Consider the following 54,319-nt stretch of genomic DNA (forward strand, 5'->3'; position numbering starts at 1 on the left):
GTGATGACGCCGGATGCGGTGAGCTGCTCGACCCGGTTGTAGACGCTCGCCCGCGAGACGTTCACCCGCTCGGCCAGGGCGGACATCGAGATGCGCCCGTTCTCGCGCAGGACGGCGAGGATGCGCAGATTCAGCTCGTCGAGCCCGCCCGCGCTTTGTCCAGCGACCGCACCGGCGGCCGGATCGGTGATCGACATAATCCACTCCTTCGTCGCTGCGGGCGGCATTTCGTCCACGATAGCGGCCCTCCGGAAACGGAGTGCGTCGCGATGTGCCATCGTTTCGCAACACGTCCAGCCGAACCCTCGCCAGGAGGCCTCCATGGTTGTCCGCTCCACCCGCACCCCGCGCTCCGCCCCGACGCGAGTGGTGATCGCCGCTGCGGCGGTCTCGCTCGCCCTCCTCGTGGCGGGCTGCTCCTCGGGCCGCGTCGACACCGCCGACGGCAGCAGCGCGACGCTCACCATCAACAAGGCGTTCGACCTGAAGACCGCCGACCCGGGCCGCATGTACGAGCCGACCGGCCAGATGGTCGACAAGGCGCTCTACGAGACGCTCCTCACCTTCGAGGGCGGCGACGTCTCGCAGGTCGTCGACGGACTCGCGAGCCTCGAGCAGTCCGACGACGCGAAGACCTTCACCCTCACCCTGAACGGCGAGCACACCTTCTCGGACGGCACCGCGATGACCGCCGACGACGTGGTGTTCTCGCTCCAGCGCGTGATCGGCCTGAAGGGCAACCCCTCGTTCCTCCTCGACGGCGTCACCGTCACGAAGAAGGACGACACCACGGTGGTGCTGACCACCGAGAACCCCACGCCCGCCCTGCCGGCGATCCTGGCGAACCCGGCGCTCGGCATCCTGAACTCGAAGGTCGTGAAGGAGAACGGCGGCACCACCGACGAGACCGACACCGCCGAGACGTTCCTCAACACCACCTCCGCCGGCTCCGGCCCGTACGTGCTCGACACGCTCGACCTTGCCTCGCAGGTCGTGCTGACCGCGAACGAGAACTACGACGGCGACGCTCCGGGCTACGGTCGCGTCGTCATCCAGAACGTCGAGGGCGCGACCCAGAAGATCAACGTCGAGGGCGGCAGCGCCGACGTCGCGCTGGACCTCTCGGGCACCCAGGCGGAGGCGCTCGGCGACTCGGTCGCGGTGACCAGCGACCCGTCGGCGAACGTCATCTTCCTGCTGCTCAACCAGAACCCGAGCGTCTCGGCGATCACGTCGAACCCCGACTTCGTGAAGGCCGTGAAGGAGGCCGTCGACTACGACGACCTCGTCTCGATCGCCGGCAACGGCACCGCGCAGGCATCCGGCGTCATCCCGAGCATGCTGCTCGGCGCCCTGCCCGAGAGCGGCGCGCTGACCCAGGACCTCGACGCCGCGAAGGCCGACCTCGCGAAGAGCGGCTACGCCGGCGAGTCGGTGACGCTCAACTTCCCGAGCGACATCAGCCTGAACGGCATCGACTTCCCGACCATCGCGCAGCGCATCCAGTCGCAGCTGAAGGACGCCGGCATCACCGTCGAGCTCGCCCCGGCCCCCGTCGCCACCGAGCTCGACGCCTACCGCAACGGCACCGAGACCATGGGCCTCTGGTACTGGGGCCCGGACTACCCGGACCCGAGCGACTACCTCGTCTTCACCCCGGGCGACGTCGTGGGCCTCCGCTCCGGCTGGACCGACGGTGCGGCCCCCGCGATCTCGGCGCTGGCCGACGCCGCGGCCACCGGCGGCAGCGACGACGAGCGCCAGTCGCGCTTCGAGGAGCTGCAGACCGCGCTGAACGCCGACGGCCCCTTCATCCCGCTGCTCCAGCCCGGCAACAACATCGCCGCGGCGAAGGACGTCTCGGGTGTCGTCTACAACGCCGTGTGGACCATCGACATCGCGGCCCTCGCCGCGCAGTAGCCCGTGTCCACCGCCACGACGGCCGTCCGGCCCCCGCGTCAGCGCGGGGGCCGGGCGGCCCACCCGTTCCTCCGCTACGCGCTCCGCCGCGTGCTCACCTCGCTGCTGCTGGTGGTGGGCGTGACCCTCGTCACCTTCATCCTGACCAACCTCGTGCCGGGCGACCCCGTGGCGGCCGCCCTCGGCCAGCGCGCCGCGGAGGACCCGGAGATCGTCGCGCAGTTCCGCGCCCAGTACGGCCTCGACCAGCCGCTCGTCGTGCAGTACTTCACCTACCTCGGCAACCTGCTCCACGGCGACCTCGGCGTCTCCACCACCACGCACAACCCGGTGGTCGCCGACCTGGCGAAGGCGCTGCCGGCCACCCTCGAGATCGCCTTCGGTGCCATCGTGCTGAGCGTCATCATCGGCGTGCTGTTCGGCACCGTCGCCGCCTACCGGCGCGGCAAGGCCTCCGACCACGTGCTGCGCGTGGTGTCGCTGGCCGGCCTCAGCGTGCCGACCTTCTGGCTCGCGCTGGTCCTCTACTACGTCCTCTACTTCCAGCTGCGGATCGCGCCGGGTTCCGGCCGGCTGAGCAGCGACTTCACCACGCCGCCGACGGTGACCGGGCTCTACACGGTCGACGCCCTGCTCGCCGGCCAGCTCGACACCTTCCTCGACGCGGCGTCGCACCTCTTCCTCCCCGTGCTCGTCCTGACCCTGTACACGGTGGGCCTGCTGACCCGGTTCGTGCGCACCGCGGTGCTCGAGATCCTCGACCAGGACTACGTGCGGGCCGCCCGCGCGAAGGGGCTGCCGAACCGCGCGGTCACCTTCTCCTACGTGCTGCGCGGGGCGAGCATCCCGATCCTCACCGTCGTGGGCCTCGCCTTCGGCAGCCTGCTCAGCGGCACCGTGCTCGTCGAGGCGGTCTTCGGCTGGCCCGGCATCGGCTCCTACGCCTACCAGGCCGCGTCGCACCTCGACCTGCGCGGCATCATGGGCGTCGGCCTGCTGATCGGCGTGATGTACCTGCTCGTGAACCTGATCGTCGACCTGCTGTACGGCGTGCTCGACCCGAGAGTGAGGCTGGCCTCGTGACGGATCCGCGAACCACCCGGTCCGACCCGCGCGACGGCGCTCCGGCCGGGCTGCGCGACGGCGTCGGCGCCGGAGTGCTCGACCCGGTCGCCGCCCCCGGCCTCCGCCTGCGCCGCCCCCGCCTGCGCCTGGGCCGCTGGTCGGCGCCGCTCGGACTCCTCGGCGCCGCCGTCGGCGTGCTCTGGATCCTCATCGCCGTGCTCGCCCCCGTCATCGCCCCGCACGATCCGCTCGCGCAGGACCTGCCCCTCCTCCAGGCGCCCGGCGAGGGCACGCTGATGGGGACCGACGCGCTCGGCCGGGACGTGTTCTCGCGCGTCATCTGGGGTGCCCGGGTCACGATCCCGCTCGCTCTGCTGCTCGTCGTGATGTCGGTGCTGATCGGCGCGATCGTCGGGTCGGTCGCCGGCTTCTTCGGCCGCGCGGTCGACGAGGTCGCGATGCGCATCACCGACCTCGTGATGGCGTTCCCCACGGTCATCCTGGCGATGGTGATCGCGGCCGCGCTCGGAGCGTCGCTCCTGAACGCGGTGCTCGCGGCGCTGATCGTGTCGTGGCCCTCGTACGCCCGGCTGACCCGCGGTCTCGTGCTCGGCCTCCGCTCGTCGAACTACGTCGTGTCCGGCCAGCTGCTCGGCTTCTCGCCGCTGCGCTCCCTCGCCCGCGACATCGCCCCCAACATCGTCGGCCCGGTGCTCGTCCTCGCGAGCCTCGACATCGGCACGGCCATCCTCCTGCTGTCGGGCCTGTCCTTCCTCGGGCTCGGCGCGAAGCCGCCGACCGCCGAGTGGGGCTCGATGGTGTCGGACGCCATCCAGAACTTCGACGCGTGGTGGATCGGGGTCTTCCCGGGCCTGGCCATCCTCACCGTCGTCATCGCGTTCAACTTCGTCGGCGACGCCCTGCGCGACGCCCTGGACCCGCGGTCGCAGACGATCCGCGGAGGAGGCGCCACGCTGTGAGCGACGCACTGACCATCAGCGGGCTGCGCATCCGCACCCGCAGCCACGCCATCGTGGACGGCATCGACCTGGCGCTGCGCCGCGGCGGCATCCACGGCCTCGCCGGCGAGTCCGGCTCGGGCAAGACCATGACCGCGCTGGCGGTGCTCGGACTGCTCCCCGGATCGATGACGGCCAGCGGGAGCATCCGCCTCGCCGACGACACCGGCGACGGCACGACGGAGCTCGTCGGAGCGTCCCGGCAGGTGCTCGGCGCGGTGCGCGGACGCCGGGTCGCCATGGTCTTCCAGGACCCGTCGACGAGCCTGCACCCGCAGCTCACCGTGGGCCGCCAGCTCACCGATCACCTGCGCCACCACCTCGGTCTCGGCAAGGAGGCCGCGCGGTCGAGGGCTGAGGCCCTGCTCGAGCGGGTGCGGGTCCCGGACGCCCGGGCCGCCCTCGGGCGCTACCCCCACCAGTTCTCCGGCGGTCAGCGGCAGCGCATCGCGATCGCGGTGGCGCTGGCGTGCGAGCCGTCCGTGCTGCTGGCCGACGAGCCCACCACCGCCCTCGACGTGACCGTGCAGGCCGGAGTGCTGCAGCTGCTGCGGGAGCTGGTCGACGACGGCGGGCTGAGCATCCTGCTCGTCACCCACGATCTCGGCGTGATGAGCGCCGTGGCCGATGAGGTGACCGTGATGCGCCAGGGGCTCGTCGTGGAGTCGGCGCCGCGGGAGCGGCTGTTCACGGCGCCCCAGGACGAGTACACGCGGGCGCTGCTCGCGGCTCTGCCCGGCTCGAGCTTCGAGGAGAGCCCGGAGCAGCTGGTCGCCGAGCTCGTCGAGGGGCACGAGAAGGCTGCCGCCGAGGACGATCCAGGTGCGGCCACGGCAGGCGACGTCGAGGGGGGTGCGCGATGAGCGAGGGAGTGGTTCTCGAGGCCGACGGCGTCGTCGTCGAGTACGGGCGGCGTCCGCCGCTGCGTGCTGTGGACGGGGTCGGCTTCCGGGTGGCGGCCGGCGAGGTCGTGGCGCTGGTCGGCGAGAGCGGCTGCGGCAAGTCGAGCCTCGCGCGCGCGGTCGTCGGCATCGAGAAGCGCCGCGGCGGCGACGTGCGCCTGAACGGCGTCGACGTGCCCGCGCTCGGACTCCGTCGGCGGAGCCCCGCGATGACCGGCATGCAGATGGTCTTCCAGGACCCGAACTCCTCGCTCAACCCCCGCCGCCGCATCGGCGAGCAGATCGGCGACGGCGTCCGGGCGGCGCTCGCCCGAGGCGCCGAGGGCTCGGACCCGGCCGACTGGCTGCGCCGCGTCGGGCTCGATCCGGCGATGGCGAGCCGGTTCCCGCACGAGTTCTCCGGCGGTCAGAAGCAGCGCATCGCCATCGCGCGGGCCCTCGCGGCGCGGCCGCGGATGCTCGTGGCCGACGAGCCGATCTCGGCCCTCGACGCCTCGACCCAGACGAGCGTCGCCGCGCTGATGCGCTCGCTCAGCGTCGAGGCCGGCGCGGGCATGCTCTTCATCTCGCACGACCTCTCGGTGGTCCGGCGCATCGCCGACCGGGTGCTCGTGATGTACCGCGGCCGGGTCGTGGAGTCGGGGGACACCGAGACGGTGTGGCAGAGCCCGCTGCACCCGTACACACGAGCGCTGCTCGCGGCGATCCCGCTGCCGGACGGGCAGGGGCGGCTGCCGCTGGCCCCGCTCGACGCCGACCGGGCGGCGTGGCTCGAGGAGCTGCCCGACGCGCTGGAGCGGACGGGCGCGTGAGCGCGGTGGAGGAGACCGGGCTCGAGGAATCCGCTCTCTGGAGCATGCCGAGGGCAGTGAACCGCAGCCCGCTCCCCGGGGACGGCGCGTTCATGACCGCCGGCTGGGCCGATCCGGAGCCGGTGATCGATCCGGACGATCCGGTGCTCGCCTACACCGCGGAGCGCCGGTCGAGACTGGCGCAGGCGCTGCCCGCCGAGCTGCTGATCATCCCCGCCGGCCTGCCGCGGGTGCGCTCGAACGACAGCGACCACCGCTTCCGGCCGGGCACCGACCACGTGTGGCTGACCGGCAACGGAGTCGCCGAGAGCGTGCTCGTGGTCGACACGACGGGAGGGGAGGCCGGCTCGATCCTGTACCTGCGTGCCCCGTCCGGCCGCGACGGCGACGAGTTCTGGCAGAACGACGCGCTCGGCGACCTCTGGGTCGGGCCGCGGCCGTCGCTCGCCGAGACGCAGGCGGCGCTCGGCATCGAGACCCGGCCGCTGGCCGACTTCACGCGCGACGTGGAGCGGGCCGCGCGGCGTGCCCGGCGCATCCGGGTGCTGCCCACCCTCGATGAGAGCGTCGACGAGCTGGTGCGGAGGATCTGCGGGCCGGCGCTCGAACCGCACCTCGTGCTCAAGGCGACGCTCGACGAGCTGCGCCTGATCAAGAACGACTGGGAGATCGGCCGGCTGCAGCTCGCCGTCGACGGCACGGCGCGGGGCTTCGAGGACTGCCTCGAGGCGTGGCAGGTCGCCCGCGCGATGCCGCGGGGCGAGCGCTACCTCGAGGGCACCTTCGCCCGCCGCGCTCTGGTCGAGGGGCAGGGGCCGGCCTACGGATCGGTCGTCGCCGCGGGAGCGCACGCCACGACGCTGCACTACACGCGGAACACCGGGCCCCTCGCCGACGGCGATCTCGTGCTGATGGACATGGGAGTGGAGCTGCCCTCGCTCTACGCCGCCGACATCACCCGCACCTTCCCGGTCAGCGGCGCCTTCACCCCGCTGCAGCGGGACGTGTACTCGATCGTGCTGCGCGCGCAGCAGGCCGGCATCGACTCCCTGCGGGCGGGAGTGCGGTTCCAGGACTACCAGGACGCGTGCGGGCGGTCCCTCACCGAGGGGCTGATCGAGCTCGGCCTGATCCGCTGCTCCGTCGAGGAGGCCATGGCGCCATCGGCGTCCTATCACCGCCGGTGGAGCATCTCCCGCGCCGGGCACATGCTCGGGATGGACGTGCACGACTGCAACCACGCCCCGCACGAGACCTACCTCGGCGGAGTGCTCGCGGCCGGCCACACGCTCACCGTCGAGCCGGGTCTCTATTTCCAGCCGGGCGACCTGACGGTCCCCGCCGAGCTGCGAGGGCTGGGCATCCGGATCGAGGACGACCTCGTGGTGACGGAGACCTCGTCGATCCTGCTCTCGGCGGCGATGCCGCGCACGCCCGATGCGGTGGAGGAGTGGATGGCGAGGGCGGCGGGCTGATGCCGTCCCCACGCAGCCGATGTGCGGCTCCCTTCGCGAAAGCCGTACTGGCGCGGGATGAGCAGGACCGCATGCGCGCCACCCCTGTCGGCACCTGCTGACGGATTCGGTCAGCGGCCGTTGCTGCTCCCGGCAGTTCTCCGACTTCTCCCTGGCGAATCGGAACCGGTGCGAGCGCTGGGCGGCCGCGCGGCTGGACAGGTCCCGCGCTCCCGCCTCGGCGAGGAACGGCCGCGTGAGGTGTCAAGGGCTCATCGACGCGCAGCGGGCGAGGGCGTCGGGGGAGTGGCCGACGGCCGCGTCGCCTGCGGCCGATGACGAGCCGGACGAAGGTCAGTGCTGCGGCGGGCTCCGCGGATGCGTGACGCCTATCTCGCGAGGACTGCTCTCACGGCGTCGTAGGCGGGCGTGGGGTCTCCGTCGTCGAAGAGGAAGTCGTGGCCCTGCTGGAGGGCGCCGTCGTTGTCGATGAACCAGTCGTACCGGTCGTCCACTCCCCAGGTGGTGTAGGAGACGCAGGTCCTGGAGCGGAGGCAGGCTCGGAGGATCGTGGCGTACTGCTGCGCCTGGACGTCCTCGCCTCCATCGTCGACGACGTCGTTCTCGGAGATGCGGACGACCAGTCCCGCTCTCCCGAAGGTGGTGAACGTCGACGCGAGATCTGCGGAGGACACGGCGTCGGTATCGAGGTCGTAGACGTGAGCCTGGAGGCCCACGCCGTCGATGTGTCCGCCGCGCTTGTTGGTGTCGAGAGCGAGTCTGAGGAGAGCGTCCTGGCGGGGACCGGGGACGTCGGCGCCGTTCTCGTTGATGAACTGCTTCACATCGGGGTCCGCGGCATGCACCGCCCGGGAGACGGTCACCGGGTAGGACGCGCCGAAGACCCGGTACCAGATGTTCTTCTGCAGGCTGGTCCCCTGATCCACATCCAACGGTTCGTTGACGACGTCGAGCGAGTTCAGGCGGCCCTTGAAATGCGTGACCACTGTGCTCACGTAGTCGAGCAGGACCTTCGCGCTGGCATCCCGGGCCTGTTTGGTCCCGGTCGGCAGGTCGCGCATCCAGCGGGGCATGGCCTCGGTGCAGGCGATGGTGTGGCCGTGCACGGCCATGCCCTTGCTCTTCGCGAGATCCAGAAGGGCGTCGGCCTCCGCGAAGGTGTACTCACCCTGCCGTGGCGACAGTGCCTGCGGTTTCATCGCGTTCTCGGGGGTGAGCGCGCCGAACTCGCCGATGAGGTTCTCGGCGTAATCGGTGTCCGCGGCGAGCGGGCCGAGGGCTGCGGCCGCGCCGATCAGGAAGCCCGGCCGAGAGCGGTCGGCGAGAGCCTGCAGGCCGTTCGGAGACCGTTTCGCGCTGGCCCCGACCGGTCCTGCGGCCGCCAGAGGAGTGCCGGCGGGGGCGGTGGCGGTGAGCGAGGTGACCGTGAAGGATCCGGCCTCGCTCGAGAGGCCGAGCCACAGCCGGCCGGAGTCGAACGCATCCGCCACGGGCAGGGAGGCGAGCGCTTGGCTGCCGCTCGCGATCGTCAGGAGGTCGCCGGAGCGTTTCGTGACGATCGTCGCTCTCGGGTCGCGGAGCGTCACCCGCTTGCCGTACACCGGTCGCGGGTCGGTCACGTCCTGATCGGTCGATCCGTCGAAGACCGCGATGTCGAGAGCCTTGCCGCGGAGCGTGAGCCGCACCCCTGCAGGCTCGATCCGGAACTCGTCAGCGATCACCGGCGGGCTGACGGAGACGGCCAGTGTGGCGTCAGCGGTCACGTTCGCGAACGACGCGCTGAGCGTGAAGTCCCCCGCGGCCACCAGATGCGTTCCTGCGAGGTCGACCGGCGGATCCGACCGGCCCTCCCCGCCGTCCTGCTCGACGATGCGCCGGCCCGTCGCCGCCACCTTCAGACTGCTGCCGTCCGCGTCGACCCCCGGCACGTTCCGCCAGTCCTGCTGCACCAGGTCGATGACGGTACTCCGCCCGGAGGGAACGGCCGCCCCGGAGCAGCCCACCAGAGCGACGAGCAGAACGCCGCTGATCGCCACGCTCACGGCCCGCCGCAGCCGAGCGGCCACGATCGCCATCAGCGCGCACCACCCTCGGCCGCGAGGCCGCGGGCGATGATCTCCGGTGAGACGCCGAGGGGATCGGCGACCACGAGACGCGAGATCGAGGTCATGTCGGTGTCCTTTCGGGGGCCAGTGCGGAGTGACAGAAGTGCGGCTCCAGGGCGTCGCCGGGAAGGCACTCGCTGGTCACCGCCGCTCGTCCCGTCGCCGTCGCGGCCGGATCGGACGGCCCGGTGCGAGATGCTCGCGCTTACCGCCCCGTCCGCCGACGACACTGCTGCTGATGCTCGTGGACTGATTCAGTCCTTCTCCGGTGTGCCCGCACTCCTCGAGTCAGCGGTCTCGTCGGCCGAGGCGACGGGCGGTGCGGACTCGACCCGGGTGGGCTGGGGCCCGGCTGCTTTCGCATCCTTGGCGGCGAGGCGCTTCTTCTGCGACTTGCCGGTGCTGAACGGGCTCACCCACAGCCAGGAGAAGCGCCGCAGCGCCGCGAAGAGGAACAGCGACGCCCAGAGGGAGAACACCGTCAGCGCGGTCGGGAAGATCGTCGCTGGGAGGGTCGGGACATTCGTCTCGCCGAGCAGGGCGACGAACGCGACGACGACAGCGATCACGAAGAGGTGCAGGAGATAGATCTGGAAGCTCTGCTGCCCCAGGGTGACGAAGATCCTCAGTGCGCGGACCTTGACGAGGTGCTGGGAGACGGCGATACCCGCGATGATCGCGACCGAACTGGCGATCAGGATCACGCCCGGAACGCGGTTGGCGTCGAAGGCGACGATCACCGCGATGATGCCGAGGTAAGCCGCCGCCAGCGCGAGCGCCTGCCAGACCTTCACGCGGGCGGCGAAGCGGTAGAACGTGCGGGGGATGAACATGGCCACGAGGAAGAAGATGAAGTTCTGGAGCACCCGGTCCCAGCCGATGTTGTCGGTGTCCAGCAGGCCGGTGGTCGTCGCCGCGACGGCCAGCAGTCCGGCCACCGAGAGCTGGATCCACCGGGGCACCTTGCGGATCGCCCAGGCGAGGATGCTGAAGACCGCGAGAGCCCAGATGAACCAGTAGCTGCTCGACGGCAGGATGGGGAGCACCAGCACGGTGAGCGGGTCCGTCGGTGAGGCGGCCTCCGATCGTGAGAACGGGACGATGAGGTAGAAGACGACCCGGATGAGCGACCACAGCAGGTAGAGGTACACCAGCGCGAGCACCCGACGGCGCCACAGTTCCGGGAACGTCCACGTCAGCATCCGGGCGGCCGTGAGGCCCGCGATGAAGAAGAACACGGGCATGGGGAAGTAGAGCAGCACGGTGCGGAGCTTCGGGACGTATCCCGCGAGGTCGAAGAATCCGAGGAACAACGACGAGTGGTAGAGCACGACGAGGCTGATCGCGACGCCCTTGGCGAAATCGATCCACTCCCGCGACTCGGGGCGCTTCGCAACGGCGGCCGTTGTTCTCGAATCGGTCATCCGTCACTCCTCGTGTGGACGGACGCGGCGCGGCCGCTCTTTCCCCATTGCTGCGAATCCATTGCGCCCCCATGATGCGGATGTCGAATCGAATGTGAAACAGCCCCGGTTCACGCTCTGTACTGGCGCTCAGATTACGTGAATGTGCCCGACTTCGGAGAAATCGCCGATCATTGCGGCTGTCAGGGCGCTCCGGACGCCCTGCGGGCATCGAATGATCTCGCGTGCGGGGAGTCGCTCGCTCCGTAGCGGCGGTCTGTGATCGGCCTGCGCAACTCCGCGTCTTCCGGCGCCCGTGAGCCCGACGCGCACTCGCTCACTGAGAGCGCGCCCCGCGAGCAGCGGGGGAGCTCCGTACGTCCCCTGGTGAACGTTCACGGGGAGGATCCGCGCCGCACTTGTCCTGACCCGACCCACCCGCCTAGCGTGGGGCGTGAACGTTCACGCCGACGACGCCGCGAAAGGGTCACCCATGACCGACTCCACCCCGACCACTCCCGCACCCGGCTGGGCCGTGCTCGGCCCCGGCAGCATCGCGCGCCGGTTCCTCTCCCAGCTCCCGGCGAGCGACCGCGGCGCCCGGCTCGTCGCCGCGGGCAGCTCCGACCCGGGGCGCGCCGCCGCCTTCGCCGCCGAGGCCGTCGAGCAGGGCTTCCCGGAGGCGACCGCCGGCGACTACGCCGCGGTCCTCGCCGATCCGCGGGTCACCGCGGTCTACATCTCCACCGTGCACACGGGTCACGCCGCGCTCGTCCTGCAGGCGCTCGAGGCCGGCAAGGCCGTGCTCTGCGAGAAGCCGCTCGCCGTCAACCACGGCACGGCGATGGCCCTGGTCGACGCCGCCCGCAGCGCCGGTCTGCCGCTGGTCGAGGCGTACATGTACCGCTTCCACCCTCAGACCGCCGCGCTGCTCGAACTCGTCCGCGACGGCGCGATCGGCGACGTCGTGCACATCGACGCCTCCTTCTCCTTCCGCGCGGGGACCCGTGAGGGCCGCCTGTACGACGTCGCGACGGCCGGCGGGGGAATCCTCGACGTCGGCGGGTACACCGTCACCGCCGCGGCGGCCGTGGTGCAGGCCGCGACCGGTGCCGCCGTCGCCGAGCCCGTCGAGTTCGACGCGAGGGGCAGCCTCGGCCCGACCGGCGTCGACGAGTGGAGCGTCGCCCGCGCGACCTACCGCGGCGGCATCACCGCGACCCTCCGCACCGGAGTGGCGCTCGACGACGTGAACGCCCTGACGATCCACGGCACTCGCGGCCGGCTGCACGTGGCCGACCCGTGGTTCGGTGCGGCCGACACGGGCATCGAGATCAGCGTCGTGGGGGAGGAGCCGCGCATCGTCTCCTTCGAGGGGGAGAGCCCCTACGCGCTCGAGGCGGATGCGACGACCGACGCCCTGGCCGCCGGGGCCGTCGAGGCGCCGCAGATGACGCTCGAGGAGACGCTGGCGACGGCCCGCACGCTCGACCGCTGGCGCGCCGCGGTCGGCCTGCGCTTCCCGTTCGAGGCCGAGACCGCGGACATCCCGACGGTGTCCGGACGGCCGTTGCGCGCGGCGGCGGACACCCCGATGCTCTTCGGCGAGATCCCCGGTGTCGGCAAGAGGATGTCGCGGCTCGTGATGGGCGTCGACAACCAGCCGGATCTGGCGCACGCCTCGGCGATCTTCGACGCGTTCGTCGAGCAGGGCGGTACCGCCTTCGACACCGGCTACATCTACGGCGACGGCATGCTCGAGGGCCGCCTCGGCCGGTGGATCCGCAACCGCGGGATCCGCGAGGACGTCGTCGTGATCACCAAGGGCGCGCACACCCCGCACTGCGACCCGGAGTCGCTCTCCCGGCAGCTGCTCGAGAGCCTCGAGCGCCAGGGCACCGATTACGCCGACATCTACCTCATGCACCGCGACAACCTCGAGGTGCCGGTCGGCGAGTTCGTCGACGTGATGGACGAGCACCAGCGCGCCGGGCGGATCCGCGCCTACGGCGTCTCGAACTGGACGCCTGCGCGCTTCGACGAGGCGCAGGAGTACGCCCGCGCCCACGGCCGGGCCGGGTTCCAGGCGCTGAGCGACCATTTCGGCCTGGCCGAGGCGTACGACGTGCCGTGGGAGGGCTGCGTGCACGTCACCGATCGGGCGTCGAAGGAGTGGCTGGTCGAGCGGCAGATCCCGCTGCTGCCGTGGTCCTCGCAGGCCCGCGGCTTCTTCACCGGCCGCGCCCGCCCGGACGACACCAGCGACGCCGAGCTCGTGCGCTGCTACTACGGGCCGGACAACTTCGAGCGGCTGCGCCGGGCCGAGCAGCTGGCGGCCGAGCACGGTGTCGGAGCGACGGCGATCGCGCTGGCCTACGTGCTCGCGCAGCCGTTCCCCACCTTCCCGCTCTTCGGTCCGCGCACGATCACCGAGCTGCGCTCGTCGATGCGGGGCCTGTCGATCGAGCTGACTCCGGAGCAGACGGCGTGGCTCGACCTCCGCGCCTGAGCGCAGCCGAGGGCGGCGGCCGCGCGACGATCCACGACGTCGCGGCCGCCGCCGGAGTCTCCCGCCAGACCGTCACCCGCGCGATGAACGGCATGCAGGGGATCAGCGAGGAGACGAAGCGGCGGGTCCTCGACGCCGCGGAGCAGCTGTCCTACCGCCCGTCGCGGTTCGGCCGCGGCCTGGTCACCGGCGGCGAGCACCAGCTCGGACTCGTCGTCGACGACCTGCGGAACCCGTGGTCGCCGGAGCTCGCCTCGGCCGTCGTCCGGGTCGCGGCTGCGCGGGGCTGGAACGTGTCGCTCGCGGACGTCGGCCTCGCCGCCGACTCCGACCGGATGATCCAGGCTCTCGGTGCGCAGACCGACGCGGTGATCGGCACCTTCGGCGATCGTGCTGCGGAGTGGATCGAGCGGCTCGGCTCCGTGCCCGTCGTCGAGCTCGATCCCACCGGCGACCCGCTGCGGGCCGCGGTCCTGCTCGACCACTCCGACGCGGTCGAGGCGCTGGCCGAGCACCTGGCCGGAGCGGGTGTGCGGCATCCGGTGGTCGTCGACGTCTCCCGGGACGCGCGGCCGAGCCGGCGGGCGGAGCTGCTGGCCCGGGCCTTCGCCGCGCACGGACTCGAGGCCTCCGTCGTGCGCGCCGAGGGCCCCACAGCCCAGGCGGCCGCGGACGCGACCGAGCGGATCATCGCCCGGCCCCGGGTCGCCGACGCGATCGTCGCGTTCAACGACCTCTGCGCGCTCGGCGTGCTCTCCGCCTGCCGTCGGGCGGGCGTCGATGTGCCCCGCGACGTCCGGGTGGTCGGCATCGACGGCCTCTCGATCGGGCGGCTGCTCGCGCCGACGCTGACGACCCTCGCCGTCGACCTCGACGAGCTCGCGCGGCACGCCCTCGACCTCGCGGTCGCCATGATCGCCGGCGAGCTCCCCCCGGGCGGCCCGGAGGTCCACCGCACGGTCCGCCACCAGCTGGTGCTCCGCGAGTCCGCCTGACGCGTCCCGGCGGGGAACGAGGCAGGAGGCGGTCCCGGGACTCCGCGTCCGAGTGAGGGATCAGGAAGGTTCAGGGAGGTCGAGGAAGTCGATATCGACGATGTCGGTCATCTCGTCGTCCCAGGACGGTCGGGCGGGTTGCATCCGACGCGTCTCGAGCTCGATGTGCGCGATGGCTGCTTCGTCGAGGGGTTCGTCGCCGTGGCTGTTCTCCACGGGGATGGAGAACAGCTGGCTGGCCGGTCCGATGAGCAAGTGGGCGTAGGCGTTGCTTCCCGCGTCGGTGACGACGGGCACGGTGACGATGTCCGATCTCCCGACGTCGGCGAGGGCACGGGCGTACCGGAGCACGGCCTTGCAGGTGACGTCACCGACGAGCATCGAGCCGCTGGCGTAGTAGAGCTTCCTCATGGGGTCACTGGTCCGATCGAAGGTGTGCGGGCTGTCGTTCCTCGTGGTGCGCTCGAGGCGTCCGGGGCGTGGGGGTCGGTTCCACCGGGGTCGGGTTCCGGGCTGATGCGGAGTCCGTTGACGGTGTAGGAGTCCTGCATGAGCTGACGTACCCAGGCGAGGTTGATGCTGGGTGAGCGGTTGCCGGCGAAGGTGAAGTCGAGCGGGATCGCAGGATGAAGCCACACCGAGCGCCGTCCGCTTCCGATGTCGACGGTGTTCTTCCAGGACAGGTAGAAGCTCTCGCCTCTGCCGAGCTTCGTTCCGATCACGAGCTGCAGGTGAGCGAGGAGGCGGTCCTCGAAGTCGGTTCCGGAGCTGGAGTTGTAGTGCAGCTTGCCCATGGGGTCCCGCCGGTGCGTGCGTCCGAGAAGGGCGCGATTCGCCACGCGAGGTCTCGGATGGGCTCTGAGACTAACCCCTGCTCCGCACGAGTCGGGCCGATTCGGGGTACTCGGTTCCGCGCCTGCCGGATCCCGAGGTCTCAGGGTCGTTTCTGCTACCTCACCAGGATGTTTCTTTTTCGCCCGATTCGGCGAGTCGGAGGCGTAGGGTGGCGGCTGCCGGTCGCGTCGCGGAGGTGCACCAACTCTCTCGCACGAGTCGGACGGCGCCACTCGGCCGAGAGGGCTTCCCCCTTATCGAGTCGAGCCCTCATGTCCTTCCGGGACGAGAACCAGCAAGACACCATCCGCGCCCTCCAGGACCTGGTTACGGCGTTCTCCGGGCCGCACTGGGTCCACCCCGCCTATGCGGAGCACGTGCTCGCGCACGCCACCGAACTCCTCGACGTCGCGCAGAACACCGGCAGTCGAGGTCGCGTGCGCATGCCGACGCTGATGTGGCCGCGCTCGGCCGTCTTCGAGGACCCGAACCCCCCACCAGTGCCACCCGCAGCCCTGTGAACAGCAGGCCCGCGCCGACCTCGAGTCGATCCGCTCCGTGCATCCTCATCGGGACGGCGAGGGCGGGTCGCCCGTCGATCGCCTCGTGGGCGTGGTTCACGAGCGACCGCGAGGGAGGCCCTCGTCGCCCGCGGTCTCGCCTCGGAGCTCGAGCGTGCAGGGGCCGCCGAGATCGCGGCAGGTCATGACCTTCACGGTGTCCTGGTTCCTCCCGTCGCGATCGCGGCGGCAGCTGTTCCAGTGGCGTTCCGGGGGGCCGGGAGGCGGGGGTCGGGCTCGCGGGTGACGACCATGTCCTGGTTCGCGATCGGGCGCAGGAGCGAGCGCAGCCACAGCGGGTTCATTCCGCTGGTCTCGCGGTGATCGAAGTGGTACTCGAGCGGCGTGCCCGGGTGGACGGTGATCGCGTTGGGGTGGTGCTCTGCGCGGCCGCGCTGGGCCCACGTCAGCCGGAACGACGCTCCGATCGGCATCCGGCGCTCGAGGGCGATCCGGAGGTGGTGGAGGGTGCGGTCGTCGAAGTCGATGCGCCATCGCCAGGCGCCGTAGATGAGCTGTCCCATGACGGGCCCTCGATGCTGTCGGCAGTACCGGGTCGTGATCGTCTGCAGCGGAGCGGAAGTCCGCGGGGCAGAAAGCGGTGGAGGGTCGCGTCCTGACCATGAGTGCCGTGGTCGAGTGCTTTCCACTGTACGCCTCGAGTGCGGGGCAGCCTCCGTGCGGGGCGGCATCCGTGCGCAGCGGTTCCGTCCCCGAGGAGCGACCGTGGGTCGGGCGTGAGTCGCCGGCGCGTGCCCGATATCGGGAGATCCGGTTCCGACCGCGTGCGGAGGCGTACAGTCCGAGCATGGCTGAATCGATCAGCACGACCCCCGCACCAGCCGGGGGGAAAGCCCGCAGCGGCTCCTCGAAGCCGTTCCCGATCCCCACGACCTCACGGCGGACCAGTCGCCTCACGCTCCTCGACGAGGAGCATGCCCGCGAGGCCCGGTTCTGGAGGTCCTACGACGCCGCCCCCTCCTCGGCCACCGCCTGGGCCGACGCGGCCGCGACCGCCTGGCGCAGTGCGGCCGCGAGAGCGCAGGCCGAGCGTGACATCGACCGGTGGAACGATGAGGGCGGATCCGCGGCCGACGCCCCGCCGACGTCGGACGCACGGCCGACGCGCTGAAGTCGCTGATGTCGAGTTGCGGTCGCGCCTCCCGGCGGGCGGGTTTCGATGACCGATCCCTCGCACTCGCTCATCGTCTTCGCGAGTGGGATGTGCTCGGCGTCTACGCCGACGAGATCCGACCGGCGGACGACGAGGAGTACGACGATCTCGTCGACCCGCTCCGCATCGCGCTCGAGGCGGGAGCGTCAGCCGAGGAGCTCAGCGCCCGTCTGGTCGACGTCCTGCGCCGGCAGTACGGACTCACGATCTGCGACGACTCCGCCGAGATCACCTTCACTCGCGACCTGCACACCTGGTGGCCGACGACGACGCCGTAGCGTCGCCCTCTCTCGGTTCGAGGACCGGCGCGGCGATCGTGCACTCCGCGATCTGCACACACCGGGTGCGGAACAGTTGGAACGGTCACTGGCCGGGCCGGCGTTCGGCGTCTCTCTCGGCCTGGTCGGCGCTGTCGCGCTGTCGGGGTGCCCGGCGGGGACGGGTGCCGATGCCGACCCGGAGGAGGGCGGAGACGACTGCTGCGCGGATCACGAAGAACAGGGCGAGCAGGACGAGGGCTATGACGAGTACCTGGCCGACGAGGACGCTGAACACGGAAGCGGGATCCATTCCCGGATGGTACCGGGGGCGGGCATCGCCGCCACCGGGGGCACGATCGGATCGAGGATCGGCCCCGTCGACGACGTCGCCGACGGGGCCGAGCGCCTCATCGGCGCCCTCACCCGCTGGACGAGTGGCGGCACCTGCTCGTCAGTGGCGGGGCGCCGAGTCGAGCGCACGAGGCGCATTCCGGCGCTGGGCGACCCTCGACACAGCGAGGAATGAACTCCTGTCTGCGAGAGAACGCTTGCGCCTGGGTGGGGGCGATGTGCGGCCCTGCGCTCAAGTCCGGACCCCTTGCGTCTTGACCCGTCGCCGAGGTCGAGACGACACCGACGTCCCCTTGTCGGTCGGTCGCGCGACGCCACGGAACGGCCCGTCTCTCGGTCACAGCGTCACGCTCAGGTGACCGCGCCTCACGTGCAGGGCAGTGTCAGCGGGGCGTCTGTCGGATGGTGCGCCGGTTCTCGGCCTTGAGGATCGTGCCGGCGAGGACCGCGGCGAGGATCGCGCCGATGGTGTTCATGAACCAGTCGTTGGTGTCGCAGGAGCGGCCGATCGCCGGAGCGGATGCCTGGACCAGCTCGATCAGGGCGGAGAGGCAGGAGACGCAAGCGGCGATCAGCAGGGGCCGACCGGTTGCGACCGCGAGCAGCAGGGTCCCGGGGAGCAGGAGCGCGATGTTCGCGAGCGTGTCGATGCCCTCGAACGGCACCGAGAACTGCACGGTGCAGAAGACCAGCGGTGTTCCATCGGGCGGGTACACGGTCAGCGCGATCGCCGCGACGAAGGCTGACGCCGCGAGGACGAGGAGGGTCTTCCTCGCGCCGCGGCGGCGGAGCAGCCAGGCGAGTGCGGTGACCGACGCGACCGCGATCCAGAAGCCGAGAGGTACGAGCGCGGCACGGTCGACGAGGAAGGTGCTGATCATGATGCTCTGCTTCCGGGTATCTGGCTGGCGAGATCGAAACTAGCGGCGTTCCACCCGCACTGCGCGCCACGAGCGACGTCGCGTCGAGCGGTTGGCGAACTGTGTCCGATGAGAACGTGTCGCCCCAGTCCGAGCCGGCGCCTCCGTCCCGTATGGGGATCCCCTAGTGGGACGCTGACTCGCCGCGGGATGGCGCCTCGACGTCGTGATGGCCGGCGCCGATGTCGGGGCTCGTCAGCGGGTGGGAGGCGAGTTCGATGGCTTGCTCGCGGGTGAGGTGCTGCGGGAAGTTCACGTGAGCGAACCGGCCGGTGGGATCCTCCGAAGAGGACGGCATCGCGACACGGCTTCCCTGGAGGAACGTCACGATCGCGTCCTGCGTGGGGTCGGTGGTGACGCGGCCCAGCCTGTCGCGCAGTTCGAGAAGCACCTTCTCGCCTGGCGCCGACACCTCGAGGACGACCTGCTTCGACCGGCCGGTCTCGATCCTCCGTGCTGTGGTGAACGACGCGAAAGGCGTGACCCGTGAGCGTACGCGCACCGTCTTGGCCGACAGGTCGGCGTACGGTGCCGGTCGGCGAATCGCGTGCACGACGAGCGGCAGAACGGTCAATACGATGAACGCACCGACGAGTACCGCCAGGCGAGCAGCAAGGGGAACGGCGTCCGGGTTCAGTGCGTCGAAAACGAGGTTGCCGCCGACGATCGCAACGAGAGAGACTCCGATGAGAACACGCTCCGTCGGTGCTCCTGCGCGACTGAACCACTTCCACTGAGTGAGTCGCACCTCGGACGCCGAACGTCCACCTCTGAACCCTGCCGCCATCGGTCGCCCCTTCCGTTTCGTTCAGCCTGTCGTACGGCCTGCGGTTCCGGCCAGCAGATCCTCGACGCCCGGCCGACGATCCCCATACGGACAGCCGAACCTGCCCTCCGGGCCCTCGGAGCTCCGCCTCTGCGCTCGCGCCTCGGACTGAATCGCAGGCCGCTTCCGTCGGGAGGGGGACGCGCGAGCCGGACCTTCGTTCATAGAGTGAGGGCATGCCTGAGTTCATTGAGGATTGCGACCTCTACGCCGCCACGTCCTATCCCGTCACCGTCTCCAATGGACGACGCGTGATGCGCAAGCTCCCCGTCAAAGCGCGCATCAACACCGAGACCGGGCAGATGGAGCTGTATGTAGACCCCTCCCAGCTGCACCAGCTGCAGGAGTGAAGCATCAAGGGAGCCGTCCTTGAGCGGGCGGCTGCCTGCGTCTTCACAGACCTGCGCGAACGAGCCGTGAGGTCAAGCGCCGCGGGCGCCGTTGCCCCTGTCGACTAGGGGGCGCGATCAGCTGAGCGACGGCCGAGACCAGCTACTCGGACCCGGATGATCCGCAGGCCGTGCAGTGCTGCGGAGGCGGTCGCAGCGCTGACGCTGTCGCTGCGACCAATGGTGCCGGTCAGAGAGTTTGACTCCGGCGACGATCTGAATGTGCGCGAGGATCCTGTCCTCGAACTCGAAAGTGTGGTCGTGGTAGTGCAGGACGCCCATGCTGAGAACCGGCGTTGAGGTGAACTCACCGGGTGCAGGGGCGGGGAATGACCCCGAGTCAGGCAGACGCGGCCATCGAACGGCAGGGCGACTGCAACTGCTGACGGCATCTCGCAAAGGCCTAGCCGTTGAATTCTGGTCGACTTATGGTCGACCACGGCGACCATGGCCCCGCAGCAGGATCAGCCCTCGCCCTCGCGAACGCTACTGCGGAGCCGTACTACCCGAAAAAGGGTCTGAACGAGGAGTAGGCCGCGACGCTGGTGCGGGACCTGACGACGGACGATCCGCAGACCGCGGTCATGGCTCACTTCCCGGCGTCGAACCCGAACTCCGTCGCGGAGCTCGTCGCTGAGTGCTCCCCGGTCGCACGAGCTCAAGCACAATCGACCGTCTACTCCGACGTCGTCCCGGTCAACGCGAGGGTGATCCTCGATGCACCCGGGCTCGCGCGCTGCGACATGTACCTCTCCTGGTCCGAGAGCCACGGCGAAGCGTGGTCAGTCCACCTCACGGACCCGCCGCCGCAGGACCCGCTTGCGACACCGATCCGCACACCAGAGACCTAGCCGCGCACCACGAGGCGACGTTGTAGCCCTGGACGATCCCCTGCGGGACGTCTCAACTAGTCGTGCGGCTGAAGATTCGGAGTAGTCGCTCGCATTTCGGCGGGTCCAGAGTCAGACCGTTCCTGAGCCCCCAGAGCAGGTAGGACATCGACCGGACGATCGCCCAGGCGCGCGCTCGTTCGGGCGGCACATCAGCAGCGGTCACGAACGCCTCGAAGGCCGCCAGCACGTCGGGGTCCGCGTCGAGCTCGTCGAGCCGAGACCACAGGACTCGGCCGACGTCGTACTCACGGTCGCCCTGGAGCAGGACCGGATCGACCACGGTCCACGGGTAGCGGCCACCCGCGAGCACCTGCTCGAAGTGGAGGTCACCATCGACCGACGTCAACGGCACGTCCCGCTCCGCAAGCCAGGCCGCCGCGTCCACCGCCTGCTTGAGCAGAATCCGCGACGTCGGCTGTCCGAGAGCGTCCCACTCCTTCGGAAAGGACTCCACTGCTTCTCGTGCGATCGTTCGAGTGCTGGGCGCTGTCGCCGGCGCCGGGGTCGCGAGAAGGCGGGTCAGCTCGCCGAGAGTGACGACAGCCGCCATTAACGGCTCATCGGCGAGCGACCGCGTGTGATCGAGCCGCTCGAGCAGTGACGCCCCCGCATCAGGGTCCGCGTCGAGCAGCCGGACGACTCCGCGACCGTCCCAGTGCGCCAGCGCAGCGACCTCCGTCGCGACGTCATCACCCGGCGGAGCCAGGCGCAGGACCGCAACCTGCGCCCCATGGAGGACCGGGACGACGAGAGCGTTCGACCCGTGCATCGGCTCGCCGTCGACCGCGAGACCCCACCTCGTGCACTGGCTCTCGACCAGAAGCGGAAGGTTGCCGAGCCACTCTCGGCCCTCCTCATCGCTCCACCATCTCGGCATGGACCGGAACGACTGCGGCACTGCAACCATCCCCGCAGCCTAAGCGCGGCACCTCTATCGCCGGCGGCGCACCGAGATGCGCGCAACCAGGAGAACTCTCCGAGGAGGGCCCTCTCCGACCTGACGTTCCGCCCCGCCGAGCTCCACCCGGAAGACCCCGCGCTGCGCGAGGCGCAGACCGCGAGCCTGCGCCTGCTCACCTCCGCCGTGCCCGCCCAGTCCCCCAGACCCTCCTCCTCCGTCCCGACCCTGACCCTCGTCAGCTGGGGCTTCGCCCACGGCGTCGTCGCACTCCTGCGCGAGGGCGCACTGCAGAGCATCGGCGACATCGGCACCCTGACCGACGACCTCGTCACCGCCTTCGAATGCACACTCCGCTGACCGGTGAGTCATCCGGTTTCATGACAGCTCGGAGGGTGGAGATCTTCTCCCAGACCCTCTCGTGTTCGTCGACGACGAAGCGCAGTAGTGCCACGGCCTTCGCGAGAGTGGAGAGGTCTGTGTCGTCTGGTCGATGAAGTCCGGTCAGCGACCGAGCAGACCGCGGGCTACGGAAGCAGTGGTGGCGCGATCAGTTCGAGGAAGCCGCCGAGCACTCCCTCGAGGTAGATGATGCGTGTGCCCGCTCGAGCGCCGCTGGCCATCCGGTGGGGCATGCCGACCGGCCGCCAGCCGTATGCCGCACAGAGGTCGAGCGCACGGTCGAGGTCCGAGACCGTCAGTGCGATGTGCACCGTGCCGATGTCCGCGGGTGAAGAGGTACCCGCTCGAGCCGACCGAGGTGGGGCGTACTGCAGCAGCTCGATCCGATGGTCTCCGAGCGTGACCGTGCTCATCGAGTAACGCTTGTGGCCGCCCGCCCCCTCGTCCGCGGCCGAACCCTCGCGATTCGTCGCCGACCAGCTCACCCGGGTCCGCCTCTTCGGGGACCCCGAACGCGGCTTCGAGACGTGCCGGTGAAGGATCTCCATACGGGGCGCTCGAAGAGCCACTGATTCGCACAGTCGCGACCGCGCTCACCACCCGGCAGTCGCTCGTGGCGCGCAGTGCGGGTGGAACGCCGCTAGTTTCGATCTCGCCAGCCAGATACCCGGAAGCAGAGCATCATGATCAGCACCTTCCTCGTCGACCATGCCGCGCTCGTACCTCTCGGCTTCTGGATCGCGGTCGCGTCGGTCACCGCACTCGCCTGGCTGCTCCGCCGCCGCGGCGCGAGGAAGACCCTCCTCGTCCTCGCGGCGTCAGCCTTCGTCGCGGCGATCGCGCTGACCGTGTACCCGCCCGATGGAACACCGCTGGTCTTCTGCACCGTGCAGTTCTCGGTGCCGTTCGAGGGCATCGACACGCTCGCGAACATCGCGCTCCTGCTCCCCGGGACCCTGCTGCTCGCGGTCGCAACCGGTCGGCCCCTGCTGATCGCCGCTTGCGTCTCCTGCCTCTCCGCCCTGATCGAGCTGGTCCAGGCATCCGCTCCGGCGATCGGCCGCTCCTGCGACACCAACGACTGGTTCATGAACACCATCGGCGCGATCCTCGCCGCGGTCCTCGCCGGCACGATCCTCAAGGCCGAGAACCGGCGCACCATCCGACAGACGCCCCGCTGACACTGCCCTGCACGTGAGGCGCGGTCACCTGAGCGTGACGCTGTGACCGAGAGACGGGCCGTTCCGTGGCGTCGCGCGACCAACGTCGACCTCGGCTACGTCTCAGGACGCAGGAGATCCGGATCTGAGCACAGGGCAGCAGATCACCGCCCCCACCCCTAGGCGCAAGCGTTCTCTCGCAGACAGGTTCATCCCTCGTCGTGTCGAGGGTCGCCCTGCGCCGGAATGCGCCTCGCGCGCTCGACTCGGCCGGCCCACATCCTCTGTAGCAGGCGGTGGAGCTCATACGGAGCCGGCCTGAGCATCCGTGGACCGTGACCGAACTGGCGGCGGCCGTATGAGTGTTCGCGGCCATCAGGAGGCGTTCCGCCGAACTCTCGACACGACACCGATGGCCTGCCTACGGCAGCAGCGACTCGAGCGGGTCCGCGAGGAACTGCTCGTCACCGCGCTGGGAACTGTCAGCGTGACCGAGGTGACCACTCGATGGGGCTTCATCCACCTCGGCCGATTCGCCGCCAGCTATCGCGCAGCGTTCTCCGAGAACCCCTCCGACACCCTCCGCTCGTAGCCCGCGTCGAGCAGAGGCCGACGTCACAGCATGGGCAGCCGGCGCGGTCGCGGGCCGCGGGGGAACGCGGCGTCGATCCGGTCGAGTTCGGCGGTGCTGAGCTCCAGCGCGCCCGCCCCTGCATTGTCGTCGGCGTGCGCGACGGTGGAGGCCTTGGGGATGGCGAAGACAGCCGGCCGGCGCACGAGGAAGCGCAGGGCGACCTGCCGGGCGCTCGCACCGTGCTCCGCCGCGATCTGCTCCAGCACGCGGCCCCCCGGCGTCCGCGGATCGGGGAAGCGGTCGTGACCGAAGGGACTGTACGCGACGACGGCGATGCCCTGCCGTTCACACCACGGGAGCACGGCGTGCTCGATCGCGCGCTCCTCGAGGTGGTACAGCACCTGATTGCAGGCGAGGTGCCCTTCCCCGCCCGACCGCCAGGCCTCCTCCAGATCGTCGACATCGAAGTTGCTCACGCCCCACGACCGGATCTTGCCCTGCTCGCGCAGCTGCTCGAAACCGGCGAACGTCTCCTCCAAGGGGTGCGAGCCGCGCCAGTGCAGGAGGTAGCAGTCCAGCCTGTCGGTGGCCAGCCGCGTCAGCGTGCGCTCGCACGCCGCCATAACTCCGGCACGCGAGGCGTTGCTCGGGAGCACCTTCGAGACGAGGAAGACCTCGTCCCGCCGTCCGGCGATCGCCGCACCGACCACCGGCTCGGCGTCGCCGTACACCTCGGCGGTGTCGATGTGCGTCATGCCGCTGTCGATCCCGTGACGCAGCGCGGCCACGGCGGTCGGGCGGTGGGCGTCGTCGATGTACCAGGTGCCCTGCCCGATCACCGAGACCTCCGACGGAGGGCGGCCGAATGAGCGGTGCTCCATGATCGTCGTCCCTGCCGCGCCTACACGGGCTGCTTCTCGGCGACGACATCGACCTCTTCGACGGTGGGCTCTCCGAACAGGACCCCGGTGTTCTCGCCGAGCGCTCGGCCGACCTCGCCCGACAGGTGCGCCTGGCGCCCGGAGTCGTCGGGGAACGCGTCGAAGATGCCGAACGACGTGGGTCCGAACTGCAGCGCGAACCACCGGACCGTCTTCGGCTCCCCTTCCACCATCGTCAGCCCCTGGTTCAGGAACGCCCGCAGATCGTCCGCCTTGTCGGGCAGCGCCTCCAGACGGACGAGGAGTGCCTTGCTCACCTGGGTTGCCATCATCGGTCTCCTTTGCTCGATCGTCGTAGCCGGCCCCGGATCACGTCCGCCCGGTGACGGTGCCATCGTGCCCACTGCGACCCCTCCGCACCTACGACCTTGACGGATCCTCCCTCGACGAGTACCGACGTCTGCGCGCGGCGCGCACCCGGGAAGGCGCTTCTGAGAGGGCGGTGGTCTGGGCTCCGGATGCGCCTGAGGCACACTGACCCCTGCTCACGGGCGTGAGCGGGGCGCGGCCTACCGCGGCGTCGCCATCGGAACCGTCCCTGCTCCTTCGGGTGGAGCGGGAGCGATTCCCCGAGGGTCAGGGGCGGAAGACCGCCCGCACGCATCCGTCTGTCTTCTCCTTGAACATGGCGTAACCGGCGGGTCCGTCCTCGAGCGGCATGACGTGCGTGGCCAGGTGCTCGGTGACGATCTCGTCGCGCGCCATGCGCTCGAGGAGCATCGGGATGTACCGGTGCCCGTGCTGCTGAGCGGACCGGAGCGTGAGGCCCTTGTTCATGATCGCCCCCAGGGGGAACTTGTCGACGAAGCCGCCGAACACACCCAGCACGAAGAGGCTGCCGCCCTTGCGTGCGGCGAAGATCGCCTCGCGAACGGCGGTGGGTCTGTCCGTCTGAAGCCGCAGCTGCTGCTTCAGCTGGTCGTAGGCGAAGTCGGGTCCGTCGCGGTGCGCCTCCATGCCGACCGCCTCGATGCACACGTCGGGGCCGCGTCCGCCTGTCAGCTCGCGGAGCTCGGCCGTCACCTCGCTTGTCTCGTAGTTCATGGTCTCCGCGCCGATGACCTGCTCGACCTGGGTCAGCCGCTCGTGGAAGCGGTCGATCACGATGACGCGTTCGGCACCGAGCAGCAGCGACGCGCGCGCCGCCATCTGCCCGACGCCGCCGGCGCCCCACACCGCGACGGTGTCACCGGGCTTCACACCACCGAGATCCGCGCCCATCCATCCGGTCGGGGCGGCGTCGGAGGCGAAGAGCGCCCGCTCGTCGCTCACCCCTTCAGGGACGGGGAAGGCCCCCTGGTCGGCGTAGGGCACGCGGATGTACTCGGCGTGACTGCCGGCCCATCCGCCCAGCGCGTGGGAGTAGCCGTAGCATCCACCGGGGGCCTGCCCCCAGAGCATCTCCGGGATGCCCGCGTTGGGGTTGCCGTTGTCGCAGAGCGAGAAGAGCTCGTTGCGGCAGTACCAGCACTTCCCGCAGCTGATGAACGAGCACACTACGACGCGATCGCCGATCTTGTGCTTGGTGACGGCCGATCCGACGTCGACGATCTCGCCGATGAACTCGTGGCCGAGCACGTCGCCCGCTCGCATCGTCGGGACGTATCCGCCGAGCAGGTGCAGGTCGGATCCGCAGGTCGTGCTCAGCGTCACCTTGACGATGGCGTCCTGAGCATTGAGGATCCCCGGATCCTCGACGTTCTCCACCGCGAGCTCGTTCACTCCGGTCCAGCACAGAGCCTTCACAGCACACCCTCGCCCTTCGCCTCGTCCTCTGCCTTGTCGACCACGCCACCGAGCAGCGTGCGCGGACGTTCTCCGTGCGGTCTCGGCGTGGCGCGGAGGATCTCGCCCGTCTCGAAGATCTGTTTCGCGTCGCGCAGAGCCTCCCGCAGCGCCTTGCCCAGATCGCCGTTCTCGCCGAGATCGACGCCCTCGCGGACTCGCGCATGGACTTCGAAGCCCTTGTCCCCGGGAGCCGGGTCGATGCGGATGTCGAGCGACTCCGCCAGACGCTCCAGCGGCTCGGGATACCCGCCGACGGCGAAGTCCTCGGCGTCGCCCAGCACGGTGACGGCCTTCCACCCCTGGGGATGCGCTCCGTCCCCGTCCGACTCGCGCTCCTTCTTCACCAGGGTGCGGGCGACCAGGCCCACTGCGACGCTCGCAACACCGACTCCGACCGCGACAGCTGCTCTGCCGGCCATGATCACGCCGCCTTCCCGGGCTTGAGGACGACCTTCGTCCACCCGTCGTCCCGGTTGTCGAAGTGCTCGTAGGCGCCGGGCGCCTCGTCGAGCGTGAGCTCGTGGCTGACGATGAACGACGGCGAGGCCTTGCCTGCGGCGATCAGATCGCGCAGCTGGCGGTTGTACCTCTTGACCGGCGCCTGACCGGTCCCCATGGTCTGACCCTTGAACCAGTGCAGTCCCATGTCGAACGCGATCCGGCCCTGCTTCGCCAGTTCGTCGGGGCCGCCGGGGTCCTGCGGCACGAAGACGCCGACGGTGCCGATCCGTCCGGTGAAACGCACCGACTGCACCAGGCGGTTGAGCGTGAGGTTCGGCTGTTCGTCGCCGCCGGGGTCGTGCGCCTGGTAGCCGACGCACTCGCAGCCGTTGTCGGCGCCGAGCCCCATCGTCAGCTCGAGCACGGCCTGCACAGGGTCGACCTTCGAATCGTCGATGGCGATGGCGCCGATGGACTCCGCCAGTCGGAGTCGATCCGGATGCCGATCCACGACCATGACTCTGCTCGCACCCCGGATGGTGGCAGACAGGGCGGCCATCAGCCCGACAGGGCCGGCGCCGTAGACGACGGTCTGATCCCCCGGCTTCACTCCCGCCATCTCGGTCGCGTGATAGCCGGTCGGGAAGATGTCGGCGAGCATCACGTAGTCCGACGCCTTCTCCTCTGCGTCCTCACCCAGACGAAGGCAGTTGAAGTCGCCCCAAGGCACACGCAGAAGCTCGGCCTGGCCGCCCGCCCACGGCCCCATGTCGGCGAATCCGTAGGCCGCACCCGCCCATTCCGGGACGGGCTGAGCAGTGAGGCAGTAGTTGGTGAGCCCTCGCTCGCAGTTCTTGCAGTGCCCGCACGCCACGTTGAACGGCAGGACGACGTGATCCCCTACCGCGATCTTGTCGACGCCGTCTCCGACCTCGATCACCTCGCCCATGTTCTCGTGCCCGAACCACCGCCCGGTCTCGAAGCTCGTGCGCCCCTCGTACATGTGCAGGTCGGACCCGCAGATGTTCGTCGTCGTGACGCGCACCAGCACGTCGGTGGGACGCACTATCCGAGCGTCCGGGACGTCTTTCACCACGACCTCGCGCGGCCCTTCGTACACGACTGCTCTCATGTTCGTCTCCTCCTGTGCGTGACGTGCCCTGGAACGAACCGCTGGCCGACCGGCCGCGCGACACCTCCATGGGACGCCCGGCGGGCGAGACGACGCCATCGGCAGACCTGCCGATCCCGTCCGCCGACGGGAGGCACCACCTTCCGCGGAGTGCGTGATAAGCCTGGAGGAACGTTTCCGGATAGTCATTCGGTTTCCCGTTCCGACGAGCTCGAGGTGGTCGCTCCCGTGACACGCAGCGCCGCACTTCAGCTCGACGAGATCGCGGCGCGCCCGCGTCCCGCCCACGAGCGTGCGCAGGCGCTGCTCGACGAGGTGCGTCTTCACGTCCCCTTCGACGGCGCGTGGATGTCGCTGGCCGAGCCGCGGGGCGCCGGGTACGCGTTCCTGGCGAGCACGGACCTCGACGCGTCCACTGTCCGCTACCTCAGCGGTCCGCAGATGGCGCGGGACATCGAGGCGACCGGCGCCGACCGCGCGAGTCCGCCGATCAGCCTCTCAGACTTGTCCCGGCCCTCGGGAGACCTGCAGACCTGGGCCGAGTGCCTGGTCCCCGCGGGGTTCCACGAGACGCTGTCCGTCGCGCTGTTCGAGGCCGGAGGGCGGCACGTCGGCTCCATGACGGTGCTGTTCGAGAGCGCCGACCCGCCGGCGCCGACCCTCCGACGGCGCTTGGCCCGACTGGTGCCATGGCTCGCGTCGGCGATCGATCCGATGCGATCGCTCGCGGCGGCGGCGAGCTTCGTGACGGGGGCCGGAGCCGGCGCGGTCCTCCTTCCCGATCACGGCGTCGCACGCCTCCCGGGCCTGTCGGACGACGCGCTCCTCGCCGCCGACTCGGCTCTGATCGGCGCCGCCCGGGATGCCCTCGACGACGGGCAGGGCTACGCCGCGTTCCTGTGGCCGCGCGGAGACCCGCAGGCACCGGACGGCTACCTGCGGGTGACGGTGCTGGCCTGCGAGGAGGATCTCCACGCTGTCGCCGCCGGCGTCGTCGTGCTCTCCGCCGCTCCGCAGCTGAGGGGCCTGACGCCGCGGGAGCTCGAGGTGCTCGGTCATGTCATCGAGGGGTGCTCCAATGTCGAGATCGCTCGGGCGCTGGCGATCGCTCCCCGCACGGTCGCCGCTCACATCGAGCACATCCTGATGAAACTCGATGCCACCTGCCGCACGCTCGCGGCCGTCCGCGCGGAACGGGCCGGGCTCTACCTCCCCCTGCTGAGTGGGCGGACCGGATGAGTGCCGTCGACGGCCTCGAAGCTCAGTGGCCGTCGCCGATCAAAGAGGAGAACCCATGTCCCATCTGGCCCTGAAAGCCGGTGTCGCCGCGATCGTCGGCGCAGCGGTCGCCGTTGTCGTCGCGCTCCTCGGCCTCCCCGACCTGTCGCCACTGCTGGGTTGGGCGATCGCGTCGGCGGTGTTCCTGGTCTGGGCGTGGTCCGGGGCGTGGCCCGCCGACCCCGAGCGGACCCGAGACCTCGCACGTCACGAGGAGCGCTCGCGGAAGCTGGTCGACTCGGTCATCATCGCCGCCACCTTCTTCAGCCTCGTCCTGGTGGTCTTCGCGCTCGTCCGCAGCCAGCAGAAGGACCCCGTCGGCTCCGCGGCGGCGATCCTCGCGGTCGTGGGTGTCGTGGCGGCCTGGGCGCTCATCAACACCGTCTACGCCTTCAAGTACGCACGGATGTACTACCTCGACGACAAGCACCGGTTCGACTTCGACCAGGACGAGGACCCCTCGTACAGCGACTTCGCCTACACGGCGTTCTCGATCGGCATGGCCTACAACGCCGGCAACATCACGCAGTCGTCCACCCCGTCGCGCCGCATCGCCCTCGGGCACGCCCTGCTGTCCTACTTCTTCGGGACCTTCGTCGTCGCGGTCGCCATCAACCTGATCACCGGCCTCACCCAAGGAGGGTGAGGCCGGTGGCAACGCCTCCGCCCCTGAGGCGCATCCGAGAAGCCTCGGCGGGATCGGGTACCGGACGTCCGCGCCAGGAGTAGGACCAGATCGAGCTGCGGCGGCCACTCACAGACGGAACACGGAGCGGAGCCGTGCACAGCAGCACAACGAGAGACGTCCCGCTGATCCGTCTCCTTGCGGGACGCGCGACCGGTCTCCGCCCTCGCCGCTCTCGTGCCGGTTCATCCCACGGCGCGGGCACTGTCGATCGTCCTCGGTGGGATCACTCTCGCTCAGGTCGCAGGCGTCCCCGTGGAGAGGACTCGGTCCGCATGGTGATCGTGGGCTCGACAACGGTCGGTCGAAGCGAGCGGATCCTCCCCGCGCCGGACGCCCTCCGCACCCCGCCGCCTGCCAGCGATCGGCACGCGCAACCACGGGACCCCGAGTGTCACCGACGTGATGGCTCAGTGCAGCTCGGTGCCTCGGCCGTCCGCGGGACTCGCTGCTCAGAGGGATTCGAGCACGTCGAGCGCCCGCTGCACCCCGTCCTCCCGCCGCATGAGTCGGCCTACCTCAGCCGCCCGCTGAGCTCGGGACAGGGCGTCGCTCATCGCGGGTACGAGGGTGCCGGACGAGAAGCGGCGCAACGGGATCGGGGCCGCGGCCACCCCCTGTCGATGCAGGTGAGCAGCCCAGAACGGCTGGTCGGCGGTGACGGGCACGACGACGGCGGGAACGCCGGCCCGGGCGACGGCGTGGGAGGTGCCGGCCCCGCCATGGTGCACGGCGAGCGTCGCGCCCGGCAGCACCGCGTCGAACGGCGCCGACCGCACCACCAGCACATCGGGGCCGCGGCGCTCCGCAGGCAGCGCAAGCCCACCCCACCCGGTGACGAGCAGCACCCGCAGGCCGTGGGAGCGGGAGGCCGTGACGATCGCGGCCCCCCGGGCCGACGCGTCCCCCGTCGCCATGGAGCCGAACGAGGCGACGATGAAGGGGCCGGCGCCCAGGAAGTCGCCGACGACGGGGTCCGGGGACGCCGCCGTCGCCTCCTCGTACCAGGCTCCCGTCTGGTGCACCCGCTCCGGCCAGTCGTCGGGCCGCGGCAGCAGCGCGGGACTCACCGCCATGAGCGTCGCGCGCGACGGCGACCGCCGTGCGGGACGACGACCGCCCGGCAGCTCGGCAGCGGCGCGCGCCACATCCGCGTCGAAGAGGCGTGCGGCGGTGCGCGGCACGGCGTAGGTGAACCGGTTGTACGCGCCGAGATCGCGGGTGGCCGTGGGACCGCCGGCAGCGGGCAAGCGCTCGCTCGGGGTGGCCACCGGCGCGAACTCCACCAGCACGCGAGGGACACCGAGCGAGTCGGCCACCATCGGCGCACTGAGGATCAGCGGGTGGTGCACCACCACGTCGGGGTCGAAGGCGACCGTCTCCCGCACCGCGGCGGCGAGCATCCGCCGCATCGCGGGCCGCACCTCAGCGCGGAGGTGGTGCACGAGAGCCCACGGGGAGCGACCGGCAGGGGAGAGCACGCGGTGTGCGTCCAGACCGAGAGCCACGGTGTCGACCCCCTCGGGCGCGACCGCGTCGTCGGGCAGAGCCAGCCGCACCTCGTGACCGCGGGATACTGCGTGTCGGGCGAGGGCTGCGAAGGGTTCCACGTCGCCCCGGGTGCCGGCGGTGAGCAGCATCATGCGCATCCGCCCAGTGTGGCCGCAACCCCCTGCCCCGCGCTGATGTGAGCCGCATACTCTCGGTCGTGTGACTGATGGCAGAGGGCAGACGTCGCGCACCGCGCCGTCCGCTCCAGGGCTGGCCGTGCGCCGTCTCGTGCACATCTCGCGCCCGGTGCTGTGGATCAACACCATCGGCTCCGGCCTGGTCGCCGTATGGCTCACCGGCACGCTGTTCGACCTGCGGGCCCTGCCGATCATCCTGTGGCTCACCCTGCCGTTCAACCTGCTGATCTACGGCGTCAACGACATCTACGACCAGGACACGGATGCGGCCAATCCCCGCAAAGGCTCCCTCGAGGGCGCCAGGATCCGGCAGTCCGAGGTGCGGCTCATCGCCTGGGCCGTCGCCGTGACCAACGCCCCGTTCCTCGTCTACTTCCTCCTCGCGCTGCCGCCCCTCGCGAACGCCGCGATCCTGCTCTACGTGGGCGTCTTCGTCTTCTACTCCGCACCGCCGCTGCGCTTCAAGGCGCGGCCCTTCCTCGACTCGCTGAGCAACGCGGCCTACGCCCTGCCCCTGGTCATCGTGCCCGCGGCCATCGAGGTGTCGCCGGTCTGGCCCGCCGCCCTCGGCCTCATGGCCTGGAGCGTGGCCAAGCACGCCTTCGATGCGGTCCAGGACATCGTGGAGGACCGGGACGCGGGCATCACCACCACCGCGGTGCGGCTCGGCGCGCGGGGGACTGCTCTGTGGAGCGGGTCCTGGTGGATCGTCTCCACGGCGCTGTTCGCTGTGGTGAGCGTGCCCGTGGCCGCCGTCAACCTGCTGATCGCCGGCATCCTGGTCGTGTGCCTGCTGCGCGACCCGACGCCGGAGACCGGTCACCGCCTCTACCGCCTGTCGGTCGCTTTCCCGTACATCGCAGGATCATTCGCCGGGGTGCTGCTCATGGTCTCGATCGTGCTGGTGGGCTACCCGTGAGCCGCATCGTCGTGGTCGGCGGCGGGATCGGCGGGCTCACCGCCGCCGCGCTTCTCGCGCACGCAGGCCACCGGGTCACCCTTCTCGAGGCCTCCGCCGAGCTCGGCGGCAAGAGCCGTCGCATTCAACTGGGGGAGGACCGGATCGACACCGGGCCGTCCCTGGTGACATTCCCAGCGGTGTGGGACGAGCTGCTGCGGCGACTCGGCAACGGCAGGCGCGCCGACGATCGCATCCGCGACGACGGCCGCCTCGACCTGGTGCGGATGCCCGAGGTGGGCCGCTACTACTACAACGGCGAGGAGACCTCCCTGCCGGTGGCACTCGAGCACCCCTGGTACCCCGCCTGGCGACGGTTCTCGGACCTGCACGCGCCCCTCGCCGACGATGTGACCGAGCTGCTGCTCGCCGACCCCCTCGACCGGGCCGCCCTCCCGGCTCTCCGCAGGCTGCTGGCCGTCTACGGCTCGCGACTCACCACACGCGCTTACCTCGACAGCCTGCCGTGGCTGCCGGAAGGGCTGCGCGAGATCATCGCGATCCACACCCTCAACGCGGGCGTCTCCCCCTCACGCACCCCCGCCCTCTACGCGAGCATGCCGGCGATCATGGCGGAGACCGGAGCCTGGGTGCCGCGCGGTGGAGTGTACGAGATCGTGCTCGCGCTGGGCCGGCTGGCCGAGGCGGCCGGGAGCGAGGTGCGCACCGGCGAGGCCGTCACCCGCATCGAGCGCGGGTCGGTCACCACCGACGTCGGGCGCTATCCCGCCGACCTCGTCGTCAGTGCGGTGGACGCCGACCGGCTCGCCTCTCTGATGGCTCCGTCGCGCATCCCGGCGCTCCCCCGCCTGCGCCCGCGCACCCTCTCCTGCTCGGCCATCGCGGTGTACGGCGTGCTGCGGGAGGAGCTGCCCGCGGACTTCGCGACGCACAGCGTGGTGCTGCCGACGAAGCCCGCTGCGCTGCACCGCAGCCTCGAGGCGGGCGATGAGCCGGCGGACACCATGGTGTTCGTCAACCAGTACCGAGCGGGCGAGGTGTACCCGAACCCGCGCAGCACCGTCGGCATCCTGCTCACCGCGCCCGCCGACGGTGGGCACTACACGGCCGAGCACCCCTTCGTGCGGCGCGAGGTCGACCGCGTCTCGAGCGCGATGGGACTCGACGGGCCCCTCACCGAATTCTTCGACGAGCAGATGGTGCTCGATCCGCAGTACTACGGCGGAGGCGGCGAACCGCACGGCGCGCTCTACGGGGCGGCGCGTCCGCCATGGCTGAGCGGGCCGTTCCACCGCCCCTCCTACAACGACCCCTGGCGACCCTGGCTGTGGCGGGTCGGCGCGTCGGTGCACCCGGGCGGCGGTATCCCAGCGGTGGTGGGCGGCGCGATGATCGCGGTGACCCGGCTGCTGAAGTCGACGCCGGTCTGACCCGGGGCCTCTCCTCCTCGACGTCGCCCCGGAGACTGACCAGCGAATGCGGTGTCGTGCCGTCGCGAAACGAGACGGCGACGACCGCCGGCGTCCCGAAGGGCGGCCTCGTGCACCACTTCCGCGTGCGCGCGGCGCTCGCTGAGGTCCGCTGCGGTCGCCGACATCTCGGCCGATCGCGGCCGAACGGTGCGCCTGATGAGCGGCGCTCGTCGGAAAGTTCACTCAGCTATACATCACCGTTCACCCACGGACGCGGCGATCAGGAGTGTGCTGAGGCTGCCCCTTTCCGGGGCCTTCATCCTCGAGGAGTTCACGACGTGACACGACTGCTCCGCTCCGCGCACCGCGGACGCTCCGCCCTGGCCCTCACGGCCGCCGCCCTCGTCTGCGGCGCCGCTCTGGCCGCCCCCAGCGTGGCGACCGCCGTCGGAGCCGCCGATCTCGGCGCCACCGGCGGCGCCGCCCGCATCTCCCCCGTCGACGCCGACCTCTCCGACTCGCTGCGCGCGGCGGTGAAGGAGCAAGACGCGAAGAACGTCATCCTCCTCATCGGCGACGGCATGGGCGACTCCGAGATCACGGTCGCCCGCAACTACCAGTACGGCGCGGCCGGCCGCTTCCCCGGCATCGACGCCCTCCCTATCACCGGCCAGTACACGACGTACTCCCTCTACCGCGCCGACGACCCGGCCACGGGCGCCGTCAAGGGCGCTCCGGACTACGTGCCCGACTCCGCCGCTACCGGCAGCGCCTGGGCCACCGGCACCAAGACCTACGACAACGCGATCTCGGTCGACATCGACCAGGAGCGCAAGGACACCCTCCTCGAGATCGCCAAGGCGAACGGCCTGAAGACCGGCAACGTGACCACAGCCGAGATCCAGGACGCGACTCCCGCCGTGCAGGCCGCCCACGTCGACGCTCGCAGCTGCTACGGCCCCGACAGCCCGACCTGCGGGAACGACGCGCTCGAGAACGGCGGACTCGGCTCGATCAGCGAGCAGATCCTCGACACCCGCGCCGACCTCACCCTCGGCGGCGGCGCGGCCAGCTTCGCGCAGGTCGCCCGCGCCGGCGACTGGAGCGGGGAGCCCCTGTTCCAGCAGGCCGCCGAGCGCGGCTTCCAGGTCCTCGGCGACGCGACCACTCCCGCCTCCGCCTCGCAGCTCGACGCCCTCACCGTCGCCGACCAGGACGCGCCCGTGCTCGGCCTGTTCAACTCCGGCAACCTGCCGGTGCGCTACGCGCCCACCCCGGCGACGGTCGGAGGAGCGGACGCCGCCCCCCAGACCTGCGTCGCGAACCCGGCACGCCCCGCCGAGCAGCCCACGCTCCGCGCGATGACCGAGAAGGCGATCGACCTCCTCGACACCGGCGACAAGGGCTTCTTCCTCCAGGTCGAGGGCGCCAGCATCGACAAGCAGGACCACGCCGCGAACGCCTGCGGCCAGATCGGCGAGACCGTCGACCTCGACGAGGCCGTGCAGGCCGCGCTCGCGTTCGCCGAGGCCGACGGGAACACCCTCGTCATCGTGACCGCCGACCACGCCCACTCCAGCCAGATCGTCGACTCCACCCCGCCCACCTCGCTCAGCACCGCGCTGAAGACCGTCGACGGCAGCACCATGAAGGTGTCGTACGGCACGGCCGCCGAGGGCGGATCCCAGCAGCACACCGGCTCGCAGCTGCGCATCGCGGCCTACGGACCGGGCGCGGCGAACGTCGCCGGCCTGACCGACCAGACCGACACGTTCTTCACCATCACGAACGCGCTCGGAGTGGACCGCGACATCCGCTCGATGAGCTTCGGAGCCACCGCCGAGCTCTCCGGCTCGTCGGTCGCCCCGGGAGCCGACATCACCCTCACCGCCAAGGGCTTCAACGGGGACACGCAGCTGATCGGCTCCGCGCCCCTGTTCACGGACCGCACCGCCACCCGCGACCTCGCCGGCGGCGGCCTCACCGTGACCGCGAAGGCGCCCACCACGCCCGGCGACTACAGCGTCACGGTCACCGGCGACCAGACCGGCAAGGCGATCACCCTGCCGTTCACCGTCACCGAGCGTCCGAAGTCGGACACGCCCATCGCCGACAAGGTCAGGGACCTCGGCGGGAAGCTGATCGGCAAGATCCGCCAGCACTGACCCCTCGACCGCGATCCTCCCCACGAGCTGACAGCGGTCGGAGACACCGGAAGGGCCGCCCCTCGGGGCGGCCCTTCCTCACGGGGGGCGACCCGGCCGAGCGCAAGAGGAAGATGGACACATGTCGAAGAAGATCGAATCCGCCTACCGCAGGCTCGCTGACGCGCTCGAGAAGCACGCCGAGCTCGCCTCCGGGAAGAAGAGCCGCCGCGGCCGCATCGAGAGTGCCGCCGCCGACGTGAAGCGAGCCGCGATCACGTACGCCGCCGCCGTCTCCGCCCGCACCGACACCGAGAGCCCGTTCAGCGACATCGCCGACCCGCGTCTGGACCGGCCCACCATCGCCTCTCTCACGGCGGAGCGGGACGCTCTGAGCCGGCGCCTCGCCGAGACTCCCCTGACGGCGACCGACCTCCAGGTCCCGCTGCCGTCGCCGGACTCGTCCCAGTAGCCCTCGAAGGCCACCTGGCCGCGGGTTCTGGTCGGTCGAGCGCCGCGATGCTCGCGTGCGCTCCGTGTCGGATGATCGGACCAGGGCCGTCCTCTTCGCAGTCGCTGTGCATGTCGCGCGGTTCGGCGTCATCACGGGGGCACTCGCTACGGCATCCGCGGTCGGGGTGCCCGGCTGCACCTCCTCTCACGTCGGCCCTCTCCTGCTCTTCCGTACTCGGCTGGAACCGCGTCCCAAATCGTCCGATACAGACCGGAATCGGCGCCCGCTGAGCCAGCCCTCTACGGGAGACCGACCGCAGCGAAGAGGCACTTCGGCTCCGGCCGCTGTCGGCTCTCGAGGACGGCGACGACGTCGGGCATTCTTCTCGGTCGCGCGCCTCGGAGGCGGCGCGGCGCTCTCGGCCTGAGAATGGAACAGTGGATCAGGACAGCATCAGCATCGCCTCCGAACTCGCCCAGGTGTCGAAGCACTGGACGCCCCGGGTCGTCGGGCGCGTGAACGACCAGTACGTGAAGGTCGCGAAGCTCCTCGGCGAGCTCGTCTGGCATTCCCACGATGAGGAGGACGAGATGTTCCTCGTCGTCTCCGGACACTTGCGCATCCAGCTCGAGAACCGTCCTGACGTGCACCTCGCCCCGGGTGAATTCTTCGTCGTCCCCCGCGGTGTACGTCACAACCCGGTTGCTGAGGACGAGGTCGAGATCGTGCTCATCGAGACCGTCACCACTGCGCACACCGGCGACGTCCTCGTCGCCGGAACGGTGCCGATCGAGGCACAGCTAGGTCGATCCTCCGAGCAGTCGGGCTGACGATCGGGATCGATCCGGCCCTTCGCCGAGGAGGTCGAGGGGTCCAGGATGCGCGCGACCCCGGTGACACGGCGTCGGATCGCCGTCGGTCGGGACGCGATGAACGGGACGCCCCGTTGAGCGATCGTCCTACGGGCCGTCGGGTTCGGCTAGTCGACGGTCGTAGTCGGCCAGCTCATTCCGCATCTGCTCGACCGACCTCGGCGTGAAGCGCCTCACCTGCAAGTCGAGGATCGCATCGGCCACCACGTCGCTGACCTCGAACTCTGCGGCGACAGCTGCTCTCTCGTCGTCAGGACCTCCCGAGACGTTCGCGCACGTCCGAAACAGCTTCTCGGCGTTCTCGATAGCTGTGATGTAGGCGCTGACGATCTCGGTCCGTGTCTCGAGGTTCTGACGTTCGTCGTCGTCCATGCGGTCACCGTACCGGCCGACGCGACCTGGATCCGAGCACTCGTCGCATCGTCTACTCGGTCGAGTGAGCCATCCTGTAGGGGGATCGCCGGCCGGGCGTCGAGGATCTGCTGGCCGGAACCGCAGGCTGTCCGACAGGCTGAACGAAACGGAAGGGGCGACCGATGGCGGCAGGGTTCAGAGGTGGACGTTCGTCGTCCGAGGTGCGACTCACTCAGTGGAAGTGGTTCAGTCGCGCAGGAGCACCGACGGAGCGTGTTCTCATCGGAGTCTCTCTCGTTGCGATCGTCGGCGGCAACCTCGTTTTCGACGCACTGAACCCGGACGCCGTTCCCCTTGCTGCTCGCCTGGCGGTACTCGTCGGTGCGTTCATCGTATTGACCGTTCTGCCGCTCGTCGTGCACGCGATTCGCCGACCGGCACCGTACGCCGACCTGTCGGCCAAGACGGTGCGCGTACGCTCACGGGTCACGCCTTTCGCGTCGTTCACCACAGCACGGAGGATCGAGACCGGCCGGTCGAAGCAGGTCGTCCTCGAGGTGTCGGCGCCAGGCGAGAAGGTGCTTCTCGAACTGCGCGACAGGCTGGGCCGCGTCACCACCGACCCCACGCAGGACGCGATCGTGACGTTCCTCCAGGGAAGCCGTGTCGCGATGCCGTCCTCTTCGGAGGATCCCACCGGCCGGTTCGCTCACGTGAACTTCCCGCAGCACCTCACCCGCGAGCAAGCCATCGAACTCGCCTCCCACCCGCTGACGAGCCCCGACATCGGCGCCGGCCATCACGACGTCGAGGCGCCATCGCGCGGCGAGTCGACGATCGGGTAGGGGATCGCCGAGCGGCCGCCCTCCGCACAGACTGAGCCCATGACGTCGGTGGAACCACTCAAGGCGCGCCCTCGCGACGACACGCAGATGGATGCACTGTTCAGCTCGGGGTGGCCGGCGTTCATCTCCGCCGACCGCCTCGCGGAGGAGCACCTGCCGCAGGTGCGCGAGCGGTTCACCCGGTTCGAGCTGGTGGTCCTCGATGAGGACATGCCGGTTGCTGTGGGCTGGGCGGTGCCGGTCCGGTGGGACGGCACTCGCGGGGGTCTGCCCGCCGGGTACGGCGACTCCCTCCGCAGGGCGCTCGAGGAAGAGGACGAGGCGACGACCCTCGTCGTCTGCGCCGCGCAGGTGCATCCGGACCGCACCGGCGCCGGCCTCGCTGGAACGCTGCTCGGCGCGTTCCGCGACCTCAGCGTCACCGGCGGGTATGAGCACGTGATCGTGCCGCTGCGCCCGACGATGAAGCCGCGCTACCCGCTGACCCCGATCGACGTCTACGCGGGCTGGAGACGTGAGGACGGGCTGCCGCTGGACCCGTGGCTGCGCACACACGTGCGGATGGGTGCGACCATCCTCGGCGTCGCCCCGCGGTCGCAGGTGATGACCGGCACCGTCGCCCAGTGGGAGGAGTGGACCGGGATGGCACTGCCGGCGTCGGGGGAGTACGTGATCCCCGGTGGGCTCTCGACCCTGCGCGTCGACCGCGACGCGGACGAGGGGCTCTACGTGGAGCCGAACATCTGGGTGCAGCACCGCTGAGCAGGCGGTGTTCCGTTCGGGGATCGCTGAGCGGACGCGCATGCCCTGGGAGCTGCTCTCTGAGCGCTCGGCTCTCCGAGAGCGCCCTCGAGGTCTGTGCAGCGCTGGGGGGACCGGATCGGGTCTCCCACTCTCGCGGTGCATCGTCGTTCTATGAACGTGTGGGGTCGCGAGGACGCCCATCGTTCGTAACGGCATCACGGATGCCGAGAGCAAGGAGGAGACCCATGCGTGGAGTGGTCATGCACACTGCCGGCGATGTTCGAGTGGAGGAGCGGGAGGACCCGACGATCGTCCACCCCACCGATGCCATCGTGAAGCTCACCGCTACGTGCATCTGCGGATCGGACCTGTGGCCCTACCGCGGTGTGGAACCGGCGGATCATCAGGCGATGGGTCACGAGTACGTCGGCATCGTCGAGGAGGTCGGCGCGGACGTGAAGACCGTGAAGCCGGGCGACTTCGTCGTCGGCTCGTTCGTCATCTCCGAGAACACCTGCGAGATCTGCCAGGCAGGCTTCCAGTCCAAGTGCGTTCACGCCGAGTTCGTGGCGGCGACCATCGGCACGCAGGCCGAGAAAGCTCGGATCCCCTACGCCGACGGGACCCTCGTCGCCACCCCAGGACAGCCGGACGCGGACCTCATCCCGTCGCTGCTGGCCGCTTCCGACGTCCTCGGAACCGGCTGGTACGCCGCGGTCGCGGCCGAGGCCGGACCCGGTAAGACGGTGGCCGTCGTCGGCGACGGAGCAGTGGGACTGATGGCGATCCTCGCCGCGGAGCAGCTCGGTGCAGAGCGCATCATCGCCATGTCGCGGCACAAGGACCGGCAGGAGCTCGCCCGGTTCTACGGAGCGACCGACATCGTCGAGGAGCGCGGCGACGAGGGTGTCGCACGGATCAAGGAGCTCACCGGCGGCCTCGGAGCCCACTCGGTCGTGGAAGCGGTCGGCACGCAGGAGTCCTTCATGCAGGCCGTCGGCGCCACCCGCGGAGGCGGCCACCTCGGCTTCGTCGGCGTGAACTACGGCGTGCAGCTCCCCGGCATCGACCTCTTCATGGCCGGCATCCACACCCAGGGCGGGCCGGCTCCTGTCCGCCGGTTCCTGCCGGACCTGATTCAGCTGATCTGGGACCGCACGATCGACCCGGGCAAGGTCTTCGACCTCACCCTCCCGCTCGAGCAGGCGCCTGAGGGCTACAAGGCCATGGACGAGCGTCGCGCGACGAAGGTCCTCCTCACCCTCTAGCCACCACCGCCCCGAGGCGCCGAGGTGCCTCCCGCAGACCTCGGCGCCTCGGCGTCCTAGCTTGGAGCGATGATGAATTGAAAGAGCGACATCCGGGAGTTCCTCATCTCCCGCCGCGGCAACCTAACGCCGGCCGACGCCGGGATCCCTGTCCTCGGCGGTGAACGCCGCGTCCCTGGTCTGCGCCGCGAGGAAGTCGCGATGCTCGCGGGAATCAGCGCGGACTACTACACCCGGCTCGAGCGCGGCGGACTGGAAGGCGCCTCGGACAGCATCCTGAACGCGATCGCGCGTGCCCTGCACCTCGATGACGTCGAACGGGAGCACCTGTTCGACCTCGCTCGGACAGTCCCACTCACCCTCGCGGCTCAGCACGGCGACGCCTCCTCGCCCCCCGCGGTTCGCGAGTCGGTCCAGCGCGTCCTCGACAACATGGCCGTGCCGGCCGTCGTCATCGACGCCGCCCAGACGCTCATCGCGTCCAACCTCGCCGGCCGCGCCCTCTTCGCCCCGCACTTCGAAGCGGAGCACCCCAACCTGGCGCGCTTCATCTTCCTCGACTCCCGAGCACGAGACTTCTACGAGGACTGGTCCCTCGCCTGCAGCCTCACTGCCGCGATGCTCCGGTTCGAAGCAGGTCGAGATCCCCTGAACGCCGAACTGACAGCACTCATCGGAGAGCTCGCCACGCGAAGCCCGCAGTTCCGGATCGATTGGGCCGACCGCGACGTCCACGAGCACCGCACCGGACGGAAGATCTACCGGCATCCCGCTGTCGGCGACCTCGACCTCACCTACGACGTGTTCGAGATACCTGGCGAGAACGGGCTGTCGATCACCACCTACACCGCCGACGATGGCTCCGACACCGCGGACAGACTCACCCTCCTCACCAGCGGGGCGGCAACTCGCTCGCGCACATGAAGCTCACGTTCATCGAGCTGCTCGAGGGGATCGGTCGGTCCCGTATCGGGATCCCTCAGCGGTGCGGCACAGCCGCCTGCTCGATGGTCGCCGTGATGACGGCGACTCCCGCTTCTTTCGCTTCGTAGGCGACAGCGGGAGGGACGTCCGGGAGGGTGATGATGGTGTCGAGGTCTCGGAAGGTTCCGAAGCGGTGGGCGGCGGTGCGGGTGAACTTCTCGGGGGTGGAGACGAGAACGACGCGCCTAGAGGATTCGATGGCGGCTCTCTTGACCTGGGCGTCGCCCCAGCTCGCGACGGTGAGGCCGGTTTCGGGGTCGGCGGCGCAGGCGCCGAGGATCGCTGTGTCGAAGCGCATCGCGCGGACCGCTTCTGCTGCGCCGGCGCCGGTGAAGGCGAGGTCGTCGTGCCCGACCGGTCCGCCCGGCACGATGACCTCGTTCCCCGGGGTTCTCGCCAGTGCTGCTGCGGCGTGAAGGGAGAGCGCGAACGCGGTGATGCCGAGGCCGGCGAGTTCTTCTGCGACCGCCAGCGCGGTCGTCCCGTTGTCGATGAGGACGCTGTCGCCGGGAGCGATCATCGCGGCGACCGTCCGCGCGAGTACGGTCTTCTCGGTGGAGTCCTCGCTTCGCCGTATCGCGAACGGATACTCCGATCCGCGCGTCGTGACGGGCGCTGCGCCGCCCCGGACGCGCCGGAGCGCGCCCTGCTCGGCAAGCTCGGTCAGGTCCCGGCGGATGCTGATGGCAGAGGCGCCAGTGAGGGTGACGAGCTCGCTCACGGATCGCTCTCCGGAGTCGACCGCCCGAATGATCACTCTTTGACGTTCTGATCGTTGCACGTGATCACTCTAGTTCGTACGGTGCAACCCATGACAAGGACAAGCAGGGCCGGGCTCGCAGCTCCGGCGGGTGTGGGCATCATGTTCGCGAGCAACGGGGCGCTGTTCGCGGCGCTCCTGCCCTGGTATCCGCTGCTGACGCAGCGGCTGGGGCTGAGCGCGGCGGAGTTCGGGATCGTGGTCGCGTCGTTCGCGGTCGGAGCGATCGTGTCCTCCGCTCTGCCTGCTCCGCTGATCGCGCGGTTCGGTGCGACCCCGGTGGTCATCGCGGGGACGGTGCTGGTCGGGCTGGCGGTCGCGGGGGCCGCGTGGGCGACGTCGGGGTGGATGCTCGCCTCAGCGATCTTCCTGATCGGGTTCTTCGACGCGATCGTGGACGTCGCGCAGAACCTCGCCGGCATCCGCGTGCAGGAGCTCGCGGGCCGCTCGATCCTCTCCTCGATGCACGCCCTGTGGAGCCTGGGCGGTGTCGCCAGCGGCGCGATCGCCACCCTCGCCGCGGCGAGCGGAGTGGATGTGCGGCTCTTCCTCGCGGCGGCCGCCGCTGCGGGCGTCGTCCTGGTGGTCGTCGGTGATCGACTCGTGGGTCGCGCCGCCGACGCTCCTGCCGCGGACTCCGCAGGGAGCGCGCGCAGCGGGGGAGCGCGGAAGGTGGTGTTCCTGGCGGCGCTGCCGCTGATCGCGATCGCGATCGGCGGGACGATGCTCGAGGACGTCGCGAACAACTGGGCGGCGATGTCGGCGGTGGAGATCGGGGGTATGCCGGTCGGCCTCGCCGGGCTCGCGTTCACCGTCACGATCGGCAGCCAGTGCATCGGCCGCTTCTCCGGCGACCTCCTCATCGGCCGCTTCGGCCGCGCCGCGGTCGCCCGCGTGGGCGGCTTCCTCATCGCCACCGGCGCGCTGCTCGTCGTCACCACCCACGAGCAGGTCGCCACGCTGCTGCTGGGCCTCGCCCTCGCGGGCTACGGATCCGCCACCCTCGTGCCCAGCGCGATGACCGCCGCCGCCACGCTCCCGGGCGTCAGCGCCGGAGCGGGAGTCACCCTCGTGAGCTGGCTGATGCGTCTCGGCTTCCTCGTCACCAGCCCCGTCATCGGCGCCCTCACCGATGCGACGAGTCTGCGGTGGGGACTGTGCGTGCTCGTCGTCGTCGGCGTCACCGTCTCCCTCCTCGCCCAGAACCTGGCCGCCGCCCCGGCGCCCGTCCGCTCGCTGCGCCCGTTGGAGAACCACCGTGACCGTTGACACCTCCCGCCACTCGCTGACCGCCTGGCGCAACGCGGTCATGGTCGTGTTCGCCCTGGGAGGTGTGACCGTCTCCACCTGGGGACCCCGACTGCCCAGCATCCGCGACTCCCTCGGCATCGGAGACGCCGTGATCGGAGTCGCCCTCGCCGGAGTCACCGTCGGCTCGATCACCGGCCTCAGCGTCTCCGCGCTGCTGCTCGCCCGCTTCGGACCCGTCCGCGCGATCCTCGGCGCGCTCCTCGTCATCGCCGCCGGCATCGCCGTCGTCGGCCTCGGCGCCGGCGTCGCCCAGTCCCTGCCAGCCACGATCGCCGGGTTCATCGCGATCGGCGCGGGCGTCGGCTCGCTCGACGTGATGATCAACGTCCAGGGCGCCGCCGTCGAAGCGGCGATCAAGAAGACCCTGATGCCCCTGCTGCACGCAGCATGGTCCGCCGGCGCCATCCTCGGCTCCGTCATCGGCGCCGCCGCCTCCGCCCTCGGCGTCCGCTTCGAATGGCAGTTCTGCGCCGAAGCCGTCCTCATCGCCGCCGCCGGCCTCCTCTCCGTCCGCTATTTCCCCAACGACGCCGCGGTCGGCGCGGAGGACATCGAGGCGCACGCGCCCGGGTGGCGCCAGCGCCTGCGCACCCTCGCCGACCGGCGGCTGCTGCTGATCGGCGTCGTCATGCTCGGCGCCGAGCTCGGAGAGGGCACCGCGAACAGCTGGCTCTCCCTCTCCGCCCGCGACGGCCACGGTCAGACCGAGACCGTCGCCGCGCTCTTCTTCACCCTCTTCGCCGTCGGCGAGACCATCGCCCGCGTCGTCGGCGGACCCGTCGTCGACCGGATCGGCCGCGTCCGGACGATCCGGATCACCACCGCCGTCGGCGTCCTCGGCCTGGTCCTGTTCATCCTCGGCGGACCCACCTGGCTGATCCTCATCGGCACCGTCCTCTGGGCCGTCGGCGTGTCGATGGGCTTCCCGCTCGGAATGTCCGCCGCGGCCGATAGCGGCCCTAACCCCGCTGCCCGCGTCAGCGTCGTCGCCTCCGTCGGCTACCTCGCCAACCTCGCCGGTCCGCCGATCATCGGCGGTCTCTCCGAGACGTTCGGGCTGCTGAACGCCTTCTGGCTCGTCGTCGCCCTCCTCGCCGCAGCGTTCCTCGCCGCCGGCGCCTACGCGCCCAGCCGCACCACCACTCCGACCGACTGACCACCCGAAAGGCCGACCGCCGTGCCTCGACCTCTCCGCGCGACCACCGACGACGCCCGACGACTCGGCGCGCACATCCGCCGCGCCCGCATCGAACGCGGCGTCCGCCAAGAAGACCTCGCCCGCTACGCCGACGTCGGCACAGCCACCCTCCGCCGCATCGAGAGCGGCGGCCAGGACAACCCCAGCCTCTTCGTCATCTTCCGACTCCTCGACCAGCTCGACCTCCCCATGGCCACCCTCGACACGATCCTCCGCCCCGGCAGCAGGACCGAACACGAGACGCTGCAGAACGCCCCGGAGGGCGCCGGTCGGCTCGGGCCGTCGACAAGTCGGTCAGAGCTAGCCCGGTCCGATCGGTAGGGGAGGAGCGGGCTAGCGCCCGCCTCGGCCGGCCGTCGACGGTCACCTGCGTCCCGTAGGGAGATCGTCCAGCGCGACAGCGGCGCCTCACGTTGCGCGGCTAGGCCTCTGGTGTGCGGATCGGTGTCGCAAGCGGGTCCTGCGGCGGCGGGTCCGTGAGGTGGACTGACCACGCTTCGCCGTGGCTCTCGGACCAGGAGAGGTACATGTCGCAGCGCGCGAGCCCGGGTGCATCGAGGATCACCCTCGCGTTGACCGGGACGACGTCGGAGTAGACGGTCGATTGTGCTTGAGCTTGTGCGACCGGGGAGCACTCAGCGACGAGCTCCGCGACGGAGTTCGGGTTCGACGCCGGGAAGTGAGCCATGACCGCGGTCTGCGGATCGTCCGTCGTCAGGTCCCGCACCAGCGTCGCGGCGTACTCCTCGTTCAGACCCTCTTTCGGGTAGTACGGCTCCGCAGTAGCGTTCGCGAGGGCGAGGGCTGATCCTGCTGCGCCCAGCGCCAGCAGAGCAGCGAATCCTCCGATGAGGATTTGAGTCGATCTCCGGGCCATGTACCGATCATGCCGTCTAGCTCTTCTCGTGATCGACAGGCGAGGGCGGCTGCCGCTTCCGGTCGACGAAGAGAAAGACGGCGGAACCGAGTATCGCCGATCCCACGACAGTCGCTGTCACCCCGTAGGTCACGAAGGACCAGACGATGGCCAAGGGCACCAGGATGATTGCGCGGGGATCAGGCACCCGGCGTTCCCTCGTGCCCGCCAGCCGAAGGGGTGGGTCGAATGGGTGCTGCCCGTTCTTGCGGGAGCTGCTCATGTCGCGCGACAGCTCGTAGGGGAGCGCGGCGAGCGTGCTTTCCACGCGAAGGCCGGTGCCGGTACCTGGCGATGCCCGTTCGCGGCGCTGCGGCGTCACTGTTCCGTGCTGGAGGGCGGCACTCGAGCGGCTGCGAGCTGGCGGGTGCCGGGATCACCGACACCCAGGATCAGGATGCTCTCGATGCTGCCGATCGTTTCGGGATCGATGATCTGCAATTCCTGGTCGGCAGCCGATGTCAGCGAGCCGACCTGGCTTCCGACGTCCGAAGGGAACCTCAACCCGCCGTCGTTGTCCTCGAGTGGAGCGCTGGTGAGAAGGACTCGCGGTTCCACTGCTCCGGTCAGGCTCAGCCCGCTGAGGGACAGCCACACCGTCCCGTCCTCTCGCTCCTCGATCAGGAGATCACCGCTCGCATCGTTGGACACGCTCTCGAGCGAGGTGCGGATGGGCAGCTGCTCGAGAAGCGACTGGGCGGCGGCAGCGTCCGTTGCATCGGAGCCATCCGTGGGGCTGTTCGTAGGAAGGCTGGGAGCGGTGGACGTCGCCGAGGGGCTGGTGACGGCGGTTCCATCGAGGGGTGCCGTGCACCCGGCCAGGGCGAGAACGAGCCCGGTCGCAGCGGCCACGGCCGAGAGCCGACCGATCGCGTTCGTGTCTGTCATGGTTTGTGCTGCTCCGTCCGTCCAACTGTCGCTCAGCCTACGCAGGGCGCGATTCTCATCGCCCTGTCGACGGTTCTCTGCGGGGCCGGTGGCGTGAACTCCTCCCGATCGGATCGTCGTTCGAGCAGCGACCGGGTGTCAGTCGCGCTCCGCCCCCTCCCCTCCAGACATCGTGAGCCGGAGGATGAAGGTGAGGATGAGGCCGAGGATGCCGCTGACGATCAGCGCAGCGACGGCGAAGGCAGAGGCGCCGAACGACCCCTGAGCATCGTTGCTCATCTCCACCGGCACGAACCAGTAGGCGACGGCTCCGACGATGAACAGCACGCTGACGACAAGGGCGCCGATGCAGGTGTCCCGCCGCACCTTTTCTTGGGACCCGTCGCCTGAGAGGTTGACGAGCCACAGGATTCCGATCACGGCGGGAGCGCCGGCGAGGAGCACGAGCAACACGGGTTCTCCTAGCTGATGACGGGCCGCGACAGTATCCGCAGCTGGGGCAGGAAGAGCGCCTCGGCCGATACGGCGACCATCACGCTCCTCTGTCGAGGGCGACCGCAGTGAGAGCCGCGGTACTGTTCCGCGCTGCGCGGAGCAAGACGCAGGATCACCGTCCTGAGGCACCGTCCCATATAGGGATGGGCCAACGGGACGCTTCACGCGTGTCGGTGAGCGATTCCTGTCGGGACGCCGTCTTCGACTGACGTGCCGTCCGGACGCCGCAGCACGACGGAAGCCGTGCGCCACAGATCGAGCAGGTCGAGCTCGCGATCTCGCAGCCAGAGCAGCTGTAGACCGTCGAGCTGTGCGAGGACTTGCACGCCGAACGAATCGGGCTCAGGGTGCCAGTCTCGGACGGCGTCGGCCAGCTCCCTGCGGATGCGGGTCACGCGCTTCTGGAAGTAGTCGAATGCAGGATGCCCGGGGTCAAGCGCTTCGGCTTCGAGGATCGTGTACAGCCTGATGATCTCCGGACGCTCGGCGTTCCGCATGACGATGTGATCGAGCAGGTCCCACAGGTCCTCCTGTGAGAGGGGAAGACGCTCGCGGAATGCGAAGTCGTGCTGGTCGACCTCGTCGCGGTGCTCGAGGACGGCGACGAGGATGTCCTCGCTTGACTGGAAGTAATGCTCTACGCCTCTCCTGGTCATCTCGCACTCCTCCGCGAGGTGCGAAAGCGTGAACGCCTTGAAGCCGCCGGCCGAGATCAGGCGCGTTGCGACGTCGACGATCTGAGCGCGTCGCGCCTCCGGCGCCAACCGGGTCCTGGTTCGTTTCGCTGTCATCGCAACATTTTCTCATGGCGCCCTTGCGCGGCCTCAGGGGTCGCCCTAGCATCACCTTACCCGCACTGATGCGGGTAAGGATGTGCACAGGGATGTGAGATGACTTCTACTACTGCGACGACCGACTTCGACCACGCGGTCGGCCGAGTCCGAGAGGGCGCTGAGCCTGCCGAGGTGGCGCGGGAGCTGCTCGATGAGCTGACGCGCGAGGAGCGTCTGTTCCTGCTCGACGGCGACGATGAGTTCTGGGACGGCATGCGGGAGATGATCACTCGCGGCTACAACCGCACGCCGCTCACCATGGGCCGGATCGCTCGGCTGGGGATCCCGGGATTCCGCTTCAGCGACGGTCCCCGCGGGGTGGTGATGGGCCGTTCGACGGCTTTCCCCGTCCCGATGGCGCGTGGGGCGACGTGGGATCTCGCGCTCGAGGAGCGCATCGGCGTCGCCATCGGCGCGGAGATGCGTGCTCAGGGCGCCAACTTCTTCGGAGGTGTGTGCATCAACGTGCCGCGTCATCCGGCGTGGGGGAGAGCGCAGGAGACCTACGGCGAGGACAGCTACCTTCTCGGCGAGTTCGGTGCGTCGCTGACCAGTGGGGTGCGCCGGCACGCCATGGTCGTGGCGAAGCACTACGCGCTGAACTCGATGGAGGACGCTCGCTTCACCGTCGATGTGACGGCGGATGCGGCGACGCTGCGTGAGGTCTACCTACCGCACTTCCGCCGCGCGGTCGAGGCCGGCGTCGACGGGATGATGACGTCCTACAACAGTGTCAACGGCGAATGGGCCGGCGAGAACGAAGAGCTCATGGAGGGCATCCTCCGCAACTCCTGGCAGTTCGAAGGGGTGACCGTCTCCGACTTCATCTGGGGTCTGCGGGACCCGGCGAAGTCGCTGCGCGCGGGACTCGACATCGAGGAGCCGTTCCGGCAGCAGCGCGCCGAGAAACTGCCGGACGATCTCGCCGCGGGACGAGCGTCATGGAACGACGTCGACCGCTCCGCGCTGCGGATCCTTACCACGCAGCTCGTCTTCCACGCGCGAGTGCTCGCGGACGAACCGGACCCGTCCGTCGTGTTCTCCGAGGAACACCGCGCGCTCTCCCGCGAGGCGGCCGCCGAAGCCGCAGTCCTGCTCAAGAACGAGGCAGTGAACGGTGCACCTGTGCTGCCCCTCGACGCTTCGCAGTTGCAGCGGGTGGCGCTCATCGGACGTCTCGCGGACATCCCGAACACGGGCGACAAGGGATCCTCGAACGTGCGGTCGCCGGAAGTCGTCACGCCCCTCCAGGGCATTCGGACCGCGCTTCCCGGAGTCGACGTCGTCCATGTGGCCGACGACGATCCCGAGGCCGCCGCAGAAGCCGCAGAAGCCGCTGACGTCGCGGTCGTCGTCGTGGGATACACCTACGCGGACGAAGGCGAGTCGTTGGGTTCGTCGCGGCCCGAGCTGATGGCGCTGTACCCCGAGCCGCCGGAGGGCGTCTCGATGCAGTCCATCCTGAACGACGACGACAACTCCACGCGCATCGTCATGGGTGAGGCGCGCGGAGGAGACCGCTCATCCCTCCGCGTGCGACCGATCGATGCCGACATCATCCGCGCGACCGCCGCAGTGAACCCCAGCACTGTCGTCGTCCTGATCACCGCCGGCGCTGTCATCACAGAGGAATGGCGCGACAGCGTCCCGGCCGTGCTGGTCAGCTGGTACAACGGCAGCGAAGGCGGCGCTGCGCTCGCTGATGTCCTCCTCGGCGTTCACGACACCACCGGCCGGCTTCCTTACTCGATCCCGACCAGCGAAGCGCACCTGCCGTACTTCGACAAGGACGCGACCGCGATCACCTACGACCGGTGGCACGGCCAGCGACTGCTCGACCGCGACGGCGTCGCCGCAGCCTTCCCCCTCGGATTCGGGCTCTCCTACACCGACTTCAGCATCACAGCGGTGCGGGTCAGCGCAGTGGAGGACGAGCACTTCACCGCTACGGCGACGGTCACAAACACCGGCGCTCGTCCAGGGCGCCACGTCGTGCAGCTGTACGCCGTCATCGATGCAGACGACTTCCCCCGTCGTGTCCTCGTCGGCTTCGAGCCCGTGTGGCTGAACGCCGGCCAGTCCGAGGTCGTCACGGTCGCCTGCTCGACCCGCCCCACCCAGCGCTGGACGGACGCAGGATTCGTTCCCGCCGCGCTGAGCGTCGTCATCGAAGCGGCGGCGTTCTCCGGTGACCAGAACGCAGCGACCACCTCGCTCGATCTGATCTGACTCCCTCGGCTGCCGCGCTGCCCTCGGCGCGGCGGCCCACCGACCCCTCTTCGTCGCGCTCACCTGACCTGCGAGCGCTACTTCCCGATGTCGCACCACCGCGACCTGCCATCAATTCCGTACCCCGTCAAAGGAGACCTCCATGTCCATGACACCGGCCACCCCGCCCGTTGTCGCACCCGCGGCCGAACCCGAACCCGACAGCTCCGTCCGCTCTCGAACCGGCATGGTCCGCGTCGGCGTCGGGCTCGGCGTCCTCGATCTCGGATGGACCATCGCCTTCGCGGCGGCGAGTGGCGTCCTGCTCGCCACCAAGATCGCCACTCTCTACCCCGACGACAAGGTCCCGCTGCTGGCCGGCATCACCATCAGCGGGTCCGTCGTCGCTCTGCTCGCCAACGTTTTCTTTGGTGCGCTCTCCGACCGGACCCGGACGCGATTCGGATCACGGACGCCGTTCATCGTCTTCGGGGCCATCGCAGCGGGCGCGGCGATGTTCGCGCTGTCGTTCGCTGACACGTACGTGCCGCTTCTGATCATCTGGTGCCTGTACCAGGCGGCCCAGAACGCCATCATCGCCCCGTCCCGCGTGTGGATCGCCGACCGTGTTCCGGCGAATCGCCGCGGAACCATCACCACCGTCGCGTCCGTCGGATCGCTCATCGGGTTCACCGGCGGCGCCGCAGTGGGTGCGCGGTTCATCACGGACGTGCACCTCGGCATGCTCGTCTTCGCCGCGATCATCCTCATCCTCCCGGTCGCCGGCGTCCTCATCGCCCCCGACCTCGACAACCGCGACATCCCGCGCAAGCCGCTCAAGGGCGCCGAGATCTGGAGTGCTTTCTCGTTCCCGCGTCTTCGTGGCGCACACGACTTCTACTGGGCGCTGTTCGGCCGGTTCCTGCTCATCCTCGGCTACTACATGGTCAACGGATATGTGCTGTACATCCTGACCGACTACATCAAGCTCAGCCTCGAGGAAGCTGCCGGCGTCATCAGTGTCGGGGCACTCCTGTCCTTGGGCAGCAATCTCCTCGCCGCGACGATCTCCGGACCGGTCTCGGACAAGATGGGACGCCGGAAGCCCATCATCTTCGTCGCGACCGTCATCTTCGCCGTCGCCATCTCCATCCCTCTGGTCTTCCCCTCGGCTCTCGGCATGCTGCTGTTCTACGCCATCGGTGGATTCGGCTTCGGTGCGTACACCGCCGTCGACGGCGCTCTCATCACGCAGGTCCTCCCCGACCAGGGATCCCGCGGCAAGGACCTCGGCATCCTCAACACCTCGAACACGCTCGGGCAGATCCTCGCCCCCGTCGCCAGCGCCGGCTTCATCGGATTCGGCATCGGCTACGTCCCGGTCTTCGTCGCCGCGATCCTCGTGTGCCTCGTCGGAGCGGTCGCCATCATCCCCATCAAGCAGGTCCGATAAAGCCCACCCCACGCCGACGCATCACCGTCGACGCACTCGACCGGAGGAGCCGCCGCTGGCAGCAGCTCCTCCGGTCGGAGACACGCACACCCGCGGCAGACCTTCCCCTACCGCCAGGCTGACAAGGAACACAGCATGAAAGCCCTGCGCTACCTCGAGATCGGGAAGCCCCCGGTCCTCGTCGACATTCCGCAACCGACCGCGGGACCTGGACAGGTCGTTCTGAAGGTCACGGCGAGCGGCGTGTGCCACTCCGACCAGCACGTGATGAGCCTTCCCGAAACCGAATACCGGCGCCGGAAGTACCCGCTGCCCCTCACCCTCGGCCACGAGGGCGCCGGAGTGGTGCACGAGATCGGCGAGGGCGCGAACACCTCGCTGCAGATCGGCGATGCCGTTGCCGTCTACGGGCCGTGGGGCTGCGGGCACTGTCACAACTGCTCCATGGGCCGGGAGAACTACTGCACCAGTGCGGCTTCCCTCGGCCTCCGTCCACCTGGACTGGGCAACCAGGGCGCCATGGCGGAGTACATGCTGATCGACGACCCGCGTCACCTCGTCCATCTCGGGAATCTCGACCCGGTGAAGAACGTCTCGCTGACGGACGCCGGCCTGACGCCGTACCACGCCATCAAAGGCTCGGCGGTGAAACTCGGCGCCGGCAGCTACGCCGTCGTCATCGGGACGGGTGGTCTGGGCCATCTCGCAGTCCAGATCCTCAAGGCAGTGACCGCAGCCACCGTCATCGCGCTCGACATCAGCGAAGCGAGCCTCCAACTGGCAAGGGATGTCGGCGCTGACCTCGCGATGATCAGCGACACGGACGCTGCCGCGAAGATCAGGGAGTACACGGGCGGAATCGGAGCGAACGCCGTGTTCGACTTCGTCGGCGCTGCGCCGACGATCCCGCTCGCGATCGCCGTTGCAGCCCCCGAGGCCGACGTCGTCATCGTGGGCGCTGGCGGCGGAGACGTCACGTTCGGCTTCGGCTCGATCGCGTACGACGTGGCCGTCAGGATTCCGTACTGGGGATACCGCAACGAACTGATCGAAGTCCTCGACCTCGCCCGAGCAGGAAAGATCAGCGTGGAAACCACCACCTACAGTCTCGAGGACGCCGCGACCGCCTATCTAGACCTCGCGGCCGGCTCTATCCGGGGCCGAGCAGTGATCGTGCCGTGACCGACGATCACCTCCCGCTGCGCCACCTCATCACATCACCGTCGTACGGGTGCGGCGACGCAATGGCCAGGCATCCCTAAGACGCCGCCCCTGATGACAGGAGTTCTCGTCGAGCTGGATTCGTTGTACGAGACCGAGAAAGCGAACTCGGCGATGGTCGCCTGCAGCAGGCGCCCGCGCGGGTGGCTGGCTCCGGCAAGGAACGAGAAGGAAGGAGCATGGTGAACAGGGAAGCGAAGCGCTTGCAGCGTTCCGGGCAAGGTCCTGTGGTTCTGGTCCTGGCGCTCGCGGGGCTGTGCTCGAGCGTCATGTTCACACTGGTCGTCCCCATTCAGGCCCGACTTCCCGAGCTGCTGAACGCTTCCCGGGACGACACCGCCTGGGTCGTGACAGCAACCCTGCTGACGGCCACCATCACCACCCCGATCTCCGGCCGCCTCGGCGACATGTACGGCAAACGTCGAATCGTGCTCCTTCTCCTCGCCGTCCTGACCATAGGATCGGTCGTCGCTGCGCTCTCTCCAGACGTCGTCGGATTGATCTGCGGTCGAGCGCTACAAGGTGCCGTGGTGGGGGTCATCCCCCTCGGCATCTCCATCCTCCGAGACGTCCTCGACCCCCGCCGCGTCGCCAGCGCCATCGCCCTCGTCAGTGCGACCCTCGGCGTCGGCGGCGCGCTGGGTCTGCCGTTCAGCGCCTACATCGTGCAGTACACGGACTGGCATTGGCTGTTCTGGGCGAGCGGCGGTCTCGGAGCGCTGGTCTTCCTCCTCGTCCTCTGGGTAGTACCGGCCAGTACGCTGCGCACTGGTGGGCGCTTCGACTGGATCGGGGCTATCGGTCTCGCCGCTGGGCTCACGGGACTTCTTCTCGCTGTGACGCGCGGCAGTTCCTGGGGTTGGACCTCGCCGTTAACGCTCGGCCTCGCCGTCGGCGGCGTAGTGGTCCTGCTTGCATGGGGTCGGTTCGAGCTGTCAGCAGCACACCCTCTCCTCGACCTTCGCGTCGCAGCCCGACGCCCGGTACTGCTCACCAACCTGGTGTCGATCGGAGTGGGGTTCGCGTACTTCACGTCGAACGTGACCTTCCCGCAAATCCTCGAGATGCCGTCATCAACGGAGATCGGATACGGCCTCACGCCGCTGCAAGCGGGCCTGGTAGTGATGCCGTCCGGGCTGGTCATGATGGCGCTGTCTCCGGTATCGGGCAGGCTGGCGCGCACTGTCGGCCCGAAAGCGCTGCTGATCGCGGGGGTGGCCTGCCTGGTCCTCGCCTACGGCTTCACCCTGCTCGTCGCTGAGGAGGTGTGGCATCTCGTCGTCACCAACATCCTCATCGGCGCCGGGATCGGCTTCGGCTACGCAGCAATGCCACTACTGATCATGCAATCCGTCTCCCCCGAGGAGACAGGTGCTTCGAACGGCATGAACGCGTTGGCTCGATCACTCGGGTCGAGCGTCTCCGCCGCGATCATCGGCCTCGTGCTGGCAGGAGACACAACGGACGTCGGTGGCGTCAGTACGCCAACTTCAGGCGCGTTCCAGACCTCCTACCTGTGGGGCTTGGTTGTCGCAGTCTGTGCGTTGGTGATTGGAGTGTTCATCCCGCGCAAAACGCCGGGCGCTCGTGGCATCCCGCAGAGGAGAGAAGCGGTCACATCCGACGCCCGACCCCAGCAGC

59 protein-coding genes (2 of these 59 only partly in view) are annotated in these 54,319 nt (G+C 69.8%); 35 read left to right on the top strand and 24 right to left on the bottom strand.

What is annotated here, in order from left to right:
- A protein-coding gene (locus tag GSU45_RS02265) for an Lrp/AsnC family transcriptional regulator (RefSeq protein WP_244248182.1) crosses the window boundary here: on the bottom strand, positions 1-227 show its 5' portion. 388 nt of this gene lie to the left of the window's left edge; the window shows 227 of its 615 coding nt (coding positions 1-227); the start codon lies at positions 225-227; its stop codon lies off the left edge, out of view.
- A gap of 94 nt (positions 228-321) precedes the next feature.
- Here GSU45_RS02265 and GSU45_RS02270 point away from each other — a divergent pair, with 94 nt between their 5' ends.
- Genes GSU45_RS02270 through GSU45_RS02295 form a run of 6 tightly spaced genes read left to right on the top strand, consistent with a single transcriptional unit; the run spans position 322 to position 7,193 of the window.
- Positions 322-1,920 carry an ABC transporter substrate-binding protein gene (locus GSU45_RS02270; protein ID WP_104291804.1) on the top strand — a complete coding sequence of 533 codons (1,599 nt, stop codon included), beginning with the start codon at positions 322-324 and terminating at the stop codon, positions 1,918-1,920.
- Positions 1,921-1,923: 3 nt separating this feature from the next.
- Positions 1,924-3,003 (top strand): ABC transporter permease, encoded by a 1,080-nt coding sequence (locus GSU45_RS02275; protein WP_159912349.1) that lies wholly within the window; start codon positions 1,924-1,926, stop codon positions 3,001-3,003.
- Positions 3,000-3,965: an ABC transporter permease gene (locus GSU45_RS02280; RefSeq protein WP_244248183.1), complete on the top strand. Its 966-nt coding sequence runs from the start codon at positions 3,000-3,002 to the stop codon at positions 3,963-3,965. Before GSU45_RS02275 ends, GSU45_RS02280 begins: the two co-directional genes overlap by 4 nt.
- On the top strand, positions 3,962-4,867 hold the full coding sequence (locus tag GSU45_RS02285; RefSeq protein WP_159912351.1) for an ABC transporter ATP-binding protein: 906 nt from the start codon (positions 3,962-3,964) through the stop codon (positions 4,865-4,867). Before GSU45_RS02280 ends, GSU45_RS02285 begins: the two co-directional genes overlap by 4 nt.
- Positions 4,864-5,718: an ATP-binding cassette domain-containing protein gene (locus GSU45_RS02290; protein WP_159912353.1), complete on the top strand. Its 855-nt coding sequence runs from the start codon at positions 4,864-4,866 to the stop codon at positions 5,716-5,718. Before GSU45_RS02285 ends, GSU45_RS02290 begins: the two co-directional genes overlap by 4 nt.
- Positions 5,719-5,774: 56 nt before the next feature.
- Complete coding sequence (locus tag GSU45_RS02295; protein WP_208543478.1) at positions 5,775-7,193, top strand: aminopeptidase P family protein; 1,419 nt, start codon at positions 5,775-5,777, stop codon at positions 7,191-7,193.
- 368 nt (positions 7,194-7,561) lie between these two features.
- Here GSU45_RS02295 and GSU45_RS02300 read toward each other — a convergent pair whose 3' ends face one another.
- Positions 7,562-9,268, bottom strand: a complete 1,707-nt coding sequence (locus GSU45_RS02300; protein ID WP_159912355.1) for an endo-1,4-beta-xylanase — start codon at positions 9,266-9,268, stop codon at positions 7,562-7,564.
- Positions 9,269-9,552: 284 nt separating this feature from the next.
- Entirely contained in the window at positions 9,553-10,722 is a 1,170-nt protein-coding gene (locus tag GSU45_RS02305; RefSeq protein WP_159912357.1) for an acyltransferase, read from the bottom strand.
- Positions 10,723-11,194: 472 nt separating this feature from the next.
- Here GSU45_RS02305 and GSU45_RS02310 point away from each other — a divergent pair, with 472 nt between their 5' ends.
- Both GSU45_RS02310 and GSU45_RS02315 read left to right on the top strand, forming a co-directional pair.
- On the top strand, positions 11,195-13,210 hold the full coding sequence (locus GSU45_RS02310) for an aldo/keto reductase (protein WP_159912359.1): 2,016 nt from the start codon (positions 11,195-11,197) through the stop codon (positions 13,208-13,210).
- Positions 13,189-14,205, top strand: a complete 1,017-nt coding sequence (locus GSU45_RS02315; protein WP_159912361.1) for a LacI family DNA-binding transcriptional regulator — start codon at positions 13,189-13,191, stop codon at positions 14,203-14,205. The genes GSU45_RS02310 and GSU45_RS02315 overlap by 22 nt, the downstream gene beginning before the upstream one ends.
- 60 nt (positions 14,206-14,265) lie before the next feature.
- On the opposite strand, the gene GSU45_RS02320 is transcribed toward GSU45_RS02315, so the two are convergent.
- A complete protein-coding gene (locus GSU45_RS02320) occupies positions 14,266-14,616 on the bottom strand; it encodes a hypothetical protein (RefSeq protein ID WP_159912363.1) in 351 nt (116 codons plus the stop codon).
- Positions 14,613-14,999, bottom strand: coding sequence for an ATP-dependent DNA ligase (locus GSU45_RS02325; RefSeq protein WP_159912365.1), 387 nt, complete (start codon positions 14,997-14,999; stop codon positions 14,613-14,615). Before GSU45_RS02325 ends, GSU45_RS02320 begins: the two co-directional genes overlap by 4 nt.
- Before the next feature lie 312 nt (positions 15,000-15,311).
- On the opposite strand from GSU45_RS02325, the gene GSU45_RS02330 reads away from it, so the two are divergent.
- Positions 15,312-15,560: a hypothetical protein gene (locus GSU45_RS02330; RefSeq protein WP_159912367.1), complete on the top strand. Its 249-nt coding sequence runs from the start codon at positions 15,312-15,314 to the stop codon at positions 15,558-15,560.
- Positions 15,561-15,751: 191 nt separating this feature from the next.
- Here GSU45_RS02330 and GSU45_RS02335 read toward each other — a convergent pair whose 3' ends face one another.
- Complete coding sequence (locus GSU45_RS02335) at positions 15,752-16,123, bottom strand: hypothetical protein (RefSeq protein ID WP_159912369.1); 372 nt, start codon at positions 16,121-16,123, stop codon at positions 15,752-15,754.
- 284 nt (positions 16,124-16,407) lie between these two features.
- On the opposite strand from GSU45_RS02335, the gene GSU45_RS02340 reads away from it, so the two are divergent.
- Both GSU45_RS02340 and GSU45_RS02345 read left to right on the top strand, forming a co-directional pair.
- A complete protein-coding gene (locus GSU45_RS02340) occupies positions 16,408-16,731 on the top strand; it encodes a hypothetical protein (protein WP_159912371.1) in 324 nt (107 codons plus the stop codon).
- Between the two features lie 92 nt (positions 16,732-16,823).
- Positions 16,824-17,051 carry a hypothetical protein gene (locus GSU45_RS02345; RefSeq protein WP_159912373.1) on the top strand — a complete coding sequence of 76 codons (228 nt, stop codon included), beginning with the start codon at positions 16,824-16,826 and terminating at the stop codon, positions 17,049-17,051.
- 85 nt (positions 17,052-17,136) lie between these two features.
- Here GSU45_RS02345 and GSU45_RS02350 read toward each other — a convergent pair whose 3' ends face one another.
- The 3 genes from GSU45_RS02350 to GSU45_RS02360 all read right to left on the bottom strand — a co-directional run bounded on the left by GSU45_RS02350 (position 17,137) and on the right by GSU45_RS02360 (position 19,091).
- The gene (locus GSU45_RS02350) at positions 17,137-17,343 is read right to left on the bottom strand and encodes a hypothetical protein (RefSeq protein ID WP_159912375.1); all 207 of its coding nucleotides are present in this window, start codon (positions 17,341-17,343) and stop codon (positions 17,137-17,139) included.
- Positions 17,344-17,767: 424 nt separating this feature from the next.
- Entirely contained in the window at positions 17,768-18,265 is a 498-nt protein-coding gene (locus GSU45_RS02355) for a VanZ family protein (RefSeq protein ID WP_159912377.1), read from the bottom strand.
- 163 nt (positions 18,266-18,428) lie between these two features.
- The gene (locus GSU45_RS02360; protein WP_159912379.1) at positions 18,429-19,091 is read right to left on the bottom strand and encodes a hypothetical protein; all 663 of its coding nucleotides are present in this window, start codon (positions 19,089-19,091) and stop codon (positions 18,429-18,431) included.
- Between the two features lie 215 nt (positions 19,092-19,306).
- On the opposite strand from GSU45_RS02360, the gene GSU45_RS02365 reads away from it, so the two are divergent.
- The 3 genes from GSU45_RS02365 (at position 19,307) to GSU45_RS02375 (ending at position 20,370) form a co-directional block, all read left to right on the top strand.
- Entirely contained in the window at positions 19,307-19,480 is a 174-nt protein-coding gene (locus GSU45_RS02365; RefSeq protein ID WP_159912381.1) for a hypothetical protein, read from the top strand.
- A gap of 156 nt (positions 19,481-19,636) precedes the next feature.
- The gene (locus GSU45_RS02370; RefSeq protein WP_159912383.1) at positions 19,637-19,819 is read left to right on the top strand and encodes a hypothetical protein; all 183 of its coding nucleotides are present in this window, start codon (positions 19,637-19,639) and stop codon (positions 19,817-19,819) included.
- A gap of 284 nt (positions 19,820-20,103) precedes the next feature.
- On the top strand, positions 20,104-20,370 hold the full coding sequence (locus GSU45_RS02375) for a hypothetical protein (RefSeq protein WP_159912385.1): 267 nt from the start codon (positions 20,104-20,106) through the stop codon (positions 20,368-20,370).
- Positions 20,371-20,422: 52 nt separating this feature from the next.
- Here the strand turns inward: GSU45_RS02375 and GSU45_RS02380 are convergent, their stop codons facing one another.
- Positions 20,423-21,319, bottom strand: coding sequence for an aminoglycoside phosphotransferase family protein (locus tag GSU45_RS02380; RefSeq protein ID WP_159912387.1), 897 nt, complete (start codon positions 21,317-21,319; stop codon positions 20,423-20,425).
- Between the two features lie 177 nt (positions 21,320-21,496).
- On the opposite strand from GSU45_RS02380, the gene GSU45_RS02385 reads away from it, so the two are divergent.
- The gene (locus GSU45_RS02385; RefSeq protein WP_159912389.1) at positions 21,497-21,670 is read left to right on the top strand and encodes a hypothetical protein; all 174 of its coding nucleotides are present in this window, start codon (positions 21,497-21,499) and stop codon (positions 21,668-21,670) included.
- Positions 21,671-21,837: 167 nt separating this feature from the next.
- Here the strand turns inward: GSU45_RS02385 and GSU45_RS02390 are convergent, their stop codons facing one another.
- Entirely contained in the window at positions 21,838-22,260 is a 423-nt protein-coding gene (locus tag GSU45_RS02390) for a VOC family protein (protein WP_279631105.1), read from the bottom strand.
- Between the two features lie 135 nt (positions 22,261-22,395).
- Here GSU45_RS02390 and GSU45_RS02395 point away from each other — a divergent pair, with 135 nt between their 5' ends.
- Both GSU45_RS02395 and GSU45_RS17200 read left to right on the top strand, forming a co-directional pair.
- Positions 22,396-22,893, top strand: coding sequence for a VanZ family protein (locus GSU45_RS02395; RefSeq protein WP_159912393.1), 498 nt, complete (start codon positions 22,396-22,398; stop codon positions 22,891-22,893).
- Positions 22,894-23,284: 391 nt separating this feature from the next.
- Positions 23,285-23,464: a helix-turn-helix domain-containing protein gene (locus GSU45_RS17200; RefSeq protein ID WP_244248268.1), complete on the top strand. Its 180-nt coding sequence runs from the start codon at positions 23,285-23,287 to the stop codon at positions 23,462-23,464.
- Between the two features lie 23 nt (positions 23,465-23,487).
- Here the strand turns inward: GSU45_RS17200 and GSU45_RS02405 are convergent, their stop codons facing one another.
- The 5 genes from GSU45_RS02405 to GSU45_RS02425 all read right to left on the bottom strand — a co-directional run bounded on the left by GSU45_RS02405 (position 23,488) and on the right by GSU45_RS02425 (position 27,667).
- Positions 23,488-24,327, bottom strand: a complete 840-nt coding sequence (locus GSU45_RS02405) for an aldo/keto reductase (protein ID WP_159912395.1) — start codon at positions 24,325-24,327, stop codon at positions 23,488-23,490.
- 20 nt (positions 24,328-24,347) lie between these two features.
- Positions 24,348-24,656, bottom strand: coding sequence for an antibiotic biosynthesis monooxygenase (locus GSU45_RS02410; protein ID WP_159912397.1), 309 nt, complete (start codon positions 24,654-24,656; stop codon positions 24,348-24,350).
- A 307-nt stretch (positions 24,657-24,963) separates the two neighbouring features.
- On the bottom strand, positions 24,964-26,133 hold the full coding sequence (locus tag GSU45_RS02415; protein ID WP_159912399.1) for a zinc-dependent alcohol dehydrogenase: 1,170 nt from the start codon (positions 26,131-26,133) through the stop codon (positions 24,964-24,966).
- The gene (locus GSU45_RS02420; RefSeq protein ID WP_159912401.1) at positions 26,130-26,594 is read right to left on the bottom strand and encodes a hypothetical protein; all 465 of its coding nucleotides are present in this window, start codon (positions 26,592-26,594) and stop codon (positions 26,130-26,132) included. Before GSU45_RS02420 ends, GSU45_RS02415 begins: the two co-directional genes overlap by 4 nt.
- 2 nt (positions 26,595-26,596) lie before the next feature.
- Complete coding sequence (locus tag GSU45_RS02425) at positions 26,597-27,667, bottom strand: glutathione-independent formaldehyde dehydrogenase (RefSeq protein ID WP_348272085.1); 1,071 nt, start codon at positions 27,665-27,667, stop codon at positions 26,597-26,599.
- A 231-nt stretch (positions 27,668-27,898) separates the two neighbouring features.
- Between GSU45_RS02425 and GSU45_RS02430 the strand changes: the two genes are divergently transcribed.
- Together GSU45_RS02430 and GSU45_RS02435 are read left to right on the top strand one after the other, a co-directional pair.
- Positions 27,899-28,987, top strand: coding sequence for a LuxR family transcriptional regulator (locus GSU45_RS02430; RefSeq protein WP_244248184.1), 1,089 nt, complete (start codon positions 27,899-27,901; stop codon positions 28,985-28,987).
- Positions 28,988-29,042: 55 nt separating this feature from the next.
- Entirely contained in the window at positions 29,043-29,672 is a 630-nt protein-coding gene (locus GSU45_RS02435; RefSeq protein WP_159912405.1) for a DUF1345 domain-containing protein, read from the top strand.
- A gap of 491 nt (positions 29,673-30,163) precedes the next feature.
- Here GSU45_RS02435 and GSU45_RS02440 read toward each other — a convergent pair whose 3' ends face one another.
- Entirely contained in the window at positions 30,164-31,360 is a 1,197-nt protein-coding gene (locus GSU45_RS02440; RefSeq protein WP_159912407.1) for a glycosyltransferase, read from the bottom strand.
- A gap of 61 nt (positions 31,361-31,421) precedes the next feature.
- Here GSU45_RS02440 and GSU45_RS02445 point away from each other — a divergent pair, with 61 nt between their 5' ends.
- The 5 genes from GSU45_RS02445 (at position 31,422) to GSU45_RS02465 (ending at position 37,158) form a co-directional block, all read left to right on the top strand.
- Positions 31,422-32,318: a UbiA family prenyltransferase gene (locus GSU45_RS02445; protein WP_159912409.1), complete on the top strand. Its 897-nt coding sequence runs from the start codon at positions 31,422-31,424 to the stop codon at positions 32,316-32,318.
- Positions 32,315-33,748, top strand: coding sequence for an FAD-dependent oxidoreductase (locus GSU45_RS02450; RefSeq protein WP_159912411.1), 1,434 nt, complete (start codon positions 32,315-32,317; stop codon positions 33,746-33,748). Before GSU45_RS02445 ends, GSU45_RS02450 begins: the two co-directional genes overlap by 4 nt.
- A gap of 320 nt (positions 33,749-34,068) precedes the next feature.
- Positions 34,069-35,895, top strand: a complete 1,827-nt coding sequence (phoA, locus tag GSU45_RS02455; RefSeq protein WP_244248185.1) for an alkaline phosphatase — start codon at positions 34,069-34,071, stop codon at positions 35,893-35,895.
- A gap of 121 nt (positions 35,896-36,016) precedes the next feature.
- Positions 36,017-36,346, top strand: coding sequence for a hypothetical protein (locus GSU45_RS02460; protein ID WP_159912413.1), 330 nt, complete (start codon positions 36,017-36,019; stop codon positions 36,344-36,346).
- Positions 36,347-36,765: 419 nt separating this feature from the next.
- Positions 36,766-37,158 (top strand): cupin domain-containing protein, encoded by a 393-nt coding sequence (locus GSU45_RS02465; protein ID WP_244248186.1) that lies wholly within the window; start codon positions 36,766-36,768, stop codon positions 37,156-37,158.
- 129 nt (positions 37,159-37,287) lie between these two features.
- On the opposite strand, the gene GSU45_RS02470 is transcribed toward GSU45_RS02465, so the two are convergent.
- A complete protein-coding gene (locus GSU45_RS02470; protein ID WP_159912415.1) occupies positions 37,288-37,572 on the bottom strand; it encodes a hypothetical protein in 285 nt (94 codons plus the stop codon).
- Between the two features lie 164 nt (positions 37,573-37,736).
- On the opposite strand from GSU45_RS02470, the gene GSU45_RS02475 reads away from it, so the two are divergent.
- From GSU45_RS02475 to GSU45_RS02490, 4 genes are all read left to right on the top strand, one after another.
- Positions 37,737-38,399 carry a hypothetical protein gene (locus GSU45_RS02475; RefSeq protein ID WP_159912417.1) on the top strand — a complete coding sequence of 221 codons (663 nt, stop codon included), beginning with the start codon at positions 37,737-37,739 and terminating at the stop codon, positions 38,397-38,399.
- Positions 38,400-38,438: 39 nt separating this feature from the next.
- Positions 38,439-39,161, top strand: coding sequence for a hypothetical protein (locus tag GSU45_RS02480; RefSeq protein WP_159912419.1), 723 nt, complete (start codon positions 38,439-38,441; stop codon positions 39,159-39,161).
- 227 nt (positions 39,162-39,388) lie between these two features.
- On the top strand, positions 39,389-40,411 hold the full coding sequence (locus GSU45_RS02485) for a zinc-dependent alcohol dehydrogenase family protein (RefSeq protein ID WP_208543479.1): 1,023 nt from the start codon (positions 39,389-39,391) through the stop codon (positions 40,409-40,411).
- A gap of 201 nt (positions 40,412-40,612) precedes the next feature.
- A complete protein-coding gene (locus GSU45_RS02490; RefSeq protein WP_348272086.1) occupies positions 40,613-41,335 on the top strand; it encodes a helix-turn-helix transcriptional regulator in 723 nt (240 codons plus the stop codon).
- Positions 41,336-41,390: 55 nt separating this feature from the next.
- On the opposite strand, the gene GSU45_RS02495 is transcribed toward GSU45_RS02490, so the two are convergent.
- Positions 41,391-42,176, bottom strand: a complete 786-nt coding sequence (locus tag GSU45_RS02495; protein ID WP_159912424.1) for a DeoR/GlpR family DNA-binding transcription regulator — start codon at positions 42,174-42,176, stop codon at positions 41,391-41,393.
- 30 nt (positions 42,177-42,206) lie between these two features.
- Between GSU45_RS02495 and GSU45_RS17205 the strand changes: the two genes are divergently transcribed.
- Genes GSU45_RS17205 through GSU45_RS02510 form a run of 3 tightly spaced genes read left to right on the top strand, consistent with a single transcriptional unit; the run spans position 42,207 to position 44,985 of the window.
- Positions 42,207-43,424 carry an MFS transporter gene (locus GSU45_RS17205; RefSeq protein WP_244248187.1) on the top strand — a complete coding sequence of 406 codons (1,218 nt, stop codon included), beginning with the start codon at positions 42,207-42,209 and terminating at the stop codon, positions 43,422-43,424.
- Complete coding sequence (locus GSU45_RS02505) at positions 43,414-44,622, top strand: MFS transporter (RefSeq protein ID WP_244248188.1); 1,209 nt, start codon at positions 43,414-43,416, stop codon at positions 44,620-44,622. Before GSU45_RS17205 ends, GSU45_RS02505 begins: the two co-directional genes overlap by 11 nt.
- A 21-nt stretch (positions 44,623-44,643) precedes the next feature.
- Positions 44,644-44,985, top strand: coding sequence for a helix-turn-helix transcriptional regulator (locus GSU45_RS02510; protein ID WP_159912427.1), 342 nt, complete (start codon positions 44,644-44,646; stop codon positions 44,983-44,985).
- Between the two features lie 100 nt (positions 44,986-45,085).
- On the opposite strand, the gene GSU45_RS02515 is transcribed toward GSU45_RS02510, so the two are convergent.
- The 5 genes from GSU45_RS02515 to GSU45_RS02535 all read right to left on the bottom strand — a co-directional run bounded on the left by GSU45_RS02515 (position 45,086) and on the right by GSU45_RS02535 (position 47,754).
- Positions 45,086-45,541: a hypothetical protein gene (locus GSU45_RS02515; protein ID WP_159912429.1), complete on the bottom strand. Its 456-nt coding sequence runs from the start codon at positions 45,539-45,541 to the stop codon at positions 45,086-45,088.
- Positions 45,542-45,557: 16 nt separating this feature from the next.
- Positions 45,558-45,902 (bottom strand): hypothetical protein, encoded by a 345-nt coding sequence (locus GSU45_RS02520; protein ID WP_159912431.1) that lies wholly within the window; start codon positions 45,900-45,902, stop codon positions 45,558-45,560.
- Positions 45,899-46,468 carry a hypothetical protein gene (locus GSU45_RS02525; RefSeq protein ID WP_159912433.1) on the bottom strand — a complete coding sequence of 190 codons (570 nt, stop codon included), beginning with the start codon at positions 46,466-46,468 and terminating at the stop codon, positions 45,899-45,901. The genes GSU45_RS02520 and GSU45_RS02525 overlap by 4 nt, the downstream gene beginning before the upstream one ends.
- Before the next feature lie 138 nt (positions 46,469-46,606).
- Positions 46,607-46,921, bottom strand: a complete 315-nt coding sequence (locus tag GSU45_RS02530; protein WP_159912435.1) for a hypothetical protein — start codon at positions 46,919-46,921, stop codon at positions 46,607-46,609.
- A 203-nt stretch (positions 46,922-47,124) separates the two neighbouring features.
- Positions 47,125-47,754, bottom strand: coding sequence for a helix-turn-helix domain-containing protein (locus GSU45_RS02535; protein WP_159912437.1), 630 nt, complete (start codon positions 47,752-47,754; stop codon positions 47,125-47,127).
- Between the two features lie 174 nt (positions 47,755-47,928).
- Between GSU45_RS02535 and GSU45_RS02540 the strand changes: the two genes are divergently transcribed.
- The 4 genes from GSU45_RS02540 to GSU45_RS02555 form a co-directional block, all read left to right on the top strand.
- Positions 47,929-50,025, top strand: coding sequence for a glycoside hydrolase family 3 C-terminal domain-containing protein (locus tag GSU45_RS02540; protein ID WP_244248189.1), 2,097 nt, complete (start codon positions 47,929-47,931; stop codon positions 50,023-50,025).
- 142 nt (positions 50,026-50,167) lie between these two features.
- Entirely contained in the window at positions 50,168-51,457 is a 1,290-nt protein-coding gene (locus GSU45_RS02545) for an MFS transporter (RefSeq protein WP_159912441.1), read from the top strand.
- Positions 51,458-51,592: 135 nt separating this feature from the next.
- Positions 51,593-52,639 (top strand): NAD(P)-dependent alcohol dehydrogenase, encoded by a 1,047-nt coding sequence (locus GSU45_RS02550; RefSeq protein WP_159912443.1) that lies wholly within the window; start codon positions 51,593-51,595, stop codon positions 52,637-52,639.
- Positions 52,640-52,857: 218 nt separating this feature from the next.
- Positions 52,858-54,319, top strand: the 5' portion of a protein-coding gene (locus tag GSU45_RS02555; protein WP_159912445.1) for an MFS transporter. The gene runs 11 nt beyond the window's last position; 1,462 of the gene's 1,473 nt are visible here — the first part of the coding sequence; its start codon is at positions 52,858-52,860; the stop codon falls past the right edge of the window.

Source organism: Rathayibacter sp. VKM Ac-2801, from assembly GCF_009834245.1.
In the GTDB taxonomy this organism is placed as follows: Bacteria; Actinomycetota; Actinomycetes; order Actinomycetales; family Microbacteriaceae; genus Rathayibacter.

Bases quoted from the DNA above. Each gene is read 5' to 3' on its own strand.
- GSU45_RS02270 (WP_104291804.1), top strand. From the start codon at position 322: ATGGTTGTCCGCTCCACCCGCACCCCGCGCTCCGCCCCGACGCGAGTG.
- GSU45_RS02290 (WP_159912353.1), top strand. From the start codon at position 4,864: ATGAGCGAGGGAGTGGTTCTCGAGGCCGACGGCGTCGTCGTCGAGTAC.
- GSU45_RS02300 (WP_159912355.1), bottom strand. From the start codon at position 9,268: ATGGCGATCGTGGCCGCTCGGCTGCGGCGGGCCGTGAGCGTGGCGATC.
- GSU45_RS02305 (WP_159912357.1), bottom strand. From the start codon at position 10,722: ATGACCGATTCGAGAACAACGGCCGCCGTTGCGAAGCGCCCCGAGTCG.
- GSU45_RS02310 (WP_159912359.1), top strand. From the start codon at position 11,195: ATGACCGACTCCACCCCGACCACTCCCGCACCCGGCTGGGCCGTGCTC.
- GSU45_RS02320 (WP_159912363.1), bottom strand. From the start codon at position 14,616: ATGAGGAAGCTCTACTACGCCAGCGGCTCGATGCTCGTCGGTGACGTC.
- GSU45_RS02325 (WP_159912365.1), bottom strand. From the start codon at position 14,999: ATGGGCAAGCTGCACTACAACTCCAGCTCCGGAACCGACTTCGAGGAC.
- GSU45_RS02330 (WP_159912367.1), top strand. From the start codon at position 15,312: ATGTCCTTCCGGGACGAGAACCAGCAAGACACCATCCGCGCCCTCCAG.
- GSU45_RS02335 (WP_159912369.1), bottom strand. From the start codon at position 16,123: ATGGGACAGCTCATCTACGGCGCCTGGCGATGGCGCATCGACTTCGAC.
- GSU45_RS02340 (WP_159912371.1), top strand. From the start codon at position 16,408: ATGGCTGAATCGATCAGCACGACCCCCGCACCAGCCGGGGGGAAAGCC.
- GSU45_RS02350 (WP_159912375.1), bottom strand. From the start codon at position 17,343: ATGGATCCCGCTTCCGTGTTCAGCGTCCTCGTCGGCCAGGTACTCGTC.
- GSU45_RS02355 (WP_159912377.1), bottom strand. From the start codon at position 18,265: ATGATCAGCACCTTCCTCGTCGACCGTGCCGCGCTCGTACCTCTCGGC.
- GSU45_RS02360 (WP_159912379.1), bottom strand. From the start codon at position 19,091: ATGGCGGCAGGGTTCAGAGGTGGACGTTCGGCGTCCGAGGTGCGACTC.
- GSU45_RS02365 (WP_159912381.1), top strand. From the start codon at position 19,307: ATGCCTGAGTTCATTGAGGATTGCGACCTCTACGCCGCCACGTCCTAT.
- GSU45_RS02370 (WP_159912383.1), top strand. From the start codon at position 19,637: ATGATCCGCAGGCCGTGCAGTGCTGCGGAGGCGGTCGCAGCGCTGACG.
- GSU45_RS02375 (WP_159912385.1), top strand. From the start codon at position 20,104: ATGGCTCACTTCCCGGCGTCGAACCCGAACTCCGTCGCGGAGCTCGTC.
- GSU45_RS02380 (WP_159912387.1), bottom strand. From the start codon at position 21,319: ATGGTTGCAGTGCCGCAGTCGTTCCGGTCCATGCCGAGATGGTGGAGC.
- GSU45_RS02390 (WP_279631105.1), bottom strand. From the start codon at position 22,260: ATGGAGATCCTTCACCGGCACGTCTCGAAGCCGCGTTCGGGGTCCCCG.
- GSU45_RS02395 (WP_159912393.1), top strand. From the start codon at position 22,396: ATGATCAGCACCTTCCTCGTCGACCATGCCGCGCTCGTACCTCTCGGC.
- GSU45_RS17200 (WP_244248268.1), top strand. From the start codon at position 23,285: ATGGCCTGCCTACGGCAGCAGCGACTCGAGCGGGTCCGCGAGGAACTG.
- GSU45_RS02405 (WP_159912395.1), bottom strand. From the start codon at position 24,327: ATGGAGCACCGCTCATTCGGCCGCCCTCCGTCGGAGGTCTCGGTGATC.
- GSU45_RS02410 (WP_159912397.1), bottom strand. From the start codon at position 24,656: ATGGCAACCCAGGTGAGCAAGGCACTCCTCGTCCGTCTGGAGGCGCTG.
- GSU45_RS02420 (WP_159912401.1), bottom strand. From the start codon at position 26,594: ATGGCCGGCAGAGCAGCTGTCGCGGTCGGAGTCGGTGTTGCGAGCGTC.
- GSU45_RS02435 (WP_159912405.1), top strand. From the start codon at position 29,043: ATGTCCCATCTGGCCCTGAAAGCCGGTGTCGCCGCGATCGTCGGCGCA.
- GSU45_RS02440 (WP_159912407.1), bottom strand. From the start codon at position 31,360: ATGCGCATGATGCTGCTCACCGCCGGCACCCGGGGCGACGTGGAACCC.
- GSU45_RS02460 (WP_159912413.1), top strand. From the start codon at position 36,017: ATGTCGAAGAAGATCGAATCCGCCTACCGCAGGCTCGCTGACGCGCTC.
- GSU45_RS02470 (WP_159912415.1), bottom strand. From the start codon at position 37,572: ATGGACGACGACGAACGTCAGAACCTCGAGACACGGACCGAGATCGTC.
- GSU45_RS02475 (WP_159912417.1), top strand. From the start codon at position 37,737: ATGGCGGCAGGGTTCAGAGGTGGACGTTCGTCGTCCGAGGTGCGACTC.
- GSU45_RS02480 (WP_159912419.1), top strand. From the start codon at position 38,439: ATGACGTCGGTGGAACCACTCAAGGCGCGCCCTCGCGACGACACGCAG.
- GSU45_RS02485 (WP_208543479.1), top strand. From the start codon at position 39,389: ATGCGTGGAGTGGTCATGCACACTGCCGGCGATGTTCGAGTGGAGGAG.
- GSU45_RS02490 (WP_348272086.1), top strand. From the start codon at position 40,613: ATGCTCGCGGGAATCAGCGCGGACTACTACACCCGGCTCGAGCGCGGC.
- GSU45_RS17205 (WP_244248187.1), top strand. From the start codon at position 42,207: ATGACAAGGACAAGCAGGGCCGGGCTCGCAGCTCCGGCGGGTGTGGGC.
- GSU45_RS02515 (WP_159912429.1), bottom strand. From the start codon at position 45,541: ATGGCCCGGAGATCGACTCAAATCCTCATCGGAGGATTCGCTGCTCTG.
- GSU45_RS02525 (WP_159912433.1), bottom strand. From the start codon at position 46,468: ATGACAGACACGAACGCGATCGGTCGGCTCTCGGCCGTGGCCGCTGCG.
- GSU45_RS02535 (WP_159912437.1), bottom strand. From the start codon at position 47,754: ATGACAGCGAAACGAACCAGGACCCGGTTGGCGCCGGAGGCGCGACGC.
- GSU45_RS02545 (WP_159912441.1), top strand. From the start codon at position 50,168: ATGTCCATGACACCGGCCACCCCGCCCGTTGTCGCACCCGCGGCCGAA.
- GSU45_RS02550 (WP_159912443.1), top strand. From the start codon at position 51,593: ATGAAAGCCCTGCGCTACCTCGAGATCGGGAAGCCCCCGGTCCTCGTC.